The 57671-nt window shown below is 64.4% G+C and carries 48 protein-coding genes (2 of these 48 only partly in view); 21 read left to right on the top strand and 27 right to left on the bottom strand.

Features of this window, described 5'->3' with window-relative positions:
- Positions 1-3, top strand: partial view of an HPP family protein gene (locus L0U82_RS31620; RefSeq protein ID WP_233837161.1) — the end only. It extends 1005 nt beyond the left edge of the window; 3 of the gene's 1008 nt are visible here — the last part of the coding sequence; the start codon falls outside the window, past its left edge; its stop codon occupies positions 1-3.
- A gap of 73 nt (positions 4-76) precedes the next feature.
- Positions 77-613 (top strand): carboxymuconolactone decarboxylase family protein, encoded by a 537-nt coding sequence (locus L0U82_RS31625; RefSeq protein WP_233837163.1) that lies wholly within the window; start codon positions 77-79, stop codon positions 611-613.
- Positions 614-709: 96 nt separating this feature from the next.
- Here L0U82_RS31625 and L0U82_RS31630 read toward each other — a convergent pair whose 3' ends face one another.
- Positions 710-1399: an NnrU family protein gene (locus tag L0U82_RS31630; protein WP_233837165.1), complete on the bottom strand. Its 690-nt coding sequence runs from the start codon at positions 1397-1399 to the stop codon at positions 710-712.
- Positions 1400-1592: 193 nt separating this feature from the next.
- Positions 1593-3140, bottom strand: a complete 1548-nt coding sequence (locus tag L0U82_RS31635; RefSeq protein ID WP_233837166.1) for an alpha/beta fold hydrolase — start codon at positions 3138-3140, stop codon at positions 1593-1595.
- 118 nt (positions 3141-3258) lie between these two features.
- Between L0U82_RS31635 and L0U82_RS31640 the strand changes: the two genes are divergently transcribed.
- The 4 genes from L0U82_RS31640 (at position 3259) to L0U82_RS31655 (ending at position 6146) form a co-directional block, all read left to right on the top strand.
- Positions 3259-4623, top strand: coding sequence for an NAD(P)/FAD-dependent oxidoreductase (locus L0U82_RS31640; RefSeq protein WP_233837167.1), 1365 nt, complete (start codon positions 3259-3261; stop codon positions 4621-4623).
- A 286-nt stretch (positions 4624-4909) separates the two neighbouring features.
- On the top strand, positions 4910-5050 hold the full coding sequence (locus L0U82_RS31645) for a DUF3563 family protein (protein ID WP_233837168.1): 141 nt from the start codon (positions 4910-4912) through the stop codon (positions 5048-5050).
- 194 nt (positions 5051-5244) lie between these two features.
- Positions 5245-5652 carry a hypothetical protein gene (locus L0U82_RS31650; RefSeq protein WP_233837169.1) on the top strand — a complete coding sequence of 136 codons (408 nt, stop codon included), beginning with the start codon at positions 5245-5247 and terminating at the stop codon, positions 5650-5652.
- 77 nt (positions 5653-5729) lie between these two features.
- Positions 5730-6146, top strand: coding sequence for a c-type cytochrome (locus L0U82_RS31655; protein ID WP_233837170.1), 417 nt, complete (start codon positions 5730-5732; stop codon positions 6144-6146).
- Between the two features lie 65 nt (positions 6147-6211).
- Here L0U82_RS31655 and L0U82_RS31660 read toward each other — a convergent pair whose 3' ends face one another.
- On the bottom strand, positions 6212-6595 hold the full coding sequence (locus tag L0U82_RS31660; protein ID WP_233837171.1) for a tautomerase family protein: 384 nt from the start codon (positions 6593-6595) through the stop codon (positions 6212-6214).
- 97 nt (positions 6596-6692) lie between these two features.
- Here L0U82_RS31660 and L0U82_RS31665 point away from each other — a divergent pair, with 97 nt between their 5' ends.
- Positions 6693-7544, top strand: coding sequence for a LysR family transcriptional regulator (locus L0U82_RS31665; RefSeq protein WP_233837173.1), 852 nt, complete (start codon positions 6693-6695; stop codon positions 7542-7544).
- A gap of 180 nt (positions 7545-7724) precedes the next feature.
- On the opposite strand, the gene L0U82_RS31670 is transcribed toward L0U82_RS31665, so the two are convergent.
- The gene (locus L0U82_RS31670; RefSeq protein ID WP_233837175.1) at positions 7725-8429 is read right to left on the bottom strand and encodes a hypothetical protein; all 705 of its coding nucleotides are present in this window, start codon (positions 8427-8429) and stop codon (positions 7725-7727) included.
- 203 nt (positions 8430-8632) lie between these two features.
- Between L0U82_RS31670 and L0U82_RS31675 the strand changes: the two genes are divergently transcribed.
- Both L0U82_RS31675 and L0U82_RS31680 read left to right on the top strand, forming a co-directional pair.
- Positions 8633-8995: an MbcA/ParS/Xre antitoxin family protein gene (locus L0U82_RS31675; RefSeq protein WP_326489783.1), complete on the top strand. Its 363-nt coding sequence runs from the start codon at positions 8633-8635 to the stop codon at positions 8993-8995.
- On the top strand, positions 8992-9693 hold the full coding sequence (locus L0U82_RS31680) for an RES family NAD+ phosphorylase (protein ID WP_233837179.1): 702 nt from the start codon (positions 8992-8994) through the stop codon (positions 9691-9693). The genes L0U82_RS31675 and L0U82_RS31680 overlap by 4 nt, the downstream gene beginning before the upstream one ends.
- Before the next feature lie 13 nt (positions 9694-9706).
- Here the strand turns inward: L0U82_RS31680 and L0U82_RS31685 are convergent, their stop codons facing one another.
- The 4 genes from L0U82_RS31685 to L0U82_RS31700 form a co-directional block, all read right to left on the bottom strand.
- A complete protein-coding gene (locus L0U82_RS31685; RefSeq protein WP_233837181.1) occupies positions 9707-10444 on the bottom strand; it encodes a metallophosphoesterase in 738 nt (245 codons plus the stop codon).
- A 219-nt stretch (positions 10445-10663) separates the two neighbouring features.
- Entirely contained in the window at positions 10664-12085 is a 1422-nt protein-coding gene (locus L0U82_RS31690) for a cytochrome c (RefSeq protein WP_233837183.1), read from the bottom strand.
- Positions 12086-12105: 20 nt separating this feature from the next.
- The gene (locus L0U82_RS31695; protein ID WP_233837185.1) at positions 12106-13707 is read right to left on the bottom strand and encodes a GMC family oxidoreductase; all 1602 of its coding nucleotides are present in this window, start codon (positions 13705-13707) and stop codon (positions 12106-12108) included.
- An 88-nt stretch (positions 13708-13795) separates the two neighbouring features.
- A complete protein-coding gene (locus tag L0U82_RS31700) occupies positions 13796-14368 on the bottom strand; it encodes a sorbitol dehydrogenase family protein (protein ID WP_233837577.1) in 573 nt (190 codons plus the stop codon).
- 481 nt (positions 14369-14849) lie between these two features.
- Between L0U82_RS31700 and L0U82_RS31705 the strand changes: the two genes are divergently transcribed.
- The 8 genes from L0U82_RS31705 to treY all read left to right on the top strand — a co-directional run bounded on the left by L0U82_RS31705 (position 14850) and on the right by treY (position 34632).
- Positions 14850-15512, top strand: coding sequence for a DUF1345 domain-containing protein (locus L0U82_RS31705; RefSeq protein ID WP_233837187.1), 663 nt, complete (start codon positions 14850-14852; stop codon positions 15510-15512).
- A gap of 567 nt (positions 15513-16079) precedes the next feature.
- Positions 16080-19535, top strand: coding sequence for a maltotransferase domain-containing protein (locus tag L0U82_RS31710; RefSeq protein ID WP_233837188.1), 3456 nt, complete (start codon positions 16080-16082; stop codon positions 19533-19535).
- Positions 19532-22999: a maltose alpha-D-glucosyltransferase gene (treS, locus tag L0U82_RS31715; RefSeq protein WP_233837190.1), complete on the top strand. Its 3468-nt coding sequence runs from the start codon at positions 19532-19534 to the stop codon at positions 22997-22999. Before L0U82_RS31710 ends, treS begins: the two co-directional genes overlap by 4 nt.
- On the top strand, positions 22992-25202 hold the full coding sequence (glgB, locus tag L0U82_RS31720) for a 1,4-alpha-glucan branching protein GlgB (protein WP_233837191.1): 2211 nt from the start codon (positions 22992-22994) through the stop codon (positions 25200-25202). The genes treS and glgB overlap by 8 nt, the downstream gene beginning before the upstream one ends.
- 103 nt (positions 25203-25305) lie before the next feature.
- Positions 25306-27519, top strand: coding sequence for a glycogen debranching protein GlgX (gene glgX / locus L0U82_RS31725; protein WP_233837192.1), 2214 nt, complete (start codon positions 25306-25308; stop codon positions 27517-27519).
- A gap of 98 nt (positions 27520-27617) precedes the next feature.
- The gene (gene treZ, locus L0U82_RS31730) at positions 27618-29522 is read left to right on the top strand and encodes a malto-oligosyltrehalose trehalohydrolase (protein ID WP_233837193.1); all 1905 of its coding nucleotides are present in this window, start codon (positions 27618-27620) and stop codon (positions 29520-29522) included.
- Positions 29519-31732 (top strand): 4-alpha-glucanotransferase, encoded by a 2214-nt coding sequence (gene malQ, locus L0U82_RS31735; RefSeq protein WP_233837194.1) that lies wholly within the window; start codon positions 29519-29521, stop codon positions 31730-31732. Before treZ ends, malQ begins: the two co-directional genes overlap by 4 nt.
- Positions 31729-34632, top strand: coding sequence for a malto-oligosyltrehalose synthase (treY, locus tag L0U82_RS31740; RefSeq protein ID WP_233837195.1), 2904 nt, complete (start codon positions 31729-31731; stop codon positions 34630-34632). Before malQ ends, treY begins: the two co-directional genes overlap by 4 nt.
- A gap of 51 nt (positions 34633-34683) precedes the next feature.
- Here treY and L0U82_RS31745 read toward each other — a convergent pair whose 3' ends face one another.
- Positions 34684-36027 (bottom strand): hemolysin family protein, encoded by a 1344-nt coding sequence (locus L0U82_RS31745; RefSeq protein WP_233837196.1) that lies wholly within the window; start codon positions 36025-36027, stop codon positions 34684-34686.
- 106 nt (positions 36028-36133) lie between these two features.
- A complete protein-coding gene (locus L0U82_RS31750; protein WP_233837197.1) occupies positions 36134-36967 on the bottom strand; it encodes a sensor histidine kinase in 834 nt (277 codons plus the stop codon).
- A 216-nt stretch (positions 36968-37183) separates the two neighbouring features.
- On the opposite strand from L0U82_RS31750, the gene L0U82_RS31755 reads away from it, so the two are divergent.
- Positions 37184-37525: an FKBP-type peptidyl-prolyl cis-trans isomerase gene (locus tag L0U82_RS31755; protein ID WP_075304892.1), complete on the top strand. Its 342-nt coding sequence runs from the start codon at positions 37184-37186 to the stop codon at positions 37523-37525.
- 33 nt (positions 37526-37558) lie between these two features.
- The gene (locus L0U82_RS31760) at positions 37559-38338 is read left to right on the top strand and encodes an AraC family transcriptional regulator (RefSeq protein WP_233837199.1); all 780 of its coding nucleotides are present in this window, start codon (positions 37559-37561) and stop codon (positions 38336-38338) included.
- Positions 38339-38477: 139 nt separating this feature from the next.
- Here L0U82_RS31760 and purF read toward each other — a convergent pair whose 3' ends face one another.
- The 17 genes from purF to L0U82_RS31845 form a co-directional block, all read right to left on the bottom strand.
- Positions 38478-40028 carry an amidophosphoribosyltransferase gene (purF, locus tag L0U82_RS31765; RefSeq protein ID WP_233837200.1) on the bottom strand — a complete coding sequence of 517 codons (1551 nt, stop codon included), beginning with the start codon at positions 40026-40028 and terminating at the stop codon, positions 38478-38480.
- An 89-nt stretch (positions 40029-40117) separates the two neighbouring features.
- On the bottom strand, positions 40118-40669 hold the full coding sequence (locus L0U82_RS31770; RefSeq protein ID WP_233837201.1) for a CvpA family protein: 552 nt from the start codon (positions 40667-40669) through the stop codon (positions 40118-40120).
- A 7-nt stretch (positions 40670-40676) separates the two neighbouring features.
- Positions 40677-41624: an SPOR domain-containing protein gene (locus L0U82_RS31775; protein ID WP_233837202.1), complete on the bottom strand. Its 948-nt coding sequence runs from the start codon at positions 41622-41624 to the stop codon at positions 40677-40679.
- A gap of 29 nt (positions 41625-41653) precedes the next feature.
- Positions 41654-42964: a bifunctional tetrahydrofolate synthase/dihydrofolate synthase gene (folC, locus tag L0U82_RS31780; RefSeq protein WP_233837203.1), complete on the bottom strand. Its 1311-nt coding sequence runs from the start codon at positions 42962-42964 to the stop codon at positions 41654-41656.
- A gap of 374 nt (positions 42965-43338) precedes the next feature.
- Positions 43339-44211 carry an acetyl-CoA carboxylase, carboxyltransferase subunit beta gene (gene accD, locus L0U82_RS31785; protein WP_233837204.1) on the bottom strand — a complete coding sequence of 291 codons (873 nt, stop codon included), beginning with the start codon at positions 44209-44211 and terminating at the stop codon, positions 43339-43341.
- A gap of 78 nt (positions 44212-44289) precedes the next feature.
- The gene (gene trpA, locus L0U82_RS31790) at positions 44290-45102 is read right to left on the bottom strand and encodes a tryptophan synthase subunit alpha (RefSeq protein ID WP_233837205.1); all 813 of its coding nucleotides are present in this window, start codon (positions 45100-45102) and stop codon (positions 44290-44292) included.
- A gap of 83 nt (positions 45103-45185) precedes the next feature.
- The gene (locus tag L0U82_RS31795) at positions 45186-46112 is read right to left on the bottom strand and encodes a DNA-methyltransferase (RefSeq protein WP_233837206.1); all 927 of its coding nucleotides are present in this window, start codon (positions 46110-46112) and stop codon (positions 45186-45188) included.
- Between the two features lie 9 nt (positions 46113-46121).
- Positions 46122-47315 (bottom strand): tryptophan synthase subunit beta, encoded by a 1194-nt coding sequence (gene trpB, locus L0U82_RS31800; RefSeq protein ID WP_233837208.1) that lies wholly within the window; start codon positions 47313-47315, stop codon positions 46122-46124.
- 60 nt (positions 47316-47375) lie between these two features.
- Complete coding sequence (locus L0U82_RS31805; RefSeq protein ID WP_233837578.1) at positions 47376-48086, bottom strand: phosphoribosylanthranilate isomerase; 711 nt, start codon at positions 48084-48086, stop codon at positions 47376-47378.
- Positions 48083-48895, bottom strand: a complete 813-nt coding sequence (gene truA / locus L0U82_RS31810; protein WP_233837209.1) for a tRNA pseudouridine(38-40) synthase TruA — start codon at positions 48893-48895, stop codon at positions 48083-48085. Before truA ends, L0U82_RS31805 begins: the two co-directional genes overlap by 4 nt.
- On the bottom strand, positions 48892-51417 hold the full coding sequence (locus tag L0U82_RS31815) for a FimV/HubP family polar landmark protein (protein ID WP_233837210.1): 2526 nt from the start codon (positions 51415-51417) through the stop codon (positions 48892-48894). Before L0U82_RS31815 ends, truA begins: the two co-directional genes overlap by 4 nt.
- A 137-nt stretch (positions 51418-51554) precedes the next feature.
- Positions 51555-52676 (bottom strand): aspartate-semialdehyde dehydrogenase, encoded by a 1122-nt coding sequence (gene asd / locus L0U82_RS31820; protein WP_233837211.1) that lies wholly within the window; start codon positions 52674-52676, stop codon positions 51555-51557.
- Positions 52677-52760: 84 nt separating this feature from the next.
- Positions 52761-52916 (bottom strand): hypothetical protein, encoded by a 156-nt coding sequence (locus tag L0U82_RS31825; protein WP_233837212.1) that lies wholly within the window; start codon positions 52914-52916, stop codon positions 52761-52763.
- A 207-nt stretch (positions 52917-53123) separates the two neighbouring features.
- Positions 53124-54191, bottom strand: coding sequence for a 3-isopropylmalate dehydrogenase (leuB, locus tag L0U82_RS31830; RefSeq protein ID WP_233837213.1), 1068 nt, complete (start codon positions 54189-54191; stop codon positions 53124-53126).
- 84 nt (positions 54192-54275) lie between these two features.
- Positions 54276-54929 carry a 3-isopropylmalate dehydratase small subunit gene (gene leuD / locus L0U82_RS31835; RefSeq protein WP_233837214.1) on the bottom strand — a complete coding sequence of 218 codons (654 nt, stop codon included), beginning with the start codon at positions 54927-54929 and terminating at the stop codon, positions 54276-54278.
- A gap of 28 nt (positions 54930-54957) precedes the next feature.
- Positions 54958-56367 (bottom strand): 3-isopropylmalate dehydratase large subunit, encoded by a 1410-nt coding sequence (gene leuC / locus L0U82_RS31840; RefSeq protein WP_233837215.1) that lies wholly within the window; start codon positions 56365-56367, stop codon positions 54958-54960.
- A 177-nt stretch (positions 56368-56544) separates the two neighbouring features.
- Positions 56545-56880, bottom strand: a complete 336-nt coding sequence (locus L0U82_RS31845) for a hypothetical protein (RefSeq protein WP_233837216.1) — start codon at positions 56878-56880, stop codon at positions 56545-56547.
- Here L0U82_RS31845 and L0U82_RS31850 point away from each other — a divergent pair.
- Positions 56879-57358, top strand: coding sequence for a CDP-alcohol phosphatidyltransferase family protein (locus L0U82_RS31850; protein ID WP_233837217.1), 480 nt, complete (start codon positions 56879-56881; stop codon positions 57356-57358). The two genes, L0U82_RS31845 and L0U82_RS31850, sit on opposite strands and share 2 nt — an antisense overlap.
- Positions 57351-57671: the 5' portion of a lysophospholipid acyltransferase family protein gene (locus tag L0U82_RS31855; RefSeq protein ID WP_233837218.1), read on the top strand. Its footprint extends 297 nt past the window's final position; the window shows 321 of its 618 coding nt (coding positions 1-321); the start codon lies at positions 57351-57353; the stop codon falls past the right edge of the window. Before L0U82_RS31850 ends, L0U82_RS31855 begins: the two co-directional genes overlap by 8 nt.

The raw sequence follows: 57671 nt of genomic DNA on the forward strand, positions 1-57671 counted from the left end.
TGACTGATCGGGCGCATCGCACTGCATGCGCGATGCCTGCCGCCATTCGTTTTTTACCGCCTCAAAGGAAAACATCATGCCTCGCCTTTATACGATCACCGCATCCGAAGCCACGGGTCGCGCAGCCGAATTGTTTAACGCCGTCAAACAGGCCGTCGGCAAGGTACCGAATTCCTACGTTGGAATCGGCGCGAATAGTCCGGTCGCACTGGAGGCAGTACTGAGTCTCGAGGCATCGCTGAAAAAAAGCAGCCTGAGCGCGCGGGATATCGAAGTCGTCAAACTGGTGGTCAGCGAGACGACCGGCTGTGACTACTGCCTCGCCGCACACACGCTGATGAGCAAGAAGATCGGTCTCGATCGCGAAGCCATTCTGGCGTTGCGGGAAGCCCGGCCGACGGGCAACGCGCGGGACGATGCATTGGCCACGTTCGTGTTCAATCTGCTGACGACGAGCGGCACGGTTCAGGCCGATGTGATCACCGCGATCAAACAGGCGGGCGTCACCGACGCGCAGATCGTCGACGTGACGATGGCGATCGCCAGCATCGCGTTCACCAATCTGTTCAACCGTATCAACGACACGACGCTCGATTTCCCGGCTGCGGATTAAGCGCGGTTTGATTAGACGCGGCCCGGGCTCTGCTTCAATCTGCCGACTCTAAGGATGAAGGAACAGAGCCCCGCCGCGACAATCCGGGCTACACACCTACAGCCAGCGCCAGATCCCCGCTGGCACACCGGCGAGCGGCATATGAGCCCACGTCGCCACCAGCCACACGACGAGGCCGCCCGCCAGCGCGTGCATGCCGAACCCGCCGAGCTGCGCGCGACCGGCGGCGATCGCCGCGAATGGAAAGTAGCTCGTCTTCGCCTCCCATGCCGGCCACAGATCGGGTTGCAGCCGCTGCTTTTTGCGGTCCTGCAACGCGGCGCCGACCAGCGCGAGGACCACGATAGCGGTCCCAAGGACAACGTTCCGCGTGGTCGGCGACAAGGCGATATGGCACAGGCCCCACAACGCGAACGACCACATCATCGGATGGCGTGTCACCGCATACACGCCGCGCGCGGTTTCAGGAAGCGAGCCCGGCCGGCGGCCGGTGGGCATCGCCGGATTGCGGATCAGCGAACCCATCAGCAGGATCGACGCGATCAGCATGAGCACAGCCACGATCGCCCAGAGTGCGTTGCCTACCGGCGGTAGCGGCGACACGGGTGTGTTTCGGTAAGCCACGATCAGCCAGCCAAACGTCACGATCGCAACCAGCGAATAGACGCCCTGGAAGCCGACCTCGCCAAGCGCGCCGACCAGATGCCTGCGCAACGGATGAGACAGTAGAAAGTGACTGCCGACAAAGGCGACTGCCGCCGCCACAAGAGTTTCGACGCTTCCCATTTGGCGCGGCTCCTCAAGTCTTGTCATCGGTTGAACGATTGTTCATGAACTGACCGGGATGTCGTGCGGCGAGCGTCGAGACGCGTCGCCGCAGAGCAAGCTTACACCGCGTGCCGGCTTCTATCCGGGGCGGTGCCAGTCGCAATGCCAGCAATGCCCGAGCTGAATCTTGGGTTGCGTCTGCCGTATGCCGTTACTCGGCGAGACTGCCAATAAACTGCCTGATATTGTCCAGCACGGGGCGCTGATCGCCCGCGAAGGCCCAGTGATCCGCGCCGTCGAGTTCGACGAAGCGCGCGTGTGCGATGTGGCTGGCGAGATGCCGGCCAGCTCCGATGCGAACCGCGCGATCGCCATGACGGTGAAGGACCAGGGTGGGTGCGGAAATGCGCGGCAAGAGATCTCGCACATCCATATCCCGCAACGCCTCGAGCACGCCTGTGAGCGCCCCCGGGCTCGATGCGGCCCGCAGCAAGCCCGCCCACCAGGCTCTCGCCTGCGGATCGTCGGACAGGCTCGGCGCGAATGTCTCGATGCCGGCAGGGCCGCCCCAGACGGCGACGAGTTGCTGTAGCCACATGTCGTACTGACCGGCCTGCAGCGCGTGCGAGTAGTCGAGCGCCGCGCTTCCCTTCGCCAACGAGGCGAACAGAATGAGGCCGGCCACTCGATCGGGGTGATCGACGGCAAATTGGATGCACGCCGGTCCGCCCTCGGACGCGCCGAACAGCACAACCCGGCGGCTGCCGGCGGCATCAAGTACGGTGCCGATGTCCTGCGCGGTCGCGCCGACACTGGGATTGAATCCGACCCGATCGGACAGCCCAATGCCGCGACGATCGAGCAGGATCAGACGACCCATACCGGCGACAGAAGACAGGAACGCCCGGCAGCGGGGCTCCTCCCAAACCCGTTCGACGTGGGACACGAAACCGGGCAGCACCAGCACGTCCATGCGGCCGGCGCCATACGTCTGAAACGCGAGATGGACGCCGCCACCGCTGACATAGCGCGTCGGCGGCGCCTCGACAGGCATCGATGCGCCGGCGTTCAGCAGCGCGCGGGTTGCCGTTTCGGGCGCCACATCGAGTTCGTTGCGAAGGCGCTGTGTCAGAGCCTCGAAGTGGCGCTCGGCCGTGGCGCGATCTCCGGCGAGCAGCAGATTGCGGATCAGGTGTCGGCCATACACCTCGCTGAGCGGATCGAACTCGACGAGACGGCCGGCGTACACGGCCGCGTCTGCGTAGTCGCCCGCCGCATGCCTGTCGTGCACGACTCGTTCGAGCGCCTGGATCGCCCGTCCCCGCAAGGCCTCACGGCGAAAGAAAGCCCACTCGTCGAACTGCGGGCAGCTACCAGGCGTAAAGCCCGCGAGAAAGTCGCCGGGGTAAAGACGGCAAGCCCGCTCGAACTCGCCGCGGTCGCAGGCTTGCTCGAACAGATGGGAATCCACTTGCAGGTCGATCGTTGCCGACCATCGAACCGTCGACCGGTCGATGGTGAGAACGTCATCGCCAAGCAAAAGCTGGAGGCGATGCAACAGGCGGCGCAGCCGCGCCCGTACCAGGTCTTCGGGGCTTTCCGGCCACAACATCGTGGCGATGGCTTCGCGCCCGACGGGGCCAGTTGCTTCGGCCATGTAGATCAGCAGCGCCAGGCCTTTGCGCAAGGCCAACTGGCACAGCCGGTCGTCCCGACGGATCTCCGGAAATCCAAGCGTCCGCACGCTGAACAGAGCCATGGCGAAGCGACCTTCAATGAATGCGTCCGGGGGACGCTCAGGGGACGAGGCAATCCTAGCATTCGCCGCAGACGATGGTCGGTCGACTCATCGCGAAGAATCGAACTGGAGGATTGCCATGTCGAACCTGGGCAAGCATGCGATCGTAATTGGCGCCAGCATGGGCGGACTGCTGGCCGCCCGCGCACTCGCGGATTTCTATACCACCGTCACCGTGCTCGAACGCGATGCGTTTCCGGCCGCGGACACTGCACGCAAGGGCGTGCCGCAGGGTCGCCACACTCATGGGCTGCTTGCGCGCGGCAGCGCGGTCATCGAGGAATTTTTCCCGGGATATAACGCCGAGGTGGTCGAGCGCAGCGGCGGCCTGATCGGGGATGTCGCCAACGATGTGATCTGGATGGGCCGCAACGTCAGGCTGGCTAGCGGCGCGAGCGACCTGATCGGCCTGATCGCGAGCCGACCTGTGCTCGAAGGCCATCTGCGCCGACGGCTTCTCGCGTTGCCGAACGTGCGCGCGATCGAAAGCTGCGCGGTGCAGGGTCTTGCCACCGACTCCACTCGCAAGCGCGTAACGGGGGTGCGCGCATGTGTCGATGGCAAGCCGGAGGAAACCATCGAAGCAGACCTTGTCGTTGATGCGACTGGCCGCGGCTCATCGACTGCGGCGTGGCTTGAAGCGCTCGGCTACGAAGCGCCTGCCAGCGAGAAGGTCGAGATTGGAATCTGCTACACGACCCGTACCTATCGACGTCGGCCGACCGACCTCGACGGCAGGCAAGGCATCGTCGTCGCCGGCAGTGCGCCCAACTGGCGCAGCGGCGTCATGCTTGCGCAGGAAAACGACAGCTGGATCATCAGTACAGGCGGCTTTCTTGGCGACGACGCACCCGACAATGACGAGGGCTTTCTCGCTTATCTGGCGACGCTGCCGACCATGGAGATTCACGACGTAGCCGCGCGAGCGGAGCCGCTCACCGAATTCAGACGCTATCGCTATGCGTCCAGTCTGCGCCGGCGCTACGAGAAGCTCGCGCGCTTCCCCGACAACTACCTGGTTTTCGGCGATGCCATCTGCAGCTTTAACCCGGTCTATGGGCAAGGTATGACGGTCGCGGCAGAAGAAGCACTGATGCTGCAGCAGTGCTTGCGCGCGGGCTCCGACGAGCTTGCGCGTCGATTCTTCGGAGCCGCCGCGAGGATCGTCGATATTCCGTGGGACATCGCAGTCGGCAACGACCTCCGCCATCCCAAAGTAAAGGGCGCACGGCCGCCGATGCAGCGTTTCATCAACTGGTACATCGGCAAGCTTCATGTCGCCGCTGCGAAGGACAGTACGCTGGCCGTATCGTTTCTGAAGGTCGTCAATCTGATGATCCCGCCTTCGTCGCTGCTCAGCCCCACAATCGCCTGGCGGGTCTGGCGGGGCAACCTGCCGACCGCGCTATCCGTATCCTCGTCCGCGGTCGAGCGAGCGACCTGACCACGAGAGTATCGAACACGTGTTTGCCGCGGGCCGACTTCCATTCGATATTCGTCGGCCACATGACGACACTTCGCCCATCCGCATTCCGCCGATAACGCGGAAACCCACGCCAGACAAGCTTTCCGTAAGGTGGCACGGACGCTGCATCAAGCAGCGTCCAGCCGTAGCACGACCCACGCATCAATCCAATCCGGATGGTCCGCACCGAATGCACGCCTGGGCCTCATGTGTCGCGCCCCATTCGGGCCGATACGCGATCCATCACGCCTTTCTGGAGCACGCCGTGTTCATTCTGTTCATCCATCTATACGAGTTGTTTGAAAAGGCACTTGACCGTGCCGAACACAGTCGTCGCGACGCGTATCTCGCGTCCGCCGCCGACATCGGCGAACTAGAACGCCGCATGCACGGGATGGAGATTTGACCGCTGGGGTATGCGATCTCGAAGCGGACCGCCAACGATGCGAGCCGCGGAGACTATCGGGGCGCAACGACCTGATTCATTAATTATCGGGGGTGGCCGCGACGCATGCGAAGCGCCGCGGCACTCAGTTCACTAGCAGAGGTAGCACAATGAAACGCTCGACTATTGCCGCACGATTGCTCTTTGGAGCGTTGATGACCGTAGCGCTCGTGACCTTGGACCAGGTCACGCTGGCGGCCACCATGGGCGATGGTCCGGATGCCATCCGGATCGAAGCTGCGACAACACTTGGTGCTCCAGCAAAACATGAACAGGAAACGGCCAACGCGCATTCACCGCTCACGTTGCTCGTTCAGTCGCCTGCTGGCAGCACACTCCGGCTCACCTACATACAGGACGACGGCTGGACGTTCGACGACCGCGATGCCAGTCTCGAGCCGACCGAAGGACGCGTTACCCCGGCGGCGGTGTCGCCGCAGAAAGAAGACACTATCAGCCATCCTCTAACGGTATTCATCGATGGGCCGAGCGGCTATACCTACGTCTGGCTACGCGACCAGGGTTGGAAGTTTGTCGGTCGGATCACTAATCAAACAAAATAGCGCCGCGCGAAGTGGAGTCTCTTAGCCATGCGAAGCCGACGCAACACCGGATTGCAGCACCGGTAAAGGACCGTGCAATGGACAGCCACCATAGCGCGCGACTGTCGACACGGCGCTGGGCGGTGGCAGTCGTAGTCATGATTGCGGTTGCACGGCCGACAGTGGCCGATGATGTGAACGCCGGGCGTGCTGATCATCCGCAGACCAACGACGCCATCGTCAACGCCTGGCGTATCCTGCGCACCGTCGACTGTGCCCGCTGCCATGGCAAGGATTACGAGGGCCTGGCCGCGCCCTCGATCGTCGATTACGCGCGTACGCAGAGCCGCGACAGTTTTGTCCGGATGGTGCTTGACGGTGCCCTGTCTCGCGGGATGCCCGCGTATCGCGACAACGCGTTGATTGCCGGACACATCGACGATATTTATCGGTACTTTCGCGGTCGTGCCGACGGCACGATCCGCGCCGATCCGCGTGCCGGTGTCGACAGGTGAGCCGACGACGCATTGGCTCTGCCGGCTGCATCCGATTGCTTAGGTCGCGTGCTTACGTCGCGTACTTACGTCGCGTATTGAGCAATCCCATGGCCGAACGACCAGTTCTCCTTCTCGACCTCGACGAGATTGATGAACACGTCCTCCGGACGCACGCCTGGCGACTTGCCGAGTTCATCGACGATGCGCCGGTACAACGCCTTCTTCTGCTCCACCGTGCGCGTATTGCTCACGGTCAACTGGATCACGACGAAATCGTCGCCGCGCTCGATGTTCTGATACTGCCGGTCGTAAATCATGTTGTCGGGCGTGTGCTCGGTGATCAGCATGAACATGTCGTCCGCCGGCACATTGAAGGTGCCCACGAGCGAGCGCTGGATGCCGGCTGTCAGCGCCTGGCGATATTCGGTCGGCTTGCCGGCGCGCAATGAAATTCGGGTGAGCGGCATGATTGGCTCCTTGTTGCGTGTTGTGATGAACACAGATTAGGCGCGCCCAGTCATAATAAACAGACATGTTTGGCTATTTCATCCATATTCACTGGAAATGAAAGTGCTCGATCTCGATGCGGTGCGGGCGTTCGTGCTCGTCGCCGATCTGCGTAGTTTCACGCGCGCCGCGGACGCGCTCGACACCACCCAGTCGGCGGTGAGCCTGAAACTGAAGCGGCTGGAAGCGCACCTGCGCAAGCAGTTGCTCGAACGCACGCCGCGCGTCGTGCGTCTGTCCGCCGACGGCAACGCGTTTCTCGGCGCGGCGCGCGAGCTGCTGAACGCGCACGAGCGCGCCCTGGGCGCGCTATCGGTGGAACGGCGGCGGCTCGTGCTCGGGCTCAGCGAGTATGTCGCCGGGCCCGACCTGCCGCAGTTGCTCGGCCGGCTCAATGCACACGATCCGGGTCTCGTGATCGAGCTGCATATGGGCTCGTCGGCGACGCTGCTCGCGCAGTTCGACGAACGGCGGCTCGATGCGGCGATCGTCCGCTATGGCGTCGATGAGCCGCCGCGAGGCGACGCGCAGGAGTTGTTCAGCGAGCCGCTCGGCTGGCTTGCGACGCCCGCATGGCTGCCGCGAGTCGGTGAGCCGCTGCCGCTCGCGCTGCTGACTGCGCCGTGCAACGTGCGCGAGGTGGCGCTGCGCACGCTGACGGCGGCGGGAATTGCGTGGCAGGAGGTGTTTGTCGGCGGGGGCATGGCGGCGGTCGGCGCGGCGGTGGCGGCGGGACTCGCCGTTTCGCCGCTCGCGCGCCGGGTCGCGCCGCGCGGGCTGATCGACGTCGGCGAGCGGCTTGGCTTGCCGGCGCTGCCGGAATCGCGCGTGACGCTGCACTCGCGCGTGCGCGAGCCGCGCTCGGCGGAGACGTTGCGGTTGCTGGCGAATGGTTTGGCGGCGGGGTGATGCGGGGGGTGGGGCGCCGCTGCGAGCTATGGTCGGATGGACAGTAGCGTGGCGCTTCGGCTGCGACAACCGGTGCAATCACTGAATGGATGATCGGCGGTGGCGAGCCGCTACGAACGAGCCGTGTTCGGACTGGCCGCGACGTGGCGCTTCCACCGCCGCAGCCCCGCCCGGTCACACTCAGTGAATGATCGGCGGCATCGAGCCGCTACGAGCCGTGGCCGGACTAACCGGATTGGTCGGATTGGTGGAAGCCCCCATCGGAGCGATGTTGCCGACGTTAGCGGATTGAGCTGGCGACGTCGGCACAGCCGGCGCAACCGGCGCAGCAGGCGCGCTCGACACTGCCGGTCGGGAGACCGCCGGCTTCGCCGCCTTGATCACGTGCGCCCGCGCGGTATGGCCCGGCGCGAAGTTAGCGCGCATGACCTTGCCCTGCGCCGGTTTCGCGTGAACAAGCTGGGCATGCGCCTGTGTGTGCGGCTTCGATCCCTGAGCGGTCAGAGTGCCATGTGTATGGATCTTGCCGGTGGCTGCCGTGCGCATACTGCCCTTCGTGCCACCTTTCACGCTTCCGTTCGCGGCGACTTTCTTCGCGCCGCCGCCATGCGCCGCGCCACTCGCCGCGACATGAGACGCCCCATGCCGGACGCCCGCCGCCTGCTTCACATGCGCGCCAGATCCAGCCTTGATGCCAGCCTTAGTGCCAGTGCCCTTGCCACCCTTACCCGCCTTCACCTTCACCGCGGCCGGCCTGTTCCGCGTCGCCTTCGCGACATGCCCGGTCGCCTCCGGCGGATTCCACACTTCCGCATACCCTGCCGCCAAAGCCGCTCCCGACATACACCACACGGCCAGCGCCGCTGCCACTGCTCGAACCCGCATCTGCTGCCTCTCCCGATCGACTGCTACCTAGAACGCCCAATCCCAAACGAGCCAGGATTATATTCTCTTGCAAAAATCCACATTTAGACTAATATCAACAACAAGTACACATAGGGACTTATCCGCTCATGGCTCACGCTGCCCGACTTACCCCGCCCGAGGCGCCGCTACGACGGCCGGCTTCGGAACCGTCCGTGACGGAGATGTCCGCGGCGGGTCTGCGCGCATTCTTCAACATCGCGCGCGACTGGGACTTGAACGCCGACGAGCAGATCGTGCTGCTCGGCTCGCCGGGCCGCTCCACCTTTTTCAAATGGAAGGCGTCGCCGCAAACGGCGCGTCTCGGCCGCGACACGCTGGAACGGCTGTCGCTACTGCTTGGCATCTACAAGGCGCTGCAGATCCTGCTGCCGCAACCCAACTCCGCCGATAACTGGATCAAGCGCCCCAACAGCGCGCCGCCGTTCGGCGGCCGCCGCGCGCTGGACCGCATGCTGGCGGGCAACATCAGCGATCTCGTGGCCGTGCGCCAGTATCTCGACGCGATGCGAGGCGGCTGGGCGTGACACAACCGCAATGGCAGGACCGCTGGACCAGCGCCGCGCTCGACTGGTCGCCCGCGTATCGCGTCATCCCCACGCGCTTTCCGGCCGTCAATCTGTTCGACCGGGTCGCTTCCGCGGAAGATTTCGACGCGCTCTACGCGCTCGAAGCGATGACCAACGACCGCCTGCGTACCGAAATCGGCGAACTCGATCTGGTGCCGCGCGAAGAGCGCCGCTTCGGCTCCGGCTATGGGCCGATCATGGCCGCGCTCACGCATCTGAATCCGCTCGGCAGCCGCTTTTCCGACGGCACGTACGGGGTGTTCTATTGCGCACGCTCGCGCGCCACCGCGATCGCCGAAACGCGCTATCACACCGGCAAGTTTCTGGCGGCAACCGCCGAGCCGCCGACGCGTCAGCAGATGCGTCTGTACACCGTCGCCGCGCAAGGCAACGTGGTCGATCTGCGCAGCGATACCGCGCTCGATTCCACTGTGCTGTCGCCGCACGACTATCTGGCCGGACAGTCGCTCGGGCGCGCGGTGCGCGAAGCCGGGGCGCCGGGCATCGTCTATCCGTCGGTGCGCGACAGCACCGGCGAATGCCTCGCCGCGTTTCGCACGACGCTGCTGCGCGATTGCCATCATGCGGCGTATCTGGAATACAACTGGAACGGTTCGAGCGTCGATATCGTGTTCGAACTCAATCAGGTGGGCTGAGAAAACGGCGCCGTCAGGGCAATGCGAGCGCCGCCGCCCCTTCCGCGCGCGCTTCCTCGACCGAGATCGACCAGCGACGCAGCGCCTGCGGCTGCACGATCGTCAGCTTGCCGCCGGGCCCGAATGCGCCGGTATCGATGAACACCTGCGAGCCGATCTGCGTGATGTCGCGCACCGGCGTATGGCCGCAGTAGGTCAGCGAGAGCCCGCGTTGCCGCAGCGGATCGCCGTTACCGAGCGCGAGTTCGCGACCCCACAGCAATTGCTGGCGCGTTTCCGCCGAAAAATTGCCGGCATCGAGTTCGGCGTCGGAGCCGAAGAATTCGGCATGAAGCACGTTGAAGCGCTCCTTGCCGCTGCCGACCACGCGCACGAGCGGCAGCGGCCGCAGATGCTCCGCGTAGTGCCGCAAGCGTTCGTCGGGCACGCTGGCCGCCCACGCGCCGCCGATGCCATACCACCACTGGCGCCGCAAGCGGCCGTCGGCAACCGCGCATAGCGTGTCCTCGTGATTGCCGAGCACAGCGAAGAACCAGGGCTTCATCAGCAGCGCGAGCGCCTCTTCCGACTGTTCGCCGCGATCGACCAGATCGCCGACCGAAAACAGCCGGTCCCGTGCCGGATCGAAAGCAATCTGGCACAGCAGATAACGCAGCGCATCGACGCAGCCGTGCAGATCGCCGACCACGAAATCGCGGCCGCTCTCATTGGCCGCATGCTGCTGAACGAAGTTGTCGAGTACGGAAGCCATAATGCATTGATGATAATCCGGCGAATACGCACGCGTATGCGCGCCGCCTATCGTTTCGTCGCGTGTGGAATAGCAAAGTTGACACAAACTACGTCCACCTGGCGCGTGAACGTTGCATTTGTTGCAGAAGTTACCTGAAGCGCGAAGTTTTGACGGTCGCGCTTGCCGGTGCAACGCCGCGGACATCACCATTCGCGGCGACATCGCTCCAGCACCACGCTATTGCAGCGTGCGCAGCTTCCCAACCTGCCCCGCCGTGATCGTCGCTTGCGGATTGCCGAATTGCTTCGTCACGTAGTTGGTGATCGCCGCGACCTGTTCGTCATCGAGATGGCCGCCGAACGCCGGCATCAGCACGTCCGCCTGCGCGGTGGTGCGCGACACGCCGTGCAGGATCACCATCGCGAGATTGTTCGCGTCGTTCGCGCCGACCGTCGAGTTATGGATCAGCGACGGATACGCGCCCGGCGCGCTGGCGCCGACACCCTCACCGGTCCAGTTATGGCAGCTCGCGCAGTTGGCGACGAACAGTTGCGCGCCGTTCACGCCGGTGATCGTGGTGCCGCGCAACGCGGTGACGTCGCCGGCCGGGTTGCCCCATTGATGACGTGGACGCGTTTCGCCGCCGCTCACGGGCGGCACCGAGCGCAGATACACGACGATCGAACGCAGATCCACCGGCGTCAGATACTGCGTACTGTTCGCCACCACCTCGCCCATCGGCCCGGCCGCATTCGCGCGGCCAGGAGCTGCGCCCGTCGACAGATACGACACGAGTTCGTCACGGCGCCAATCGCCGACGCCGCTCGTCTTGTCCGGCGTGATGTTGAACGCATGCCAGCCGGCCTGCACCGCGCCGGAAAATCGCGCGCTCGACTTCAAGCCCTGCATGAAATTGCGCGGCGTATGGCATTCCTCGCAATGCGCGAGCCCTTCGACCAGATACGCGCCGCGATTCCATTCGGCGCTCTGCTTCGGATCAGGCACGAAGCGGCCCTCGTCGAAATTGAACATGTTCCAGAACACCATCAGCCAGCGCTGGTTGAACGGGAACTTGAGGCTATTGGCGGGCGGCGTGTAATGAACCGGCGTCAGCGTGTTCAGGTACGCGCGAATCGCCAGCACGTCCCGATCGGTTACGCGCGTGTATGCGGTGTACGGGAACGCCGGATACAGCCGCTCGCCGCTCTTGCCGATGCCTTCGTGCATTGCGCGCAGGAAATCGACATCGGTCCATTGGCCGATGCCGGTGTCCGGATCGGGCGTGATGTTCGGCGTGACGATCGTGCCGAACGGCGTGCTGATCGGCAGGCCGCCCGCGAACGGGCGCGATTTGTCCGCGGTGTGGCAGGCCGCGCAGTCGGCGGCGCGCGTCAGGTATTCGCCGCGCTTGACCAGATCGCCGTTCGCGGCCGGACCGGCCAGCATCGCGTCGGGCGATTGCGCGGCGTCGTCGGCGCGAGCCTGCGTGATCGGCAGTTCGTCGGTCGATTGCTGGCTCGGCGCGTGCGATTCGTGCCATGCAATCGATAGCGCGAACAATGAAAACGCCGCCGCGAGCGCCGCGCCTCCCCAGCGGCGGCGCAGCCTCGCCTGCATCAGCGCAGGGGCCGGCTGCGCGCGAGAAGTGTGCTTCGACATGGTGGCTCTCCGGTCAGGGCTCATAGTTCACGCTTGAGTTTGTCGGCCAACTTCAGCGACAACGCCGCGATGGTCAGCGTGCAGTTCACCGACGCCGCGCTCGGCATCACGCCGCTGCTGGCGATAAACAGATTCGAATGATCGTGCGTGCGGCAGTCCGGATCGACGACCGAACTCGCCGCATCGCTGCCCATGATCGTGGTACCCATGATGTGATTGTTCGGCGCGAAGGTGTCGTCGAACGACACTTCGGTGCCGCCGAATAGCGCCGCGATCTGCGCATACAGGTCGTGCGTGTTGGCGGCGCTTTTCTTCACGTAATCGCTGATCGAGTAGTAGATCTCGGGCTGCGGAATGCCGAGCGCGTCCTTGTGATCGGCCGACGGCACGATACGGTTTTGCGGCTCCGGCAGATGCTCGTGAAAGCTGTTGATGTTCAGCGTGCGCGCCGCGCGGTCGCGAATCTGCCGGTCGAGTTCGGCGCCGGTCAGGCCTTTTTTCAGCAGGTCGGCGGTCACGCTGAGCGTCGACACACCGTTCGACAGATGCAGTTTTTTCGCCGCGTAATCGGAACGGAACGCGCCGTCGCGGAAGTTGACGATCGACGTCATTTCCATCGGCCCGCGGCCCGGCCATAGCGGTTCGTTGGCGAGGAACGTGACCCCCGTGCCCGGATGATCCATCAGATTGCGGCCCACCTGATCGGAACTGTTGCCGATGCCGTGCGGGAATTTATCGGAAGTCGACATCAGCATCAGCTTCGGTGTTTCGATACCGTTGGCCGCGAGCACGAACAGCTTGCCGCTCACGCGCGTGCTGTTGCCGTTCGGGTCCTTGTAGTGGATCGCGGTGATCAGCCCTTTGTTGTCCGCTTCGATCCGATACACGACCGCTTCGGGAATCAGTTTCGCGCCGGCCTGCTCGGCCTTCTCCGCATGCATCACGCCGTTGTACATCGCGGCGATCGGACAGATCGGCATGCAGTTGTTGTTGCCGCAACAGGTCGGCCGCGCGTCGTACGGACGGCTGTTGCGCGCGACCGGTTCGGGCACGACCTTGAAGCCCTGCGCGTTCAGCACGTCGCTGAAACGCTGGTCCATGTACGACAACGGCAACGGCTGCATCGGATACGGCTTCGAGCGCGGCGAGCCGAGATCGATCGCGGTATCGGGACCGGATACGCCGAACTGCACTTCCGCGGCCTGATACCACGGCTCGAGCGTTTCATACGGATACGGCCAGTCGCGTCCGACGCCATACAGCTTGTGCAACTGGAAATCCGACGGCAGTAGCCGCCACGCGGCCGCCGCCCAGTGCCATGTCGTGCCGCCAACGAGCCGCACGTATTGCGAGTTGTACGGATAGTCGCCCTTCTGGATCAGATAGCCGTTCGCGGGCGAATACTCCGGATGCGGCGCATAAGGTGTCGACGGATACGGCGTCGCGAAGTCCGACTTGGCCGGCGAATTGCGAAAGTTCTCGACGATCTGCCAGCGCGGAATGCGCGGCCCGGCTTCCAGCACGATCACCGACGCACCCGCCAGCGCCAGTTGATGCGCGACGAGACTGCCGGCGACGCCCGAGCCGACCACGACGATATCGGCGGAATTGGTGTTTGCCATCGTTACCCTCTGGTGTGCCTTTGTTATCGCGCGAGTTATCGCACGATACGTTCGCGCTGCATGTCGCGCTGTACTTCCACTGCGCGGCTTACGCGGACATGGGCTTTTTGGTCCAGTAGAACGGCACGTCTCGGCAATAGGATGGAATCGTCAGCACGTCCTTCACGGGGTCGAACATCAGCGCCTTTTCATAGGCGATCACCTCGACGTGCGGCGCGTCGCCGACGAGGCCGAGATACCACGCGCGCATGATCGCGCCGACCGCTTTCGCGAGCGCGGGCTGCTCGTCCTGCAGCGCCTGCGTCACGGTATCGGACGGCACGCCGCCATGAGCTTGCAGCCATGTGTTCAGCGCGGCGACGTTCTGCTTGAACTGATTATCGGAACGGGACAGTGCGTCATAGACGCGTTGGCCGAGCACCGCGTCGAAACCGCTTCGGCCAGTAAGACGCTGCGACAGCGCGAGAAACGCATCGAGTCCGCCACCCGCGGGCGGCGTATCGGCGAAAGCGGGGGCGATCCATGACAACGAACGGTTCGCGCCCGCAAAGGCGAGCGCCACAGCCGACGCGCACGAACCGAGCAGCCAGGTCCGGCGCGACGCCGAAATTGAAAACGATTGCGGCAAGCCGACCGCATGCGCGACGCCGTGATAGTGCATCGCTCGATCACGACGCGCGCGTTCGCCGCGCGCATCGCTAGTGTCAGGCACATCTGTCATGTGGGCTCCAGATGATGAGTCGTTCTCAACGAGCCGCGCGGCGACGGCATGCGCCGTTCACGTGCTGCTTCGCTTGCTTCTCCCCAAACCTGGCAAACCTGGTCTTACGCCGCTTGTGCAGCGGTCTGTATCCACGCGCGATATTCACACACAGCACGCGCCGTGTTGCATGCATGAGCGATGACAGTCGAATGACGGCGCTCGTCGCGCCGTGGGCGTGCTGGCGAAGCGCTTCGATGCCGCTTTCTGCCAATCGCCTTTCAACTGAAAGCGGCGCGCAAGGCCGCTGCGGGAGACTATAGCCTGTGACCCACCGATTCGACAATCGGTCGCGCAAGCGCGAGTAGAATCCGCGACACAGTGCTGCTGCTGACTCACGCCACCACTCGCATTGCGTTGCCGCGCGCCGCCCATCCTGACCATGCTCATCAAATACTATCCGCAGGTTCTTCGCAATCGGCCCCGCACGGTGATCGGTCTCGCGATCGGCATCGTGGTCGCGCTCATCGTGCCATGGCATACGAGCACGATGGCACGCACGTTGATCGGCTGGGATGCGGCCGTGTGGAGCTACCTGCTGATGATCTGGATACACATGGCGCGCGCCGACGAACTGAGCGTGCGCGAATACGCGATACGTGACGATGAAAACGCCGGCGTCGTGTTGTTCGTGATCTGTGTCGCGACGGTCGCGAGCATCGCCGCGATCGTGCTCGAACTCGCATCGGCGAAGGGCACGGCGGGCGCATCGACCGCATGGCACTATCTGCTGACCGGTCTGACGCTGATCGGCGCATGGTTTCTGATTCCGACGATTTTCACGCAGCACTACGCACGTCTTTACTACGACACCGACGCGCACGAAACCGCGCTGCTGTTTCCCGATCACAAGCTGCAGCCGAACTACTGGGACTTTCTGTATTACTCGTTCACGATCGCGGTCGCCTCGCAGACGTCGGACGTGGTGCTGCGCTCGCGCCAGATTCGCCGCGCGACGCTCGCGCAATCGATTCTGTCGTTCTACTTCAATGTCGCGGTACTGGGGCTGTGCGTGAATATCGCGGCGGGTCTGCTGGGTTCGTGAGGTTTGGTAGCTTACCGAACGTACATCGATGAAGGCCACCGCACGTCACTTCATGACCGCCGTGTGACCCGGGCACGACCGCTGTATGACGTTCCTCTGACGATCACCGCCTAAGCCCGCTCCCGCGCTTCGCCTTTTGCGGCACGCGCCACATTGCCGAGACCCGCGCGCCGTGTAAAACCCGGACCGCGCCCGCCGCTTTTACATGCTCGCGCGAGCATCCCGTACGCACGACCTACATGCTTCGGCAAGCACCGTTCGCTCGCGCACACTCCCTCCGCAGCAACCGCTCCCGCCCTCCCGTCGTCGTCCGGCAACTCCACGCCGGCGCCCTTTGGCACACGGTTTGCTCCTTCCCGCGACGAGTGCCTGTCAGCCTCGCGCGCTGGTCATCTGGCGTCTAAGCACCCCCGAACTGGCCAGCGGCATGACGATCTATGCACTACTCTGACCAGTACGCGCCCTCTTTGACGCATCGCGCGGTATCCGGCTCGGGAAGCCCAATGAGCGCTGTGATCGCATGCCAACCGCATCCACACCGCAGCACGACAATTCTGGAAACGACCGATGGAACCTCCAAACGGGTACGCGCCGCGGATTTACTTTTTTCACTCTCTTCTCGTCGGGCCGCTCGATGCCTGGCCCGCGCAGTTCGCTCACGCGGCCGCGCTCGGCTTCGATCACGCGCTGATCGGCGGTCTGTTCGAGCCCGGCCAGGCCGGTCACGGCCAGGTGGTCGGCAGTCACGCGCGGCTCCATCCGGTATTCGAGGCAAAGCAGCCCGCGCATGACGCGCTGCGCACGCTCGCCGACGCCGCGCGTCGCAACGGCCTGAGCTTGCTGGTCGATCTGGTGATCGACCGGATGGCCGCCGACGGCACCCTGTACGCCGAACATAAGGACTGGTTCCACGCGGCCGAATCCGACATGGCGCGGCTCGATCCGCGCCACGTGCATCGCGAGGACAACGTCGCCTACGCGAATTTCGACGACCCCGGAACGAGCGCCGCGCTGACCGTGTGGTGGACGCAGCAGTTGCTCGCGCTCGCCGAAGCGGGTGTCGGCGGCTTTCGCTTCGATTCGCCGCATCGCGTACCGGCCGCCGTATGGCGGCATCTCGGCGATGAAGTGCGCGCGAAGCACCCGCACGTGCGCTTGCTCGCCGCGACACCGGGGCTTGCGCGCAGCGACCTGCCGGGTCTGGAGCCGGCCGGCTTCGACAGCGTGTTTTCGTCGGTACGCTGGTGGGATTTCCGTTCGAGCTGGATGGCGGAGGAACACGCGTCGCTCGCGCGCGTCGGCGCACCGGTGGCGTTTCCCGAAGCGCCGTACGGCACGCGCCTCGCCGCCGAATTGACCGATGTGCATGACGCCGCGATCGTCGAGCGCGCGTATCGGCGCGCGCTGTTTACGTCGGTCGCGGTGGGCAGCGGCTGGATGATGCCGATGGGCTTCGAGTACGGCGTCGCCGAACCGATGTCGCAAACGCGTGGCGACGCTGCGCAATTCGCGCTCGCGGCGCAAGCACGCCGCTTCGATCTGACGGCCGCCGTCACCCAGGCCAACGATATCGCGCGCAGTACGCAAACGCTGCATGCAAACGGCGAATTGCGGCCGCTGTCTGGGGCCGGCGCACCGGCGGCCGTGCTGTTGCGCGCCGATGAGGCCGATCTGCGCGACGCCGACGAAGCGGTGCTGATCGTCGTCAATCCTGAACTGGGCGCGCCGGTGCGCGTCGACCCCGCGCGCTTTCTCGCTGGCGTACCGGGAAACTTCACGCATTTCGCGGCGCTCGATGCGCGCGGCCACGTCGAGCCCACCACGCTCGCACCGTTCGCGCTCGGGCCCGGCGCGGTGCGGCTGCTGCGCGCGACCGCGCAAACGCCGATCCGTCTCGCGCCGCCGATCGACAAGGCGAACAGCAAGCGCAGCGGCCGCAAGAGCGTGCTCGAAGCGATCGACGCACCGCGCGTCGCGATCGAAAGCGTGTCGCCGTCGGTCGAGAACGGCCGCTTCGCGGCCAAGCGCAGCGTCGGCGAACGCACCGAAATCCGCGCGGCGATTTTCGCGGAGGGTCACGACAAGATCGCGGCCGCGGTGCTGTGGCGCGCCGCCGATGAAACCGCGTGGCACGAAGTGCTGATGTCGCCCGCGCCGCCCGCCGGCCTTGATTTATGGAGCGCGCGCATTCCACTCGAACGGATCGGCCGCTACGAATTCACCGTGATCGCGTGGCGCGACGATTTCGCATCGCTCGTCGAGCACATCGAGAAGAAGTTGAAGGCGAATCAGACCGTCGAGATCGAACTCGACGAAGCCGAGCATCTGTTCGCGCTGGTGCTCGCCGAAGTCGAAACGACGGAAGACGCCGACAAAGAACCACTCGAACGGATCGTGCGCGACTTCAAGAAAGCCGACGCGCAACAGAAGCTCGCGCTGATCCTCGCACCCGCTACCGCGAAGGCGATGACCGCCGCGCGTCACCGGCCTTTCCTGAGCCGCGATCCAGTGATCTACAAGATCGACGCGGAGCGCACGGCCGCTTACTTCGCGAGCTGGTACGAGATCTTCCCGCGCTCGATGAGCGACGACGAAACGCGCCACGGCAGCTTCGCCGATGTGACGACGAAGCTGCCGCGCATCCGCGATATGGGTTTCGACGTGCTGTACTTCCCGCCGATCCATCCGATCGGCCTCGCGAACCGCAAGGGCCGCAACAACACGTTGAACGCGCAACCGGGCGACGTCGGCAGCCCCTACGCAATCGGCGCGGCCGAAGGCGGCCACACCGCCGTGCATCCGCAACTCGGCACGCTCGACGACTTCAAGGCGATGCTCGCCGCAGCGCATGCGCACGGCCTCGAAATCGCGCTCGACTTCGCGATCCAGTGTTCGCCCGATCACCCGTGGCTGAAGCAGCATCCGACGTGGTTCGCATGGCGCCCGGACGGCACGCTGCGCTATGCGGAGAATCCGCCGAAGAAGTACCAGGACATCGTCAATCCCGACTTCTATGCACACGATGCGAAGCCGGACCTGTGGCTCGCATTGCGCGACGTGATCCTGTTCTGGATCGATGCGGGCGTACGCATTTTCCGCGTCGATAATCCGCACACCAAGCCGTTGCCGTTCTGGGAGTGGATGATCGGCGACGTGCGCGCGCGCCATCCGGATGTGATCTTTCTCGCCGAAGCATTCACGCGTCCGCGCATGATGAACCGGCTCGGCAAGATCGGCTTCTCGCAGTCGTACACGTACTTCACGTGGCGCGAGACGAAGCGCGATTTCATCGAGTACCTGACCGAACTCACGCAAACCGGCGCACGCGATTTCTACCGGCCGAACTTCTTCGTCAACACGCCGGACATCAACCCGCGCCATCTGCAATCGCAAGGGCGCACGGGCTTTCTGATTCGCGCGGCGCTCGCGGCGACGCTGGCCGGCTTGTGGGGCGTGTATAGCGGCTTCGAATTGTGCGAGGCGACCGCGCTGCCGAATAGCGAAGAGTATCTGGATTCCGAAAAGTATCAGCTACGCGCGTGGGACTGGCATCGGCCCGGCAATATCGTCGGCGAGATTACCTCGTTGAACCGCATCCGCCGCGCGAATCCGGCGCTGCAAACGCATCTCGGCCTGACGTTCCTGACCGCGCACAACGACCACATTCTGCTGTTCGAGAAAGCCACCGAGGCGCGCGACAACATAATCATCGTCGCGATCAATCTCGATCCGTTCAACGAACAGGGCGCGGATATCGAGTTGTCGTGGGAGACCTTCGCGCGCTGGCATCTGCACGATCATGGCGCGCTCGAAGTAATCGACCAGATGACCGGCGCGCGCTTCGAATGGCACGGCCGCTGGCAGCACGTGCAGCTCGGCTCGGGCCAGCCGTTCTCGATCTGGCGCATCGCGCCGCTGGGCGGCCTGCCCGCCGAACGCCCCGACGACAGCGAACACGATCCGGACAGCGCTTATCACGCAGACGCTGGCAACCTAAGCTTTATGGAAGGTGCGACATCATGAAGCGTGACGATTCAGCCCAAAGCGCCCAGCAGGCGCACACGACCACCGCCACCGGCAGTGCAGCGAAGGCCCATGCGCGCCGGCGCGGCAAACCCGCGATGCTGAGCGACGATCCGCTGTGGTACAAGGACGCGATCATCTACCAGGTGCATATCAAGTCGTTCTTCGATGCGAACAACGACGGGGTCGGCGACTTCCCCGGTCTGATCGCGAAGCTCGACTACATCGCCGAACTCGGTGTGAACGCGATCTGGCTGCTGCCGTTCTATCCGTCGCCGCGACGCGACGACGGCTACGACATCGCCGATTACCGCAACGTGCATCCGGACTACGGACAGCTCGGCGACGTGAAGCGTTTTATTCAGGAAGCGCATGCGCGTGGTATCCGCGTGATCACCGAACTCGTGATCAACCACACGTCGGATCAGCATCCATGGTTTCAGCGCGCGCGGCTCGCGAAGCCTGGCTCGAACCATCGCAACTACTACGTGTGGTCGGACACCGACCAGAAGTATCAGGAAACGCGCATCATCTTCATCGATTCGGAGCCGTCGAACTGGACGCACGATCCGGTCGCGGGCGCGTACTACTGGCATCGTTTTTATTCGCACCAGCCCGACCTCAATTTCGACAACCCGGCGGTGCTGAAAGAAGTGCTGCACGTGATGCGCTTCTGGCTCGACATGGGCATCGACGGGCTACGGCTCGATGCGGTGCCGTACCTCGTCGAACGCGAAGGCACCAACAACGAGAACCTGCCGGAAACGCACGACATCCTGAAGAAGATTCGCGCGACCATCGATGCCGAATACCCGAACCGGATGCTGCTCGCCGAAGCGAACCAGTGGCCGGAAGACGTGAAGGAATATTTCGGCAACGAAGACGAATGCCATATGGCGTTCCACTTCCCGCTGATGCCGCGCATCTATATGTCGATCGCGAGCGAGGATCGCTTTCCGATCACCGACATCATGAAGCAGACGCCTGATCTCGCCGAATCGAACCAGTGGGCAATCTTCCTGCGCAATCACGACGAACTGACGCTCGAGATGGTTACCGATTCCGAGCGCGACTACTTGTGGAACACCTACGCGAGCGACCGCCGTGCGCGCCTGAATCTCGGCATTCGCCGCCGCCTCGCGCCGCTGATGGAGCGTGACCGCCGCCGCATCGAGCTGATCAATTCGCTGCTGCTGTCGATGCCCGGCACGCCGGTGATCTACTACGGCGACGAACTCGGCATGGGCGACAACATCCACCTCGGCGATCGCGACGGCGTGCGCACGCCGATGCAGTGGTCGTCGGATCGCAACGGCGGCTTTTCGCGCGCCGACCCTGAGCAACTGGTGCTGCCGCCGGTGATGGGTTCGCTGTATGGCTTCGATGCGGTCAACGTCGAAGCGCAAAGCCGCGATCCGCATTCGCTGTTGAACTGGACGCGCCGCATGCTCTCGACGCGGCGCGCGAAGCAGACCTTCGGGCGCGGCACGATCCGCTTCCTGAAGCCGGAGAATCGCAAGATTCTCGCGTATCTGCGCGAGATGCCAGGCGAGCCGCCTATCCTGTGCGTCGCGAATCTGTCGCGCGCGCCGCAGGCGGTCGAACTCGATCTGTCCGAATTCAACGGCGCGGTGCCGATCGAAATGACCGCCGATTCGGTGTTCCCCGCGATCGGCCAACTCACTTATCTGCTGACGTTCCCGCCGTACGGCTTCCTGTGGTTCCTGCTGTGCCAGGGCGGTCAACGTCCGACCTGGGCGCAGGCGCATTCGGAGCCGCTGCCCGAGTTCGTCACGATCGTGATCCGCGAAGGCCAGGCCGGCCCGACGCCGGAAAACGTGCGGCTGCTCGAATCGGAAGTGCTGCCTTCGTGGCTGAGCCGGCGCCGCTGGTTCGCGTCGAAGGATCAGAAGATGAAGGCGGTGCGGCTCGCCGCGTTGACGACGATTCCGAACGGCGGTTTTGCGTTCACCGAAATCGAAGTCGATGTTGGCGATCACACCGAGCGCTACGTGGTGCCGATCGCGCTCACGTGGGGCGGCGAAACCACCACACCGCTGTTCATGCAGCTCGCGTTGGCGCGCGTGCGGCGCGGCCGCAATGTCGGTCATCTGACCGATGCGTTCTCGCTGCCGATCTTCGCGCACAACGTGCTGCGCAAGCTGCGCGAACACGCGGTCGTGCCGACCGTGCAGAAGAGCGAGATCAAATTCCTGCCGACCGAACGCTTCAGCGAACTCGACGCGCTCGGCGACCGGCCGGAAATCCGCTGGCTCGCGGCGGAGCAGAGCAACAGTTCGCTGATCATCGCCGACGCCGCAGTGCTGAAGCTCGTGCGGCGGCTGGTCAGCGGCATTCATCCGGAAGCCGAAATCAGCCGCTATCTGACGCAGCTCGGTTATGCGAACACCGCGCCGCTGTATGGCGAAGTGGTGCGCGTCGATCCCGAGGGCGTGCCGCATACGCTCGCGATCCTGCAGGGCTTCATCGACAATCAAGGCGACGCGTGGAACTGGTCGCTCGACTATCTGCGCCGCTCGGTCGACGAACTCGCAATCGCGATCGACACCGACATGCAAACCGCGCCGGACCGCGCCAACGAGTCGATCCTGCTGGACGGCTATGGCGAACTGACCGGCATCATCGGCAGACGGCTCGGCGAATTGCACGTCGCGTTGGCCACCCCGACCGACGATCCCGCGTTCGCGCCGGAGCCGGCCAGCGCCGAGCAGGTCAAGGCGTGGGTCGACGGCACGCAGACAATGCTCGCGAGCGCGCTCGATCTGCTGAAACCGCGCATCGAGCAGATGCTCGATGCGGAAACCCAGGCGCTCGCGCAAAGCCTGCTCGACCGGCGCGACGCATTGGTCGCGGCAGTCGACCAGCTCGTTGCGGCCAACGTGGACGCGTTGCGCATCCGCATCCACGGCGACTTCCATCTGGGTCAGGTGCTGGTCGCGCAGGGCGACGCGTATCTGATCGACTTCGAGGGCGAACCCGCGCGCTCGCTCGAAGAACGCCGGCAGAAGTCGAGTCCGTTGCGCGACGTCGCGGGCCTGCTGCGCTCGCTGTCGTATGCAAGCGCGGCCGCGCAATCGACCACCGAAAGCGCGCCGCAACAGACCGCCGATCGCAAGCGCGCGCTGTTCGAGCGGTTCCGCGCGCACGCCACCACCGCGTTCCTCGCCGAGTACCGCGCCGCGGTCGCGCAAGCGCCGACGCCGCTCGTCGCGCCCGAAGCCGAACAGGCGCTGCTCGATCTGTTCCTGATCGAGAAGGCCGCCTACGAGATCCGCTACGAAGCAGCCAACCGGCCGACATGGCTCAGCCTGCCGGTGCGCGGCCTCGCGGCATTGACGAGCCGGCTGCTCGGCGACACCGGCGCGCCGGCTCAGGGCGACTCGCCAACCCAGGCGCCCGGCGCCGACACGCCGCCTGACGCGGCCGAGGGCGACTATGAGTGAGCATGATCCGGCCGCGGGTCTGCAACCCGTCGATATCGACGCGCTCGTCGAAGCGCGCCACCCCGATCCGTTTTCGCAGCTCGGCTTGCATCACACCGACGCAGGGCCGATCGTGCGCGTGTTGTTGCCGAATGCCGCGCACGTCAGCGTGATTTCGCGCGCCGACGGCGCGATGCTCGGCGAACTCGAACAGTTGCGTCCGGGGCTGTTCGCGGGCCGTGTCACGTCCGCGATGCCGTACCGTTTGCGGATCGACTGGCATGGCGTCGAGCAGGAGGTCGAAGACACCTATTCGTTCGGCCCGGTGCTCGGCGACGAACCGCTCGAACGTCTGGCGCGCGGCGACCCCTATGCGGTGCTCGAATGCCTCGGCGCGCGGCCCGTCGAAGTGGACGGCGTGCCCGGCGTGCGCTTCGCGGTATGGGCGCCGAACGCGCGGCGCGTGTCGGTGGTCGGCGACTTCAATGCATGGGACGGTCGCCGTCATCCGATGCGGCTGCGTCATCAGGCCGGCGTGTGGGAGCTGTTCGTGCCGCGCGTCGGCGCGGGCACGCGCTACAAGTACGAGATGCTGACGCGCGACGGGCATCCGTTGCCGCTAAAGGCCGATCCGTGCGCGATGCAGACCGAGAAGCCGCCGGGCACTGCGTCGGTGGTCGCGCACGTCGACGAGGTCGAGCAGTTTCCGTGGACCGATCACAAGTGGATCGAGTCGCGCGCGGCCAGACAGACCGCACGTACGCCGATCACGATCTACGAAGTCCACGCGGAATCGTGGCTGCGCATCGCCGAGCAGGGCCATCGCGGTCTCGATTGGGAAGAACTCGCCGAGCGGCTGATTCCGTACGCGAAGAGCATGGGCTTTACGCACGTCGAGTTTCTGCCGATCGCCGAGCATCCGTTCGGCGGCTCGTGGGGCTATCAGCCGCTCGGGCAGTTCGCGCCGTCCGCGCGCTTCGGCAAGCCCGAGCAGTTCGCGCGCTTCGTCGATCGCGCGCATGAAGAAGGGCTCGGCGTGATTCTCGACTGGGTGCCCGCGCATTTTCCGAACGACGCGCACGGCCTGATCGATTTCGACGGCACGCCGCTCTACGAGCACGCGGATCCGCGCGAAGGCTATCACCAGGACTGGAACACGATGATCTACAACCTCGGCCGCAACGAGGTCAGCGCGTTCCTGATCGCGTCGGCGCTGGCGTGGTTGCAGCGCTATCACGTCGATGGTCTGCGCGTCGACGCGGTCGCGTCGATGCTGTATCGCGACTATTCGCGCGCGGCCGGCGAGTGGGTGCCGAACATCTATGGCGGCCGGGAAAATCTCGAATCGATTGCGTTCCTGAAGCGCCTGAATCACGAAGTCCGCTATGTGCCAGGCGTGCCCGGTGCAATCACGATCGCCGAGGAATCGACCGCATGGCCGGGCGTGACCGCGCGCGTCGAAGACGGCGGCCTCGGTTTCGACTTCAAGTGGAACATGGGCTGGATGCACGACACGCTGCATTACATGCACGAAGACCCGGTGTATCGCCAATACCATCACCACAACATGACGTTCGGCATGGTGTACGCGTATTCGGAGCGCTTCGTGCTGCCGCTTTCGCACGATGAGGTGGTACACGGCAAGGGTTCGCTGCTCGGCAAGATGCCGGGCGATCGATGGCAGCGTTTTGCGAACCTGCGCGCGTACTTCGGTTTCATGTGGACGCATCCGGGCAAGAAGCTGCTGTTCATGGGCGGCGAATTCGGCCAGATGGCGGAATTCGACCACGACGGCTCGCCGCACTGGCATCTGCTCGACGATGCGCATCATCACGGCGTGCAATTGCTGGTGCGCGATCTGAACCGGCTGTATCGCGACGAACCCGCGCTTCATCTGCTCGACAGCGAACCGGGCGGCTTCGAATGGCTGATCGGCGACGACAGCGGCAACAGCGTGTTCGCGTACCGACGCACCGACGGCGCCGGCCGGGAATTCGTCGTGGCCTGCAACATGACGCCGGTGCCGCGCCAGGGCTACCGGCTCGGCATGCCGGTCGCGGGACGCTGGTCGGAAGTGCTCAATACCGATGCGGGCGTGTACGGCGGCTCGAATATGGGCAACGGCGGTGTGATTCACGCCGACCACATATCAAGTCACGGCCGTCCGTATTCAGCCGCACTGACTTTGCCGCCGCTTGCGACGATCGTATTACGTGCGGATTGACGAAAGTGCCGTAGCAACACGGACGCGCGGCTTGCGTGGACACACGCCCCGCCCCGTTGAATGAAGAGCATGCTGTGCGCTCAACAATCAGAAAAGGGGAATCATGTCGCATGCCATGCCCGACCGGCTGTTGCCCGGTTCGCCGTACCCGCTCGGCGCGAGTTGGGATGGCCTTGGCGTCAACTTCGCGGTGTTTTCCGCCAACGCGCAGAAAATCGAGTTGTGTCTGTTCGATCCGACCGGCCGCAAGGAAATCCGCCGCTTCGCGCTGCCCGAATGCACCGACGAGGTGTGGCACGGCTATCTGCCGAACGCGCACCCCGGCACCGCCTACGGCTTTCGCGCGCATGGGCCGTATCAGCCGCATTTCGGACATCGCTTCAATCCGCACAAGCTGCTGCTCGATCCGTACGCGCGCAAGCTCGTCGGACACTTTCGCTGGTCCGATGCGCTGTTCGGCTATCGCGTGCATTCGAATCGCGCGGACCTGTCGATCGATCGGCGCGATTCCGCGCCCGCGATGCCGAAGTGCGTGGTGATCGATGAAGCCTTCGACTGGTCGCACGACAAGCGGCCGGACGTGCCGTGGGGCGATACCGTGATCTACGAAACGCATGTGCGCGGCGCGTCGATGCGGCGCGCCGATCTGCGCGCGCATGAACGCGGTACGTTCGCCGCGCTCGCGTCGCCGGAGTTCATCGAGCATCTGTTGAAACTCGGCGTGACCGCGGTCGAACTGCTGCCGGTGCACGCGTTTCTGAACGACCGCTTTCTGGTGGAGCGCGGCCTGCGCAACTACTGGGGCTACAACACCGCCGCGTTCTTCGCGCCCGAGCCGTCATACCTAAGCACGCATCGGCTCGACGAAATGCGCATCGCGGTGCGGCAACTGCACGCGGCCGGCATCGAGGTGATTCTCGACGTGGTGTACAACCACACTTGCGAAAGCAACGAGATGGGCCCGACGATCTCATGGCGCGGTCTCGACAACGCCAGCTACTACCGGCTGATTCCTGGCGACGAGCGCCACCATATCAACGACACCGGCTGCGGCAACACGGTGAATCTGCCGCATCCGCGCGTGATGCAGATGGTGATGGACTCGCTGCGCTACTGGTCGAACGCGTTCAATATCGACGGCTTCCGCTTCGATCTCGGTGTGACGCTCGGGCGCGAAAGCCATGGCTTCGACCCGGGCGCGGGTCTGTTCGACGCGTTGCGCCAGGACCCGGTCCTGTCGCAGCGCAAGTTGATTTCGGAACCGTGGGACATCGGTCCTGGCGGATATCAGCTAGGCAATCATCCGCCGGGCTTCAGCGAATGGAACGACCGCTTTCGCGACACAGTGCGACGTTTCTGGCGCGGCGATGCGGGCCTGCGGCCCGATCTCGCCGCGCGTCTGACCGGCTCGGCGGATCTGTTCAACCGGCGTCATCGCAAGCCGTGGGCATCGATCAACTTCGTCACGTCACACGATGGCTTTACGTTGGCTGACGTGACTGCTTACGAGCAGAAGCACAACGAAGCGAACCAGGAAGACAACAACGACGGCCACAACGAGAATTGCAGCCGCAATTGGGGCGTCGAGGGCATCACCGACGACCCCGTGATTCTCGCCACGCGCCGCCGTGTCGCGCGCTCGCTGATGGCGACGCAACTGATCGCGCTCGGCACGCCGATGCTGCTCGCCGGCGACGAAACGCTGCGCACGCAGCACGGCAACAACAACGCGTATTGCCAGGACAACGAGATCTCATGGCTCGACTGGGAGCTCGCGAATTCGCCGGAAGGCGTGCGCATGACGGAGTTCGTCGCGCGCATGGTCGCGTTGCGCAAGCACCATCCGCTGCTTCGCGAAACGCGCTTTCTATTCGGCGATCGCGAAGTGCTGCCGGGATTGTTCGATGTCGGCTGGTTCGACGAACGCGGCGATCCGTTGACGATCGAAGCCTGGGAGGATCCGGAAGGCCGCGCATTCACGTTGCGTCGCGCGGGACCGGGACTGAATGGCGAAACGGAAGTATTGTTATTGATGCTCAACGCGCACGAGGAAGCGTTGCAATTCGTTCCTCCCGCACCGCATCTGGAATGGCATGTGCTGTTGGACACGGCCGACCCGGAAGGCGCGCCGCGACCGCTCGCGTCCACCGCGCTCGACGTCGCCGCGCACGGTCTCGTGATACTCGCCGCGCAGCCGACCGGCGAGGCGGACTGGCAAGCCGGCTGGAAGGCCGGCGCGCGGCACGGGTCGCGGCTGTTGACCGCGCTGCCGCCCGGTCCCGGCGCGCAGGGCACCGACGGCGATGAATCGTCCTGACGACGTCGCGGCGCCGCCGACATGGCAAGGATGTTGCGTCGCAATGTCGATGACGTCGCAATCCGCGGCTCGAAAGCAGATTCGAATGGTGAAGAATCATGTCTGAAAGTCCGATCGATCCTCATACGCATCATCACGCGCATTGCCTGCCGTTCAGCGCGCAACTGTTCGGCGCGAGCGGCACGAAGCCGCGCACGCGGTTTCGCTTCTGGGCGCCGTCGTGCGAACGCGTGCAGGTCGTGGTCGAAAACGGCCCCGCGCAGGGCGCGCACGACATGACGCCGGCCGGCAACGGCTGGTTCGAGGCCACCGTGGACAGCGGCGCGGGCACGCTGTATCGCTACCGGCTCGACGGCGGGCAGACGGTGCCCGATCCTGCATCGCGATTCCAGCCTCAAGACGTGCATGGACCAAGCGAGGTGATCGACCCGCGCGCGTACCGTTGGGAGCACACCGACTGGCATGGCCGGCCGTGGGAGGAAACGGTGCTGTACGAGCTGCACGTCGGCACGATGGGCGGCTATGCAGGTGTGCAAACGCGTTTGCCGGCGCTCGTCGAACTCGGTGTCACCGCGATCGAACTGATGCCAGTGAACGATTTCCCCGGCCGCCATAACTGGGGCTACGACGGCGTACTACCCTACGCGCCCGATTCCGCCTACGGCCGCCCCGAAGATCTGAAAGCGCTGATCGATGCCGCGCACGGTCTCGGCCTGATGGTGTTTCTCGACGTCGTGTACAACCACTTCGGCCCCGACGGCAATTATCTGCATCGCTACGCGCAGTCGTTTTTCCGTGAGGGGAAGACGACGCCATGGGGCCCCGCGATCGACTTCGCGCGCAGCGAAGTGAACGACTTCTTCACCGACAACGCGGTGTACTGGATCAACGAATACCGGATCGACGGACTGCGCTTCGATGCGGTGCATGCGATCAACAATCACGACTGGCTGCGCGAATTGTCCGACCATATCCGCGCGCGCGTGCAGCATGGCCGCCATGTGCATCTGGTGCTCGAAAACGAGCACAACAGCGCGAGCCTGCTCGACACGCATTTCAACGCGCAATGGAACGACGACGCGCACAACACGCTGCACGTGCTGCTGACCGGCGAAACGGAAGGCTATTACCATGCGTACGCCGAGCGTCCGATCCGCCGCCTCGCGCGCGTGCTGGCCGAGGGCTTCGCGTATCAGGGCGACCCGTCGCCGATTCACGACGGCGCGCCACGTGGCGAAGAAAGTGGCCATCTGTCGCCCACATCGTTCGTGATGTTCCTGCAGAACCACGATCAGATCGGCAATCGCGCGCTCGGCGAGCGGCTGCGCTCGCTGACCTCGGACGATGCATTGCGCGCCGCGACCGGCTTGCTGCTGCTGTCGCCGCAAATCCCGCTGCTGTTCATGGACGAGGAATACGGCTCGACGCAGCCGTTCCTGTTTTTCACCGACTACACCGGCCAGCTCGCCGACGCGGTACGCGAAGGACGCCGCCGCGAATTCGCGCGCTTCTCCGCATTCAGCGATGAAAAACGGCGCGCGCAGATTCCCGATCCGAACGATGCGCAGACCTTCGCCGCGTCGTCGCCGCCCGCGCCCGACGCGGCACCATCGCCGGATCGTCTCGACTGGATGCATTTCTACAAGTCCGCGCTCGCGGTGCGCGCGAAGCTGATTACGCCGCGCCTGAAACATGGCAAAGCGCTCGGCGCGACCGTGTTGAGCGCCGCCGACGGCAACGACGCGAACGCGCTGATCGCGCGCTGGAAACTCGGCGATGGCGAGACGCTGTCGATCGCGCTGAATCTGTCGCAGCAGAGCGTCGCATTCGACAAAGTGCCTGGCGGCAAGGTTATTTTCGAAACGCCGCCGCGCGTGCGCGAACAGATCGACGCGCACGTGCTGCCCGCTCATACGTTCGTCGCGTGGCTGACCGGCGATGTCAGCGAATACGCGAGCCGCCATGATGCGCGCGTCGCGAACCACGAGGAGCATCACGCGTGACGACCCGCCGCCCCAACGACAAGATCACCGCGCTCGCCGCGCTCGCCGGCTTCGAGGTGCAGTGGCAGGATGCGCACCACAAGACGCAACACGTGCCCGAGAACACGCTCGCGACGCTGCTCGACCGCATGGGTTTGCCGTGCGGCAACGCCACGCAGATCCGCCACAGCACGACCGTTCTGGAAGCCGAACTATCGGGCCGCAAGATGCCGCCGCTGATGACCGCGGTGATCGGACGCGGCATTGCGCTGCCGGCGACGGCGGTCAAATCGGGCAGCCATTACCGGATCGAGCTTGAAAGCGGCGCGATCATCGACGGCCGCTTTACCGCGCCGAAGGGCGAGGAAGCGCTGCTCGCGCCGATCGACGAAGCCGGCTATCACACGCTCGTCATCAACGATCTGCGCGTGACGCTCGCGGTCGCGCCGCCGCGCTGTTATACGGTCGCCGACGCGTGGCGTACGCTGCATGACGGCAGCGACGATGCCTCGGAGTCCGCGCCGCCGCTGTGGGGCATTGCCGCGCAACTGTATGGTCTACGCCGCATTGGCGACGGCGGCATCGGCGATTACACGGCGCTCGCGCAGCTCGCGCAACACAGCGCCCGGCGCGGCGCGCATGCGCTCGCCGTGAGTCCGACACATGCGATGTTCAGCGCGCAGCCGCGCAGCTTCAGCCCGTATGCACCATCGTCACGTTTGTGGCTCAACGTCACGCATATCGATCCCGCCGCGGTGTTCGGCGCTGAGGCGGCACGTGCCGCGCTCGCGGCCGTGCAAGGCGGCGATGCATGGTCGAAATACGAAAACGACCCGCTGATCGACTGGCCGAACGCGACGCCATTGAAGCTCGCGGTATTGCGCAAGCTCTACGATCAGTTCAACGCGCATGAACGCCCGCAACACTCGCCCCGCGCGCTCGAATTTCACGGCTTCTGCGAACGCGCGGGCCGCGCGCTCGAAGACCATGCGCGCTTCGAAGCATTGCAGGCCGTGCAACTCGCGCAAGGCGGCGACGGCCATTGGCGCAACTGGCCCGACGCATTGCGCGATCCGCGTAGTCCGGAGGTCGAGGCGTTCGCGCAAGCGCATCGCAATGAAGTCGACTTTCATCTGTTCATGCAGTGGCTCGCCGCGCGCGGCCTGTCGCACGCGCAACACGTGGCGCGCGAAGCCGGCATGGCGGTCGGACTGATCGCCGATCTCGCGGTCGGCTGCGACAGCGCCGGCAGTCACGCATGGTCCTATCCCGACGACATGCTGCAGCGCGTGTCGGTCGGCGCGCCGCCCGATCTGTTCAATCAGGCCGGCCAGTCCTGGGGGCTCACCACCTTCTCGCCGCGCGCGATGCGCACGCAGGGCTTCGCCGCGTTCATCGACATGCTGCGCGCGGCGTTCGCGCATGCCGGCGGCATCCGCATCGATCACATTCTCGGCTTGCGGCGGCTGTGGCTCGTGCCCGAAGGCGAAAGCGCGCGCAACGGCGCCTATCTGCGCTATCCGCTCGAAGATCTGCTGCGGCTGATCGCGCTCGAATCGTGGCGGTATCGCGCGATCGTGATCGGCGAGGATCTCGGCACCGTGCCGCCCGGTTTTCGCGAGCGGCTCGACGAACACGGCATCGACGGTATTCGCGTGCTGTGGTTCGAGCGCGCGCAGACCGGCAACGGCTTCAAGGCGCCGCGCGAATGGGATCAATACGCGGTCGGCACCACCACCACGCACGATCTGCCGACGGTGGCCGGCTGGTGGCGCGGCAGCGACATCACGTGGCGCAACCGGATCGGCCAGACGATGGCGCGCGCGGACGGCCGCGATCCCGAGCAGGCCGCGCAGGAAGAGCGCGGCGAGGACCGCGCGGCGTTGTGGCATGCGTTCCAGCAGGCCGGCGTCGCGGCGCCCGAGGTCGCGCCGCCGTCCGCCGACAACGCGCCGGTCGACGAAGCGCTCGCATTCGTCGCCGCGACGCCGTGCCCGCTCGTCACCTACCCGCTTGAAGACCTGCTCGCGCTCGCCGAGCAGCCGAACCTGCCGGGCTCGATCGACGAGCATCCGAACTGGCGCCGTCGCACGACGCTGCCCATCGATGCGATGTTCGACGACGCGACGTTCAGCGACCGCCTGATGGCGGTCGATCGCGCGCGCCGGGCGGCCTCGTCCGCCGCGCCCCCTCCCTCACCGAACGATTCTTCGGAGCCCGACACGCCATGACCGTCCCACGCTCCACGCTGCGCCTCCAGTTCCACCGGGGCTTCACGTTCGACGACGCCGCGCGGCACGTCGACTACTTCGCCGCGCTCGGCATCAGCCATCTGTACGCATCGCCGATCACGACCGCCGAGCCGGGTTCGATGCACGGCTACGACACCGTCGACTACACCCAGGTCAGCGCCGAATGCGGCGGCGAGGAGGGCCTGAAGCGCCTCGTCGACAAACTGCGCGCGCACGCGATGGGGCTGATCGTCGATATCGTGCCGAACCATATGGGCATCGGCGGCTCGAGCAACGCGTGGTGGCTCGATATCCTCGAATGGGGGCGCCATAGCGCGTATGCGCGTCATTTCGACGTCGACTGGCATTCGCCCGACCCGGCCTTGCGCGGCAAGGTGCTGCTGCCGACGCTCGGCGCATCGTACGGCGATGAACTGGCGGCGGCCCGCATCGCGCTGAAGTTCGCGGCGGACAGCGGGCGCTTTTATATCGGCTACGGGCCGCACGCGTTTCCGGTGTGCCCGATCGATTACGCGTCGATTCTGCAAAGCGCGGACCGTGCCGACCTGAGCGCGCTCGCCGCGCGTTTCAACGGGCTGACCACGCAACCCGCCGATCAGCCGCGCGCCGCCGAAGGGCGCGACGCGTTGCGCGAGTTCGTCGCGCGCGAAGGCAATTCGGCGATCGAGTTCGTGCTGGAAGCGTATGCGTCGGAGGACCCGGTTCCGCGCGACCGGCTGCATCGGCTGATCGAGCGCCAGCATTTCCGGCTCGCGTGGTGGCGCACCGCGTCCGATGAAGTGAACTGGCGGCGCTTCTTCGATATCTCGACTTTGGCGGGCGTGCGCGTCGAGCGGCCCGAGGTGTTCGACGCGGTGCATGCGCTGATTTTTCGTCTGTATCGCGAAGGGCTGATCGACGGCTTGCGGATCGATCACATCGACGGGCTTGCCGAGCCGCGCGAATATTGCCAGCGGCTGCGGCAACGGCTCACCGAATTGCGCGATACCGCGCCGTATGTGGTGGTCGAGAAGATTCTCGGCCGCGACGAGCCGCTGCGCGACGACTGGCCTGTCGACGGCACGACCGGCTACGACTTCATGAACGACGTGGGCGCACTGCTGCACGATCCGGCCGGCGCGGAGCCGCTGGCGCGGACCTGGGCCGAGTTGACCGGCCGCAGCGCGCAGTTCGCCGACGAAGCACTCGCCGCGCGACGCAAGATTCTCGCGGAGAATCTGTCGGCGGAACTGGATCGCGCGGCGCGTTCGTTGCATCGCATCGCGCGCGATTCGCTGTCGACGCGCGACTTCACGTTCACGACGCTGCGCCGCGTGTTGACCGAACTGGTCGTGCATTTCCCGGTGTATCGGATGTATCCGCAAAACGGCCTGCGCAGCACCATCGACAACGTCTATTTCGACGCCGCGCTGGCCGGCGCGCGCGCGACGCTGGCGCGCTCGGATCATGCGGCGCTCGAACGTGTGAATGCGTGGCTCGGCGGCAGCGCCGAAGAAGCGCCGGCCGCGCGCGCCGGCGCGCCGGCCCAACAGCAAGCGCAAGGCGGCGCGCAGCCGATGCACACGGGTTCGTCGCGGCGCAACGCCCAAACGCTGTTTTCGCAGCTGACCGCGCCGCTCGCCGCGAAGGCGATCGAAGACACCGCGTGCTATCGCTATGGCCGTCTGCTGTCGCGCAACGAAGTCGGCGCGGACCCGGGCGAATTCGCGTTGTCGGTCGAGCAGTTTCACGCGAGCAATCTGGAGCGCGCGCAGCGCTTTCCGCATGCGTTGCTCGCGACGGCCACACACGATCACAAACGCGGCGAAGACGTGCGGGCGCGGCTCGCAGTGCTGAGCGAGATCGCCGACGACTGGGGCGCGACGTTGCGCGCGTGGTCGACGTTGAACGCGCCGCAGCGGCGCGCGCTCGACGGCACGCCGATCAGCAGCGTGAGCCAGGACAAGAGCGACGCATGGGCACCCGGCCCCGCCGCCGAGGCGATGCTGTATCAGACGCTGGTGGGTTGCTGGCCGCCGGACCTGCGCGCGGACGACGAAGCCGGCGTGAAGGCGCTCGCCGAGCGCGTTGCGCAATGGCAGTTGAAAGCGCTGCGCGAGGCGAAGCTGCAAACCAGTTGGCTCGCGCCTGATGAAGCGTACGAAGCCGGCTGCCGCGAGTTCCTGTTCGACATCCTCGCGCCGCAACGGCGCGACGGCTTTCTGAAGGAGCTGTCGGCGTTCGTCGCGCGGGTCGGCCGCGCCGGCGTGCTGAACAGCTTGCAGCAGACCGTGCTGCGGCTCGCGTCGCCGGGCATTCCGGATATCTATCAGGGCACCGAGTTGTGGGACTTCAGCCTCGTCGATCCCGATAACCGGCGGCCTGTCGATTTCGCGAAACGCGAGGCCTGGCTCGCGCAGACGCCGCCGTCGGAGTTTCTATCGGACTGGCGTGATGGACGCGTGAAGCTCGCGGTCACTCAGCGTGTGCTCGCGTTGCGCGCGCATCTGCCTGAGTTGCTGAGTCAGAGTACGTATCTGCCGCTTGCGGTGCGCGGCGCGCATGCGTCGAATGTGATTGCGTTTGCGCGCCGGCATGGCAATGCGTGGGCCGTGGTGATCGCGAGCCGGCTGGCGGCGGGACTGCTCGGCGCGGATCGTGGCGGTGACGATGGCGGAGATAGCGGCAGCGCTGTGCATCGCGATCTGCCGCTCGTCGAGCCGGCGCAATGGGCGGACACAGCGGTCGAGATGCCGGCCGATCTGTCGGCACGCGCGTTGTTCGACTGGCTGAGTCCGGCCGCGCCGAAGGTCGACGATCACGGGCTGCTGTATCTGCGTGACGCGCTCGCCGCGATGCCGGTTGCGGTGTTGGTAGAGGATGGGGTGCCGCGAAGTTGATGGGGATAGTCGAGACCGGGTGGTCTGGTCGCTATTGAGCTTGATGAAGCCTCAACCACCCTCGTCATCGAATATCTTCGGATACACGCGCACGAGCACGATGCGCGGCCCCTTCATTTTCTTGACCACCACGTCGAAGTGTTCGAATTCGACACGCTGCCCTTCGCTGGGCAGATCGTTGAGCGCCTGGATCACCAGACCGCCGACGGATTCGGCCTTGCCCTCGTCGATATCGATGCCCAGCGCGCGCTCCAGCGACACCACCGGCAAGCTGCCCTTGCCCATCAGCGTGCCGTCGTCCATGCGCGTCCAGTCGGCATCGCCCTGGCGAAACTCGTCGTGAATCTGGCCGACCAGCGCGCCGAGCAGATTGTCGAGCGTCAGGAAGCCGATCGGCTTCGCGTTCTTGTGGCCGACCAGCGCGAAATGCGGGGCGCCCTTGCGAAAGCGGCGGAACAGTTCGAGCGCCGGCATATCCGGCTTCACATACTGCACCGGGCGCACGTAGCGCGTCAGATCGTCGAGCGTGCTGCCGGCCTGACGCGCGAGCAAAAGATCTTTCAGATGGATCATGCCGACCACGCGCTCACCCGACGCATCCTCGAACAACGGATAGCGGCTGAAGCGATGCCGCGCGACGACCTGCATGTTGTCGCGCAACGGCAGATCGCGCCGCAGGCACGCCATTTCATGCGACGGCCGCATCAGGTCCGACACGGTCATGCGCGAGAAATCCAGCGAGTGGGCGATCGTGTTCCATTCGTCCTGACTGTATGCGCCATCGGACGCACCGAGTTCGCTCGCGACCCGCGCGCGGCGGCCGCGCAGGATCAGCTTTAGCTCTTCGGTCGAGTAGTGCGAATCGTGACCCTGGTCGGTGTGCAGCCCGGCGGCCTTCAGCACCGTGTTCGCGCTCGTGTTGAGCACCCAGATCGCCGGGTACATCGCCCAGTAAAAGCAGAACAGCGGCATCGCGGTCCATAGCGAGATCTTCTCCGCCTCGCGGATCGCCAGCGACTTCGGCGCGAGTTCGCCGACCACGATATGCAGGAATGAAATGCACGAGAAAGCGAAGAACAGCGAGATGCCGTGAATCAGATCGCTCGATTCGACGCCGATCACGCGAAACAGCGGCATCAGCAATTGCGCGAACGCCGGTTCGCCGATCCAGCCGAGGCCGAGAGACGCGAGCGTGATGCCAAGCTGACACGCGGACAGGTATGCATCGAGTTGTCCATGGACCTTCGCGAGCAAACGTCCTCGCATCCCATGCTGGGCTGCGAGGCTTTGCACGCGGGTTTGCCGCAGTTTCACCAGACCGAATTCGGCGGCGACGAAAAAGCCGTTGAGGGCAACCAGAAACAATGCACCGATAAGGGCGACAACCTGGATCAAAGCGAGGGGCTCCGGCAACAAAAGTTGTCAGTATAGAGGGCGAAAGCTCGTTGAAAAGTTAATCACGCGCGAATGTCGAGCCACACCGCGCGTTCGTGCACGGCGCTCATTTCGGCGCGGACGCGGTGAGCGGTATGCGCAGTGCGAGCGTGGCGGTGCTGGGGCGGCCGTTCTGTGCGGCCGCCTCGCCCGCTTCCACCGCGTCGCCTTGCTCGAAGCTGCCGCCGTGCGCTTCGGCGACGCGCTTGCACAGCGCGAATACCCAGGCGATGCGCTTGGCCTCGCGCGGCTCGCCGGCCTGCCTGCGCGCAAACGCTTCGAGCATATGCGGTAATGCGGCGTCGTTGAGCGCCTGGCTCGGCTCATACGCGACGCTCACATGCCATGCGCCGGTGTCCGCGCGCGTGGCCAGCGCGACCTCGGCGCCGCGCGTGCTCGCTTCGACCGCGAAGGTGAGCATCAGCCACAAGGCAGCGGTTAGACGCTCGCGGTCGCCGTTCAACTGCTCGGTGGCGAGCTGCGAGTCGAGCCTGAGTTCGACGCCGCGCGAGCGGGCGAGTCCGCTACGCACCTCCTCGATGGTTTCATCGAGCAGCGGATGCAGTGGGAACGGCGCATACGCGAGCACCAGCGCTTTCGTTTCGGCGCGCGTCGTGTCGACGATCGTTTCGAGCAGCTTCACCTGCTGATCGACGCCGCTGCGAATCCCGGTGATCGCGCGCTGCGAATTGGGGTCGTTCGCATCGAGCTTGCGTTCGAGCACGTACGCCCAGCTATGGATCGCATTCAATGGACCGCGCAGATCGTGCGACACCAGCGACAACACATGATCGCGCATGAATAACGCGGTTTCGGCGCGCAGACGCGCGCTGCGTTCGGAGATGACGAGGCCAGCAGTTGCCGGCTGGGCGCCAGCAATCCCAGTTGAAGACGTTGTCACGGTCGAGCCTCTCAGGCAATGCTGGATGATGGAAGGAAGCCTCATTATAGGCATCCCGTCCGGCCCGGCCAGCCTGGCCGAACGGCCAACAGCGCCGCAATCCGCGTGCCACGCGGGCACCCACGACAAGGCCCGACAATCGTCCGCAATACTCGGGCGATGGGGCATCAACCCGCCTACAATGTCGGTTTTACGTTTTGATCAAAGGAGCGACGCATGTCGACTGTGACGACCGAATCCGGCCTGAAATACGAAGACCTCGTGGAAGGCACCGGCGCCGAGGCAGTAGCCGGCAAGACCGTGACCGTGCACTACACGGGCTGGCTCACCGACGGCCAGAAGTTCGACTCGAGCAAGGACCGCAACGACCCGTTCGCGTTCGTGCTGGGCGGCGGCATGGTCATCAAGGGCTGGGACGAAGGCGTGCAAGGTATGAAGGTCGGCGGCACGCGCAAGCTGACCATTCCGCCGCAACTCGGCTACGGCGTGCGCGGCGCGGGCGGCGTGATTCCGCCGAATGCGACGCTGGTGTTCGAAGTCGAACTGCTCGAAGTCTGAGCTGGGCGTTTTAGCCCGACCTAAGCTGTTTTTGTGAGCCACGCCGCCGTCACCGCCCCTAACGTTTCGCTGCGCTGCTATGGCGCGGTCGAAGCGTCGGACGTGCATGATTTTCATCAGGTCGTGCTCGGGCTCGACGGCGCGATGGTGATGGCGGTAGACGGCGTCGCGCAGCAGATCGACGCCGGCTCCGCATGGCTGATCCCGGCCGGCGCGCGGCACGACTACGCGGGCGTCGGCTCGAACCGGCAACTGGTGCTCGACTTGCCGGCCACGTCGTTGGCCGTACCGGAGCGGCTCTTCGAGCGCGCGCGGGCTGTGACCGTCGATGCGTCGGTCGCGCAGCTCGTGCATCGGATCGCCGCGCATGCGGCGGGCGGCGCCGAGGGCGATGCCGTCGACAATCGTCGCTTTCATTGGGATGCCGCGGCGCGTCTTGGCGCAGCGCTCGTCGCCGATCGCGGTGCGCTCGCCGGCACTCAAGCCGAGGGCGCCGGTCTCGATTTCGCGCGCATCGACCACTGGCTACGCGCGCATTTGTCGGAACCGCTGCGTATCGCAGACCTCGCCGCGCATTGCGGCTTCGGTATGCGGCGCTTTCATCAGCTTTTTATCGACGCGTTTGGCGAAACGCCGCATCGCTATTTGCAGCGACTGCGGCTCGATACGTCGATCACGCTGCTTGCGGATCCGCGTCTGTCATTGACGGATATTGCGCTCGATATCGGTTTTGGCGATCAGAGTGCTTATACGCATGCATTCACAAGACGCTTCGGGCTGGCGCCCGGGCAATGGCGGGCGTTGAGGCATTGAGGGTTGGCGCGGCATGGTGTACCGCGGCGCGGGATGGCAGCAAAAAGCCCGCTTCTGCGTCAGCATAAGCGGGCTTTTTCATGTGCGGAAAAGCGGGGGCGGGAGCGAATGACCGCAGCGTTCCGCCCCCGATGCTTGCTCAATTCACCGACAGTTGCAGATGCAGCTGCGAACGCGCCGGGGCGCCACCGTCGATTGCCTCGCTCGCGGCATCGCGATCCGATTGCGACGACGGCGCAAGACGCGCGCGTTCGATGCGATCGAGGTACTCGGTCGTCACGTCGCCAGTTACGTAGTTGCCGTCGAAGCACGATGCCTCGAATTCCTTCAGCGCCGGGTTGATGTCGCGCACCGCCTGCTTCAGCGCATCGACGTCCTGATACACGAGGTGATCGGCGCCGATCATGCGCGCGACTTCCTCGTCCGAACGGCCATGCGCGACGAGTTCGCCGCGCGTCGGCATATCGATGCCGTACACGTTCGGGAACTTCACCGGCGGCGCCGCCGACGCGAAAATCACCTTATTCGCGCCCGCATCGCGCGCCATCTGCACGATTTCATGCGACGTGGTGCCGCGCACGATCGAGTCGTCGACGATCAGCACGTTCTTGCCCTTGAACTCGATGCCCATCGCGTTCAGCTTCTGGCGCACCGACTTCTTGCGCACCGCCTGGCCCGGCATGATGAAGGTGCGGCCCACATAGCGGTTCTTGAAGAAGCCCTCGCGATACTCAACGCCCAGCTTCTTCGCGACCTGCATCGCGGCCGGGCGAGACGAGTCGGGAATCGGCATCACGACGTCGATCGCGACGTCGGGCAGCTCGCGGCGGACCTTCTCGGCGAGATAGTCGCCCATGCGCAGACGCACGTTATAGACCGGCACGCCATCCAGCACCGAATCCGGACGCGCCAGATACACGAGTTCGAAAATGCACGGGTTCAGGCTCGGCGTCGTCGCGCACTGCTGCGAGTGCAGATTGCCTTCGGCGTCGATAAAAATCGCCTCGCCCGGCTGCACGTCACGCACGAATTCGAAACCGATACCTTCGATTGCCACCGATTCCGACGCCAGCATCCATTCGACGCCTTCAGCCGTTTCCAGCTTGCCGATACACAGCGGACGGATACCGAACGGGTCACGCACTCCGAGCAGGCCGTAACCGGCGATCAGCGCGACGATCGCATACGAGCCGCGCACCCGCCGATGCACGCCCGACACCGCCTTGAACAGCGCGGCCGGATCGAGCTGCAGGCCCGAACTCGACAACTGCAATTCGTGCGCGAACACGTTGAGCAGCACTTCGGTATCGGAATTGGTGTTCACGTGGCGCCGATCGATGCGGAACATCTCATCTTTCAGTTGTTGCCAGTTGGTCAGATTGCCGTTGTGCGCGAGGATCAGGCCGAACGGAGCGTTCACGTAGAACGGCTGCGCTTCTTCTTCGCTCGATGCGGAACCGGCGGTCGGATAGCGGACCTGGCCGATACCAGTCGTGCCCGGCAGGCTGCGCATGTTGCGCGTGCGGAACACGTCGCGCACCATGCCGTTGGCCTTGTGCATGTGGAAATTGCTGCCGTTCGCCGTCGCGATGCCGGCGGCATCCTGACCGCGGTGCTGCAGCAGCAGCAGGCTGTCATAGATCAGCTGGTTGACCGGAGAATGGGAAACTACGCCTACGATGCCGCACATGGCATGTCCTTCAAAGGTACGAAATTCGTGATGGCAACCGGTGCCTGTGACCGCGTACACCCGCTGACGCGGCGGTACGCGTTACGACGTCAAGGCAGCCGGCGTGCGCCGGAGTCCTGTTGCGCATTGCTTTCGGTGCCCGGATCGTCCACATGGACGTATGCGGCGAGCGCCTCGGGAAGCAACGGTTTCATTGCACGCACGCCTTCGACCGCATACGGACGAAGCAGCGCGTTGCGCCAGAATTCCTGTTTGGGCAATTCGGTCAAGCCTGCGAGGGCGACCAGAATTAGCACCAGAACGACCCCGCGTACGAGGCCGAACATCAAACCAAGCGAGCGGTCTGCGCCGCCGAGCCCCGTGACCTGCACGAGGCGGCTGAGCAATGCGCTGACCACGCTCGCGACCAGCACGACGCCGATCACGATGAGCGAGAAAGCCAGCAGCCACTGGGTCAACGCACCACCCGGCCAGTTGGACGGGATGTAAGGGACAACATAGCCGACAAACTCGCAAGCCAGAAAAAACGCCGCGACCCAGCCGATCAGGCCAAACACTTCCGACAGCAGACCGCGCCAGGCGCCGCGCAGTGCCGACAAGCCAATCACCGCCATTACAGCGTAGTCGAACGCAGTGAACATCGCTGGCTTACTGTGCGGTGCCGCCGCTCGAGCCCGACATCAGGCCCGCCCCGCGCACCTTCGCGATGGCTTCCGTGGCGGCGGCGCGGTCTGCGAACGGACCGGCGCGCAGCAGCGTCAACGTCGAGCCGTCTGCCTGCTTACGATGTTCGATATATGCGGGTACACCCGCCGCTTTCAACTTCGCGGCCCAATTGCGCGCGTTCGCTTCGTTCGCAAATGCGCCGAGCTGAACCGCGAAACGATTGCCGGGCGGCGAGGCCGGCGTGCCGGAGTTCGCGTCCGCGCTGGCTGCGGTGTTCGTGTCGTCGTCGTTCGAGGTCGCGGCGGCTGGCGCTTTCGCCTGCTTGGCGGGTGCCGCGGGAGCGGTGTTGGCGGCGAGCGCCTGGGTTTGCGGTTTCGCCGTGGGCTTGGCCGCGGCGGTGGTGTGCGTGTCTGGTTTGGTGGCGGCCGACTGGGCCGATTGGGCTGGCTTCGCGGTCGATTGAGCCGTCTGGGCTGGCTTCGCGGCGGAGGCGGTTGCCGGTGCGGCCGCCGCGGTGGTTGCCGGAGCGAGGCCGGAAGCGGCGACGCCTGCATCGGCGGCAGGCGGATTGTCCGGTGCGACGCCCGCTTGCACGTCTTCGTTGGCGGCGGATCTGGCGAGTTTCGGTGCCGGACGGCTAGGGATATCGATGGAGATGTCGTCGGTGACGGGCTTCGGATGCGAATCCAGCACCATCGGCAGGATGATCACGGCCGCCACGACCAGCGCGATCGCGCCAACCAGCCGGCGACGCGCGCGCTGCTTTTCCGGCAACGTCGGGTCGAGCAGCATCGCATCGGCATCGACCGCGCGCTCGGTGCGGCGCGTACGCCGCTCGACGCGCTCACCCCGGGCGGGCCGACTGGAACTGGTGTTTGCGCCGCGCCGGCCGGGCGCGTCGTCTTTCTTGCCGAACGAGAAAATTCCCATGAATCGCTTGGTTCGAGCCTGGTGCCCGCTCAGTGTTGCTGCGATTTCCGGTAGGCCATCACACCCGCTACCGTATAGAAACTGCCGAAAACGACAATTCTATCATTCTCCGACGCACGTTTTAGCGCATCCTGGAAAGCTTCAGCGGGGGTCGTGTAGCGCGTCACGCTGCTATCGGTGCCGTCCTCGACACCGAGTTCGCGCAAGGTCGCTTCGAGTTCCTGCGCCGACGCGGCGCGTGGAGTCGGCAGATCGGTCACGCACCAGTGATCGACCTCGCCCTTCAGATGATTGAGCACGCCGGCGATGTCCTTGTCGCGCATCGCGCCGAACACCGCGTACGTATATGGAAAAAAGCCCATGTTGCCGAGATTTTGGCCGAGCACCGCGGCCGCGTGCGGGTTGTGGCCGACGTCGAGCACGATGGACGGCTTGCCGGGCAGCACCTGAAAACGTCCCGGCAGATCCACATTGGCGATACCGAGGCGGATGTCTTGCGCCGACACCGGCAAGCGATCGCGCAACGCCTCGAGACCGGCCAGCGCCGCCGAGGTATTGATCAGTTGATTCGCGCCACGCAGCGACGGGTAGGCGAGCGACGAACGTCGCATCGTCGGGCCGACGTAGCTCCATTGCTGACGCTCGCTGCCCGCCTGGCCTTCATAGCGGAAATCGCGGCCGAACAGCCACAATTCGGCGCCGATTTTTTCGGCATGATCGATCAACGTTTGCGGCGGTACCGGATCGGCGCAGATCGCCGGCTTGCCCGGACGGAAAATGCCGGCTTTTTCGAAGGCGATTTTCTCGCGCGTATCGCCGAGATAGTCGGTGTGATCGAGGTCGATGCTGGTGATGATCGCGCAGTCGGTGTCGAGGATATTGACCGCATCGAGACGTCCGCCGAGGCCGACTTCGAAAATCACCGCGTCGAGGCCGCGCGAGGCGAACAGGCTCATGATCGCGAGCGTGGTGAATTCGAAATACGTCAGCGTGACCGGTTCTGCGAGGCTCAGCCGTGCGGTTTCGACCGCTTCGAAGTGCGGCAGCAATTCCTCATCGCTTGCCATCGCGCCGTTGACGCGCGCCCGCTCGTTGAACGACAGCAGATGCGGCGACGTATGACAGCCTACCGTGTAGCCCGCGCGCAGCAGGATCGCTTCGAGAATCGCGCAGGTCGAGCCCTTGCCGTTCGTGCCGCCGACCGTGATGATCGGGCACGCGAACGACAGCTGCATCGCGTCGCGTACCTTGGAGATTCGGCCCAAACCCATGTCGATACCGACCGGATGCGCGGATTCAAGGTGCGTGAGCCACGCGTCGAGGGTGGGGAATGTCGTCATCGGGTGAATCTTGAGTGAATCGCGGTTGGTTCGCGGTGGTTCGGTTCTGCGGTGCTGAGGTTCAGCGCTTCTTGCGGATGAATGCCGGGGGAAAGCGGCTGTGCCGCGTTGCCGGTTGTGACGGCGTGGGTGGTAACCCAGTGTGCGACGCCGCCGCGCAGTTTATGCGCACAAACCCGTACACAAGGCCGCAGCCGCTTCGCTTCCAATTGCCTCCGCAGCGCAGGAGACCGCAATTATCGCGGAAATGACAGCGCGCCGCTTGATTGCTCACGCGGCGCGCTATGTTTTTGATTGCCTTCAGGCCATCGTCATCGCACGCGTTTTATACGACGATGAAAGATGAAACGGCGACGAGTCCCTGCTATCCGGCCTTACGCGACAGCGTCCGCCGGCTGATGACTCAACAGCGCCAGCAATTGCGCAATCTCTTCGCGCAGCTTGCGGCGGTCGACGATCATATCGATCGCGCCCTTCTGCAGCAGAAACTCGGCGCGCTGGAAGCCTTCCGGCAGTTTCTCGCGAACGGTCTGCTCGATCACGCGCGGGCCGGCAAAACCGATCAGCGCCTTCGGCTCGGCAATCACGACATCACCGAGGAACGCAAAACTTGCCGATACCCCGCCCATCGTCGGGTCGGTCAGCACGGAAATGAACGGCAGCCTGGCTTCGGCCAGCTTCGTCAGCATCGCAGTGGTTTTCGCCATCTGCATCAGCGACAGCAGGCTTTCCTGCATCCGCGCGCCGCCCGAAGCGGTCACGCAGATAAACGGCACCTTCTGCTCGAGCGCATTCTGCGCGCCGCGAGCAAAGCGCTCACCGACCACCGAACCCATCGAGCCGCCCATGAACGAAAACTCGAAGCACGCGACCACGACCGGCAGCGTATGAATCGCGCCGCCCATCACGACCATTGCATCGGTTTCGTCGGTTTCGTCCATCGCTTCCTTGATGCGCTCAGGATACTTGCGGCTGTCCTTGAACTTCAGCGCATCGACCGGAACGATTTCCTGACCGATTTCATAGCGGCCTTCCGCATCGAGCAAGCCGTCGAGCCGCTCGCGTGCGCCGATGCGCATATGGTGGTCGCACTTCGGGCAAACATGCAGATTGGCCTCGACGTCATTGCGATACAGCACGGCTTCGCACGACGGGCACTTGATCCACAGGCCTTCCGGAATCCCCTTGCGGCTCTTCGGGTCGGTTTGTTTGATTTTCGGCGGCAGCAGCTTATCGAGCCAGCTCATAGGGAATCCTTCTGGGTCAGCAGTCGCGCAAACGGCGGGACAAGCCCGCCGCTCACGTTACCGCGACAAAAATAACTGTTATCGGGCAGTCGCGACGCTATCGAGCGCTTCGCGCACTTCGGCGATGAAGCGCGTCAGCGTCTCGGCGGCAGCGTCGGGCGCAGCCTGTTCCAGCAATTGAACGATACGGCTGCCGATCACGACGGCGTCGGCCACACCGGCCACCGCGCGCGCCGTTTGCGCGTCGCGGATACCGAAACCGACGCCCACCGGCAGGGGGACGCGCGACTTGATGGCCGGGATTTTACTCGCGATGCTGGAAACGTCCAGATTTGCCGCGCCCGTCACCCCTTTCAGCGACACATAGTAGACGTAGCCGCTGGCAATCCGGCCGACTTCGGCGATCCGTTCGTCGGTCGACGTCGGCGCGAGCAGAAATATCGGATCGATCTCCGCAGAACGCATCTTTTCAGCGAATTCGGCGCTTTCTTCCGGCGGGTAGTCGACCACCAGCACGCCATCGACACCAGCCTCCTGCGCTGCCTTCGCAAAGGCTTCGGCGCCCATCCGTTCGATCGGATTCGCGTAGCCCATCAGCACGACGGGGGTCTTGTCGTCGGTCTCGCGAAAGCGCTTGACGTCGGCGAGTACGTGGCGCAGCGACACGCCGCGCGCCAACGCACGCTCGGACGACTGCTGGATCACCGGGCCGTCGGCCATCGGGTCGGAAAACGGCACGCCGAGTTCGATCACATCCGCGCCGCCAGCGGCGAGCGCGTGCATGAATTCGACGGTGCGAGCCGGGTCCGGGTCGCCAGCCGTCATGAACGGGATCAAGCCTTTCTTACCTTGGGCGGACAGTGCGGCGAACGTGTTCTTGATACGGGACATGGAAATATTCTCGAATTTGGGCTACTGCGCTCATTGCCGTGCTTTTTTATCGCATTTCACGGCATCGTGTGTCGCTCACGCTTTCACTGCACTTCGGTCGGCGGTTGCACCTTTGGCCGAGCGCGGCTTCGACGCGTGACGGGAGGAGATGCGGCGGCGCTCACGCGCTCGCGCGCTATCGCGCAATAGCTTTCGTTGATTTCATAGCCGACGAATTCACGCTGATGACGAACGCAAGCGACCGCGGTGGTGCCGCTGCCCATGAACGGGTCGAGCACGCGGCCGCCCTTCGGACAACTGGAAAGCACCATTCGCTCGACGATTTCCACGGGCTTCTGGGTCGGGTGCGCGACGCGTTCGGCGTGTTGCCGATGCAGCCGCGAGATCGACCAGACATCCTTCGGATTGTAGCCAAGCTCCAACCACTTGCTTCCTTCGAACAACTTACGCGAACGCGCCTTCTTCGTGACTGCATCGTACGGGATGCGGACGGGATCGAGATCGAAGAAATAGTCCTTCGACACCGCGAAAAAACCGATGTTGTCGTGCACCGACGTAAAGCGGCGCGTCGTGCCGCCCATGCTCGGCACGCGCCGGTCCCAGATGATTTCGTTGATCATCGTGAGTTTTGTCTTCAGAAAGCTGAAGATTTCCGGCGCGTATTGCCAGGTGCAGAAGATGTACAGCGAACCCGACGGCTTGAGCTTCGGAATTGCCAACTCCAGCCAGGATCGCGTCCAGTCGAGAAATTCCTCGCCGGTGCGCATATCGGAATCGTTGCCATAGTCCTTGCCGAGCCCGTAGGGCGGATCGCAAACGATCAGGTCGATCGAGCCGTCGGGGATATTGACTACATCGGTCAGAAAATCGCGGTTCAACAGCTGTATGCCGGCCGGCACCTGCGCCAGTAGTGGCGTGGGTGCCGCGTCCGCCGGTACTTTGGCGGCCGGATTCGCGGTGTCGACCGCGGCTTCACTCGCCGGCTGCGGCTCGTCGAACTCGTCACGCATCGTCGCGACTCAGAACTGGATGCCCGATCGCTCGGCGACCGTGTGCATGTCCTTGTCGCCGCGGCCCGACAGGTTGACCAGCAGGATTTTGTCCTTCGGCAAAGTCGGCGCGAGCTTCGTCGCGTACGCGAGCGCGTGGCTCGACTCGAGCGCGGGGATGATGCCCTCGATGCGACAGCAATCGTGAAATGCCTTCAGCGCTTCTTCGTCGGTGATGCCGACGTATTGCGCGCGATTGCTGTCTTTTAGCCACGCATGCTCAGGGCCGACGCCCGGGTAGTCGAGGCCGGCCGAGACCGAATGCGTCTCGATGATCTGACCGTCTTCGTCCTGCAACAGATAGGTACGGTTGCCGTGCAGCACGCCGGGGCTGCCGCCGATCAGCGATGCCGCGTGGCGGCCGGTTTCGATGCCGTCGCCGGCTGCCTCAACGCCGATCAACTGCACCGAAGCGTCATCGATGTACGGGTAAAAGATGCCCATCGCGTTCGAACCGCCGCCGACGCATGCGATCACCGCATCCGGCTGGCGGCCGGCCTGCTCGGGCATCTGCACGCGGCATTCGTCGCCGATCACACGTTGGAAATCGCGCACCATCATCGGATACGGATGCGGACCCGCAACGGTGCCGATGATGTAGAACGTGTTTTCGACGTTCGTGACCCAGTCGCGCATCGCTTCGTTCAGCGCATCCTTCAGCGTGCGCGATCCCGATTCGACCGGCACGACGGTCGCGCCGAGCAGCTTCATCCGGTACACATTGGCAGCCTGACGGCGTACGTCCTCGGAGCCCATGTAGACCACGCACTCCATGCCGAAGCGCGCAGCGATCGTTGCGGTGGCCACGCCATGCTGACCGGCGCCGGTTTCCGCGATCACGCGGGGCTTACCCATGCGTTTTGCGAGCAGCGCCTGGCCGATTACGTTGTTGATTTTGTGCGCGCCAGTGTGGTTGAGGTCTTCGCGCTTCAGATAAACCTGCGCGCCGCCGAGCAATTCGCTCCAACGTTGCGCGTGATAAATCGGGGAAGGACGACCCACGAAGTACTTCAGTTCGCGCTCGTATTCGGCGACGAATTCCGGGTCTTTCTGAAATTTCTCGTAGGCTTCGCGCAGTTCGTTGAGCGCGGAAAACAGCGTTTCGGCGACGAACACGCCGCCAAATTGGCCGAAGTGGCCTCTTTCGTCAGGCAAGTTATACATGGTGATCACTCTTCTCAGTAGGGTTCGGGGCTTTCATTGCGAAAGCGCCGCGAGCCTGAATCATTCAGCGTCCGCCGCGCGCACCGCGCGTACGAATGCCGCCATCCGGGCGTGATCTTTCACGCCCCTGGCGCCCGTTACTTCGATGCCGCTCGAGACATCGACCGCGTACGGGCGCACGCGATGGATCGCATCACTGACGTTTTGCGCGTTCAACCCACCACTCAAAACGGCCCGATGCGCGAGCTCTGCTGGAATAAGTGACCAATCGAAAACCTTCCCACCGCCGCCATAGCCGTCGACATGCGTGTCGAACAGGAGACCACTGGCGGCTGAATAATTGAAAGCGGATTTTACCAAATCGGCCGGTTGAGTATCCGCTGCAATCCGCAACGCCCGCAACCAAGGCAAACCCGCAATGCTGGCAAGGGCTTCGCACTGCTCGGGCGTCTCATCGCCATGAAACTGCAGCAGCGTCAGATTGACGTTGCTCGCGACTTCGCGAATCCAGTCCGGCGTCGCATTGACGAACAGACCGACGACCGATACGAACGGCGGCACGTCGTGCACGAGCTCGACCGCCTGCGCGACGCTCACCGAGCGCGGGCTCGGCGGATAGAACACGAGGCCGATCGCGTCGGCGCCGAGATCGATCGCATGAGAAATGTCTTCGGGTTTGGACAGCCCGCACAACTTGATGCGAGTGCGATGCGGCACGCGCTGCCCGACATCGGCGCCGGCCTCGCTGGTGGGGTTCTCGACGGCTTTCATGTTTCCGTTTGGTCGGTCCATACGCTGCTCCACGGCACGCTGCCTGTTACCGGCGCGGGCACGGCGAATTGTTCAGGATAGCCCACCTGCGCGAGGTACAGACCATCCGGCATGAAGGTCGGTGCGGCACAGTCGCGGCTGCGGCTCGCGAGCACGTCGGCCATCCATGCGGCCGGCCGGCGCCCGCTGCCGATTTCGATCAGACAGCCCATCAGGTTACGCACCATGTGATGCAGGAATGCATTCGCGCGAAAGCGGAAATGCACGAAGTTGCCCTGCTTTTTCACGTCGATCTGATACAGATGCTTGAACGGCGTCTTCGACTGACATTGCGACGAGCGAAACGCCGAAAAGTCGTGTTCGCCGATCAGATGCACAGCGGCCGCGCGCATTGCATCGATGTCGAGCGGCGTATGCACCCAGCCGGCGCGCGTCGTCAGCATCGGCGAACGCACGGGACTCACGTACAGCACGTAGTAATAGGTCCGCTCGAATGCTGAAAAACGCGCGTGAAAGTCTCCTGGCATCGGCTTGGCCCACTGCACGCCGACCGTCTTCGGCAGAAATGCATTGGGGCCGCGCACCCACGAAATGTCGACACGGTCGAGCTCGGTATCGAAATGCACGACCTGGCCGAGCCCGTGCACGCCGCGGTCGGTACGGCCGGCGACGGTCGTATGCACGGGCGTCTGCGTGAATTCGCGCAGCGCCCGCTCGAGTTCGTCCTGCACGGTGTTGCCATGCGGTTGCGACTGCCAGCCGGCGAACGCCGCGCCGTCGTACTGAACCCCTAGCGCAATACGCTTCACGACAGCGGCGCGAGGGTCGAAAGCAACGCGCGCGCTTCGTTGCGCGTGGCCGGATCGTTCGCTTCGATCACTTCGTTGATCAACGCGCGCGCGCCGGCGAGGTCGCCCAGCTCGATGTACTCGGAGGCCAGTTCGAGCTTGTTGCGCGCGATGCGGCCGAGGTCGGCCGGCGTGAATGCCGGCAGAGGCTGGGCCGGGCTCGGCGGCAACTCGAGGTCGAAGTCGAGCTTCAGTGCGCCGAAGCCGGCCGCGCCGAGACCCGCGACGGCCCCGTGACCCGCTGTACCTGCCGCGATTTCATCGGCGATATGCGGCGCGTCGCTGTCCGGCTCGGGAGCAGGGAAAGCCTGCTGAGCGGTCGTTTCCGGCGATGCGACCGGTTGCACCGACAGCGAGCCCGAGGTGACCGCGCTGCTCGCCGGCATTTCGATGCGCGGCGGCAGCGGCATGTCGAGACTGTTGAACGCGTCGACGGCATCGCGCGGGAAGTCGGCGGGCGGCTGTATTACCGGCTCGTTCAGCAACGTCGCATGCGGTTCGAGCTCGGGTTGCGCGAAATCGGTCTCGGGTAGCGGCGAGTTGAATGGCGTCGGCGGTTCTTCGGCCGCTGGTGTTTCGGGTGCGGTCGGGCTGGTTTCTGTCGGGCTCGCGTCTGCCGTTGTGCTCGTGCTCGCTGTGGGCTCGTCGTCCCATTGCAGGCGATGCGCGTGCTCGTCCGCGGCCTCGGTCGGTTCGAGCGCTCCCAGTGGCAATGCCTCGGCGCCAAGTTCCGCCGCGGCGGCGAGGTTTGCCGCGGTGGCTGCGCTGCCGAGGTTTTCGTGATGCGGGGCTGCGGGGGAATCGGCCTCGGTGTCGCTTCCGGGGGTGGAAGCGGCAAGATGGTCCGCGCTCGAGTGTGTCGATGCGGTCGGCTCGGGTGTGGCGTGGTGCTCGGGGGTTTGTGGTTCTGGGGTGGGGTGGTCCGCCGCTGCGCGTTCGGTAGCCGTGCGCTCGGTAGCGGCTTGTTCGGCAGCTGCTTGCTGTGCCGCTGCGCTTTCCGCTGCTGCGCGTTCAGCGGCCGCTTGCTCTGCTGCTGCTTGCTCGGCGGCGGCTTGTTCCGCTGCTGCCTGCGCAGCCGCCGCACGCTCTGCTGCCGCGCGCTCCGCCTCGGCCTGCTCCGCTGCTGCTTGTTCGGCTGCCGCCTGCTCGGCCGCTGCGCGCTCTGCTGCCGCGCGCTCTGCCTCGGCCCGCTCGGCTGCAGCCCGCTCGGCCGCCACGCGCTCTGCCTCAGCCTGCTCCGCCGACGCATGCTCAGCCGCCGCCGCAATGGCAGCCTGCCGCGCAACTTCGTCATCCCGTGCGGTATCCGATTGCGCCGATTGAGCCAATTCGGCGTTCGTCGCCGAAGAATCGTCCGCATCGGCGGCCTTCTGGCGCTTGCGTCGACCGATGCGCAAAGCCGCCAGCAACACGACCAGTGCCGCGCCAACGGCAGCGGCAATGCTCAGATCCCGTTGCGACATGCCGCCAGCATCCGACGGCGCCGCCGCCACACTCGCGTGGCCCGGCGCCGCAGCCACCGCTGCGGACGACGTCCCCGCAGCAGGTTGCGCAACGCTCGCCGGCGCAGTGCCTGAAGCCGCCGGCGCACCGCCGATGCCATGTTTCTGCAACTCCATCAGCACGCGGTTTTTCAGCGCCAACAATTGCTGCAGGCTCGATACCTGCGGATGAGACGCCGGCTGCGCGCTCGCCGTCGCGGGCGCAGTAGCGGCAGATGCACTCGCCGCCGGTTGGACCGATCCGGTCCATTCCTGCGTACCGCTCGCCGGCTGTGCCGCGGACCCGGCTGCCGGCGCGGACGAAGCCGTGCTCCCCGCTGCCGCTTCGGTCGACGTCGCCGCACTCGCTCCGGCCGGCGCACTGGCCGCGCCGGAAACTTCAGCTGTGGCCGGCGTGGTTGCGCGAGCCGCCGCCCCCGCCTCGCTCGCTGCAGCGCTGTTGGCCTGAGCAGCATTGCTCGCGGTACTGGTCGCCGCTGCCTCCGGCGCGGAAGCCGGCGCCGCCGCCGATGCGGGCGCCGCAGACGCAGCCGCACCAGACTCACCCGGCGCACTCGCAGCGCCAGCCGACGAAGCCGCGGAAGCCGCCAACGCACCCGACGCATCGAGTGCCGGCACAGTCAGTATCGCGCCCACCCGCAGCCGGCTGGGATCGTGATTCATGAACGCGGACGAATTCGTATCGAACAGCGCGCGCGTCGCGCGAGCAAGTACCGCTTTGTCGTGCGATTGCGTGATGGCGATCGCCACGTCGTTCAGCGATTGCCCGGCCCGCACCGTGTACTGGCTGCCCGCTACCGGGGCTGAACCGGCATCCGGCGCACTCGCGGCACTGGTCGGCGCAGCCGTCGCGCTGCTCACACTGCCAGCCAGCGCAAAAGCCAAAGCGGCGCCTGCGGCCAAGGCTACCGCGCGGCGTTTGAATCGATCGTTGTCGGGAAGGATGGACATAGCCCGAAGAGAGGAGCGTCGAAGGTTCATCGGAACTCCTGGCGCGTCAGTGCGCGGCCTATTTTGCGAATGGAAAGAGACAAGATAATCGGAGCACACAATGAAAAAAGCGCCGCGCAAGCGCGACGCTTCTTGAGTTGTCTTACGCGTCGAGCGCGTAGTTTACTTTACTTGTCGAGCACAATGCGAAGCATGCGACGCAGCGGTTCAGCAGCACCCCACAGCAACTGATCTCCAACCGTGAATGCCGACAGATATTCGCCGCCCATCGCGAGCTTGCGCACGCGGCCGACCGGCACCGTCAGCGTGCCCGTGACAACCGCCGGGGACAGATCGCGCATCGATGCTTCGCGTTCGTTCGGCACGACCTTCACCCAGTCGTTGCCCGACGCGAGGATGCTGTTCACTTCGTCGAGCGGCACGTCCTTGTTCAGCTTGATCGTCAGCGCCTGCGAATGGCAACGCATCGCGCCGATCCGAACGCACAGACCGTCGACCGGAATGGAACCCGGCGTGCCCATCGCCGGCTTGCCGAGAATCTTGTTGGTTTCCGCGCCGCCCTTCCATTCTTCCTTCGACATGCCGTTGCCGAGATCCTTGTCGATCCACGGAATCAGCGAGCCCGCGAGCGGCACGCCGAAGTGGTCGGTCGGCATGCTGTCGCTGTTCATCGCTTCGAGCACGCGACGGTCGATGTCGAGAATCGCCGAAGCCGGATCGGCCAGTTCGCTTTTCACCGCGCCATGCAGCGTGCCCATCTGCGACAGCAGTTCACGCATGTTCTGCGCGCCAGCGCCCGATGCGGCCTGGTAGGTCATCGCCGTCATCCAGTCGACGAGGTTTTCGCGGAACAGGCCGCCGAGCGCCATCAGCATCAGGCTGACCGTGCAGTTGCCGCCGATGAAATTCTTCTGACCTTTGACCAGCGCGTTCTTGATCACGTCGAGGTTGACCGGATCGAGGATGATGACCGCGTCGTCCTTCATACGCAGCGACGATGCCGCGTCGATCCAGTAGCCGTTCCAGCCTGCCGCGCGCAGCTTCGGAAACACTTCGTTGGTGTAGTCACCGCCCTGGCACGAGATGATCGCGTCGCACTTCTTCAGGTCGTCGATGCTTGTCGCATCCTTGAGCTTGGTCTCGTTTTTGGCGAACGACGGCGCGTTGCCGCCCGTGTTGCTGGTGCTGAAAAACACCGGTTCGATCAAGTCGAAATCGCCTTCCTGCTGCATGCGTTGCATCAGGACGCTGCCGACCATACCGCGCCAACCTACGAGACCTACGTTCATGACTTCAAACCCTTCGAATGGATACTTCCCCGCATCTTTGCCCGCAGTGACCGCGCGGGGAAGATGGGCGGGCACGACGGACGATCAGCGCTTCGTGATCGTTTTCGGGGTAATCGTTTTAATGCGCGCTGTAATCAGCGTTTGGATGGTGATGGCGAACTCGATTGCGCCGGCAATTGTGCCGTGCTGCTTGGAAATCGAGGAGATTTGGGAGATCTGAGCCATCGCAACAATATACACGAAAACCGCATGCCGACTACCGCGATTGCCGCAGCCAGCCCCATATTCAGCGAACTACACGCGAATTAGCCCGCTTCCGGACTAATTCGCGTTTTAAAACCTTTAAAAGCCGCTTTTAGGAAATAGCTCGACGGCAAATTAACCGCCTTAAGCCTACGACTTGCTTACCATCGGAACGCGCGATTTCCGCGCGTTCCGGGTCAGCTTTTACAACGCGGCGACGACGGCATCGCCCATCGCGGCGGTGCCGACCTGCTTGCAACCCGGCGTGAGAATGTCGCCGGTGCGATAACCCTGTTCGAGCACCTTCTTCACCGCGGTTTCGATGCGGTCCGCCTGCTCCGCCTTGTTCAGCGAATAGCGCAGCATCATCGCGGCGGAGAGGATCGTGGCGAGCGGATTGGCCACGCCCTTGCCGGCGATATCCGGTGCGGAACCATGCGACGGCTCGTACAGGCCCTTGTTGTTTTTATCGAGCGATGCCGACGGCAGCATGCCGATCGAGCCCGTCAGCATGGCGGCCTCGTCGGACAGGATGTCGCCGAACATGTTGCCGGTCACGATCACGTCGAACGACTTCGGCGCCTTGACGAGCTGCATTGCCGCGTTGTCGACGTACATATGCGACAGCTCGACGTCCGGATATTCCTTCGCCACGTCGATCATCACGTCCTTCCAGAACTGCGACGTTTCGAGCACATTGGCCTTGTCGACCGAGGTCAGCTTCTTGTCACGCTTTTGCGCTGCCTGGAACGCGACGTGCGCAATACGGCGCACTTCGGGCTCCGAATAACGCATCGTGTCGAAGCCTTCCTTCGCGCCGGCAAACAGACCGTCCGGCGACGTACGCACGCCACGCGGCGCGCCGAAATAGATGTCGCCGTTCAGTTCGCGCACGATCAGGATGTCGAGACCCGACACGATCTCTTCCTTCAGCGACGATGCAGCCGTCAGTTGCGGATAGCAGATTGCCGGACGGAAGTTCGCGAACAGTTCGAGATGCTTGCGCAGACCGAGAATCGCCTGCTCCGGACGCAGCGCGCGTTCGAGCTTGTCGTATTTCCAGTCGCCGACCGCGCCGAACAGAATTGCGTCGGCTTCTTTCGCGAGCGCAAGCGTCGAATCGGGCAGCGGATGGCCCTTTGCTTCGTAGCCCGCGCCGCCCACCGGCGCTTCTTCGAGTTCGAATTTCTCGCCGAGCACGTTGAGAACCTTGACGGCTTCCTTGACGATTTCGGGACCGATGCCGTCGCCCGGCAACACTGCGATCTTCATGCGAATTCCTTGATGGTTTTTTCTGAGACTTTTCAGGCGGTGAGCCGGTGCGCGCGCAGGCGCGCACCTCGAGCCGTCACCCGTTTAACCGACGAGGCGATGATTGAGCCACGGCTGCTTCGCGAGACGCTCCGCTTCGTACTGGCGGATCTTGTCCGCGTGACGCAGCGTGAGGCCGATATCGTCGAACCCGTTCAGCAGGCAGTACTTGCGGAACGCCGCGACTTCGAACGGATATTCGGTGCCGCCATCGGCGGTGCGCACGACTTGCGCTTCGAGGTCGATGGTCAGCTGGAAACCGTTGAATGCGTAGGTTTCGTTGAACAGATGATCGACCTGCTGTTCGGTCAGCACGATCGGCAGCAGACCGTTCTTGAAGCAGTTGTTGTAGAAGATATCGGCGAAGCTCGGCGCGATCAGCGCGCGAAAGCCGTATTGCTGCAACGCCCACGGCGCGTGCTCACGCGAGCTGCCGCAACCGAAGTTCTTGCGCGCGAGCAGTACCGATGCGCCCTGATAACGCGGCTGATTCAGCACGAAATCCGGGTTCAGCGGACGCTTCGAGTTGTCCTGACCCGGCTCGCCGTGGTCGAGGTAACGCCATTCGTCGAATGCATTCGGACCGAAACCCGTGCGCTTGATCGACTTCAGGAACTGCTTCGGAATGATCGCGTCCGTGTCGACGTTCTCGCGATCGAGCGGCGCCACGACGCCGGTGTGTACGATGAATTTATCCATGACGCTTACGCCTGTTCAAGAATGCGATTTAGCCGAGCCGGCGAATGTCGACGAAGTGCCCTTCGATCGCCGCCGCCGCGGCCATCGCGGGGCTCACCAGATGAGTGCGGCCACCGGCGCCCTGACGACCTTCGAAATTACGATTCGACGTCGACGCGCAACGCTCGCCCGGCTCGAGCCGGTCGGCGTTCATCGCGAGACACATCGAGCAGCCCGGCTCGCGCCATTCGAAGCCGGCATCGGTAAAGACCTTGTCGAGGCCTTCGCGCTCCGCCTGCGCCTTCACGAGACCCGAACCCGGCACGACCATCGCCAGACGGATGTTCGACGCCACACGACGGCCCAGCTTTTTCACCACGTAAGCCGCGGCGCGAATGTCTTCGATACGCGCGTTGGTGCACGACCCGATGAAGATCTTGTCCGGCTTGATCGACTCGATCGGCGCGTTCGGTTCCAGCGCCATGTACTTGAGCGCGCGTTCCATCGCGTCGCGCTTGACCGGGTCTTTCTCGCGCTCGGGATCCGGCACGCGGCCGTCCACCGGCATGACCATTTCCGGCGACGTGCCCCACGTGACCTGCGGCACGATTTCGGCGGCGTTCAGTTCGACCACGCGATCGAAATGCGCGCCTTCGTCCGACTTGAACTGCTTCCAGTACTCGACCGCGTGATCCCACTCGACGCCCTGCGGCGAGAACGGACGGCCCTTCAGGTATTCGACCGTGGTGTCGTCGACGGCGACCATGCCGGCGCGCGCGCCCGCTTCGATCGCCATGTTGCAGACCGTCATGCGGCCTTCCATCGACAGCGCGCGAATGGTCGAGCCGCCGAATTCGATCGCGTAGCCGGTGCCGCCCGCGGTGCCGATCTTGCCGATGATCGCGAGCACGATGTCCTTCGCGGTACAACCGCGCGGCAGTTGGCCCTCGACCTTCACGAGCATGTTCTTGCTCTTCTTTTGCAGCAGCGTTTGCGTGGCCAGCACATGCTCGACTTCCGACGTGCCGATGCCGTGCGCGAGCGCGCCGAACGCGCCGTGCGTGGACGTGTGCGAATCGCCGCAGACGATCGTCATGCCCGGCAGCGTCGCGCCCTGCTCCGGCCCGATGATGTGAACGATGCCCTGACGCAGATCGTTCATCTTGAACTGGGTGATGCCGTAGGCGTCGCAGTTCGTGTCGAGCGTGTCGACCTGCAGCTTTGAGACCGGATCGGCGATGCCGTGGCTGCGATCGGTGGTCGGCACGTTGTGGTCGGACACGGCCAGGTTCGCGCTGATGCGCCACACCGGACGCTCCGCCAGCTTCAGGCCTTCGAATGCCTGCGGGCTGGTCACTTCATGCAGCAGATGACGGTCGATATAGAGAATCGTGGTGCCGTCGTCTTCGGTGTGGACCACGTGGGTGTTCCACAATTTGTCGTAGAGAGTCTGTGCCATGGTATGCGGGGTAGTTGTGACTGCGGGCTGACTGTGTCGATCGATTATGCCACGCAGCACCGCGCCGTGGGCTCCTCAACCGCGCAAAAAACCGATAAAAAACAGGGAGTTGGGTGGTAGTGGCGATACCTGTATGGGTGTTACCCGGCAAGCGCGGCGGAAAACGCGAGGCTTCGATCAGGCTTCGATCACGATATGTTGATGCCGATACACACACCAGGCCCCAGTACTTTGCGGCAAGCGCAAAACTGACAAAAAAGCCGGACATTCTTTAACGACGTGACGCAAACTGCCGATGTATAGTGCGCCGAACACATCCAACCCGACCACTCGCTCGCGCCTCATGGACGACAACCGACGCCCAATCAAATCGCGCTCCAACAAGGCAATCGTCGCGCTGTCCAGCTTTCTCGCCGGCACGCGCATCACACCCAACCAGATCTCCTGCGCGAGCGCGGTCTTTGCGATCGTCGGTGCGTTGGCGCTGCTTCGAATCGACAGCACAGTCGCCATGCTGGTCGCCATCGCGTGTATCCAGCTACGGCTGCTGTGCAACGTGATCGACGGACTCGTCGCCGTTGAAGGCGGCAAGAAGTCCATCGCCGGGCCGCTTTTCAACGAGTTCCCGGATCGCATCGCGGACAGCGTGTTGCTGGTCGGCGCGGGCTATGCGGCCGCTGTGCCGTCGCTCGGCTGGGCGGCCGCGCTGTTCGCCGCGCTGACGGCCTATGTGCGCGTATTCGGCGGCTCGGTGGGGCTACCGCAACGCTTCATCGGGCCGATGGCCAAACAGCATCGGATGGCCGTTCTGACGCTCGCCTGCGCCGCGACGGTCGTCGAAATAGCGCTGCATTGGAATCATGTGTGTCTGATCGTGGGCCTCGCGATCATCGCCGCGGGCAGCGCACTGACCTGCGTGACACGCACGCGCGCACTCGTGCGCGATCTGCACGGCACGCCGCAACGAGCGGAGGAATCCGGCCATGCGTAACGTGATGCAACGCTGGCTGCTTGGCGTCGTGCGCCTCGTGGTCGGTGCACGCGGCCGCTTCGCGAACACGCCGCCATCCGCGCAGCAAACCATCTATTTCGCCAATCATTCGAGTCACGTCGATACGCTTGCCATTCTGGCCGCGCTGCCACCGGACTTGCGCACGAGCGTGCGCCCCGCTGCAGCGCGCGACTACTGGGATGCCACGCCGATGCGCCGCTTCATCGCCAATCGCGTGTTGGGCGTGGTCTATGTGACGCGTCAAAGCGCCGAAGGCGAAGACCCGCTGAAGCTCGTACGCGAGGCGCTCGCG

Source organism: Paraburkholderia sp. ZP32-5, assembly GCF_021390495.1.
GTDB lineage: Bacteria > Pseudomonadota > Gammaproteobacteria > Burkholderiales > Burkholderiaceae > Paraburkholderia.

What these genes read in the sequence shown, in the direction of transcription:
- L0U82_RS31850 (WP_233837217.1), top strand. Translation starts at nt 56,879, where the DNA reads ATGCTGGTCGCCATCGCGTGTATCCAGCTACGGCTGCTGTGCAACGTG.
- L0U82_RS31685 (WP_233837181.1), bottom strand. Translation starts at nt 10,444, where the DNA reads ATGGCTTCCGTACTCGACAACTTCGTTCAGCAGCATGCGGCCAATGAG.
- L0U82_RS31630 (WP_233837165.1), bottom strand. Translation starts at nt 1,399, where the DNA reads ATGGGAAGCGTCGAAACTCTTGTGGCGGCGGCAGTCGCCTTTGTCGGC.
- leuB (WP_233837213.1), bottom strand. Translation starts at nt 54,191, where the DNA reads ATGAAGATCGCAGTGTTGCCGGGCGACGGCATCGGTCCCGAAATCGTC.
- L0U82_RS31845 (WP_233837216.1), bottom strand. Translation starts at nt 56,880, where the DNA reads ATGGCGACTGTGCTGTCGATTCGAAGCAGCGCCAACGCACCGACGATC.
- glgX (WP_233837192.1), top strand. Translation starts at nt 25,306, where the DNA reads ATGTCGCATGCCATGCCCGACCGGCTGTTGCCCGGTTCGCCGTACCCG.
- L0U82_RS31775 (WP_233837202.1), bottom strand. Translation starts at nt 41,624, where the DNA reads ATGGGAATTTTCTCGTTCGGCAAGAAAGACGACGCGCCCGGCCGGCGC.
- trpB (WP_233837208.1), bottom strand. Translation starts at nt 47,315, where the DNA reads ATGTATAACTTGCCTGACGAAAGAGGCCACTTCGGCCAATTTGGCGGC.
- treY (WP_233837195.1), top strand. Translation starts at nt 31,729, where the DNA reads ATGACCGTCCCACGCTCCACGCTGCGCCTCCAGTTCCACCGGGGCTTC.
- asd (WP_233837211.1), bottom strand. Translation starts at nt 52,676, where the DNA reads ATGAACGTAGGTCTCGTAGGTTGGCGCGGTATGGTCGGCAGCGTCCTG.
- L0U82_RS31665 (WP_233837173.1), top strand. Translation starts at nt 6,693, where the DNA reads ATGAAAGTGCTCGATCTCGATGCGGTGCGGGCGTTCGTGCTCGTCGCC.
- L0U82_RS31695 (WP_233837185.1), bottom strand. Translation starts at nt 13,707, where the DNA reads ATGGCAAACACCAATTCCGCCGATATCGTCGTGGTCGGCTCGGGCGTC.
- L0U82_RS31675 (WP_326489783.1), top strand. Translation starts at nt 8,633, where the DNA reads ATGTCCGCGGCGGGTCTGCGCGCATTCTTCAACATCGCGCGCGACTGG.
- L0U82_RS31655 (WP_233837170.1), top strand. Translation starts at nt 5,730, where the DNA reads ATGGACAGCCACCATAGCGCGCGACTGTCGACACGGCGCTGGGCGGTG.
- treS (WP_233837190.1), top strand. Translation starts at nt 19,532, where the DNA reads ATGAAGCGTGACGATTCAGCCCAAAGCGCCCAGCAGGCGCACACGACC.
- L0U82_RS31805 (WP_233837578.1), bottom strand. Translation starts at nt 48,086, where the DNA reads ATGAAAGCCGTCGAGAACCCCACCAGCGAGGCCGGCGCCGATGTCGGG.
- folC (WP_233837203.1), bottom strand. Translation starts at nt 42,964, where the DNA reads ATGACGACATTCCCCACCCTCGACGCGTGGCTCACGCACCTTGAATCC.
- L0U82_RS31640 (WP_233837167.1), top strand. Translation starts at nt 3,259, where the DNA reads ATGTCGAACCTGGGCAAGCATGCGATCGTAATTGGCGCCAGCATGGGC.
- leuC (WP_233837215.1), bottom strand. Translation starts at nt 56,367, where the DNA reads ATGGCACAGACTCTCTACGACAAATTGTGGAACACCCACGTGGTCCAC.
- L0U82_RS31710 (WP_233837188.1), top strand. Translation starts at nt 16,080, where the DNA reads ATGGAACCTCCAAACGGGTACGCGCCGCGGATTTACTTTTTTCACTCT.
- leuD (WP_233837214.1), bottom strand. Translation starts at nt 54,929, where the DNA reads ATGGATAAATTCATCGTACACACCGGCGTCGTGGCGCCGCTCGATCGC.
- L0U82_RS31660 (WP_233837171.1), bottom strand. Translation starts at nt 6,595, where the DNA reads ATGCCGCTCACCCGAATTTCATTGCGCGCCGGCAAGCCGACCGAATAT.
- L0U82_RS31770 (WP_233837201.1), bottom strand. Translation starts at nt 40,669, where the DNA reads ATGTTCACTGCGTTCGACTACGCTGTAATGGCGGTGATTGGCTTGTCG.
- L0U82_RS31815 (WP_233837210.1), bottom strand. Translation starts at nt 51,417, where the DNA reads ATGAACCTTCGACGCTCCTCTCTTCGGGCTATGTCCATCCTTCCCGAC.
- L0U82_RS31705 (WP_233837187.1), top strand. Translation starts at nt 14,850, where the DNA reads ATGCTCATCAAATACTATCCGCAGGTTCTTCGCAATCGGCCCCGCACG.
- accD (WP_233837204.1), bottom strand. Translation starts at nt 44,211, where the DNA reads ATGAGCTGGCTCGATAAGCTGCTGCCGCCGAAAATCAAACAAACCGAC.
- L0U82_RS31635 (WP_233837166.1), bottom strand. Translation starts at nt 3,140, where the DNA reads ATGGCTCTGTTCAGCGTGCGGACGCTTGGATTTCCGGAGATCCGTCGG.
- L0U82_RS31700 (WP_233837577.1), bottom strand. Translation starts at nt 14,368, where the DNA reads ATGCACTATCACGGCGTCGCGCATGCGGTCGGCTTGCCGCAATCGTTT.
- trpA (WP_233837205.1), bottom strand. Translation starts at nt 45,102, where the DNA reads ATGTCCCGTATCAAGAACACGTTCGCCGCACTGTCCGCCCAAGGTAAG.
- purF (WP_233837200.1), bottom strand. Translation starts at nt 40,028, where the DNA reads ATGTGCGGCATCGTAGGCGTAGTTTCCCATTCTCCGGTCAACCAGCTG.
- treZ (WP_233837193.1), top strand. Translation starts at nt 27,618, where the DNA reads ATGTCTGAAAGTCCGATCGATCCTCATACGCATCATCACGCGCATTGC.
- L0U82_RS31690 (WP_233837183.1), bottom strand. Translation starts at nt 12,085, where the DNA reads ATGTCGAAGCACACTTCTCGCGCGCAGCCGGCCCCTGCGCTGATGCAG.
- L0U82_RS31670 (WP_233837175.1), bottom strand. Translation starts at nt 8,429, where the DNA reads ATGCGGGTTCGAGCAGTGGCAGCGGCGCTGGCCGTGTGGTGTATGTCG.
- L0U82_RS31650 (WP_233837169.1), top strand. Translation starts at nt 5,245, where the DNA reads ATGACCGTAGCGCTCGTGACCTTGGACCAGGTCACGCTGGCGGCCACC.
- L0U82_RS31755 (WP_075304892.1), top strand. Translation starts at nt 37,184, where the DNA reads ATGTCGACTGTGACGACCGAATCCGGCCTGAAATACGAAGACCTCGTG.
- L0U82_RS31795 (WP_233837206.1), bottom strand. Translation starts at nt 46,112, where the DNA reads ATGCGTGACGAGTTCGACGAGCCGCAGCCGGCGAGTGAAGCCGCGGTC.
- glgB (WP_233837191.1), top strand. Translation starts at nt 22,992, where the DNA reads ATGAGTGAGCATGATCCGGCCGCGGGTCTGCAACCCGTCGATATCGAC.
- L0U82_RS31625 (WP_233837163.1), top strand. Translation starts at nt 77, where the DNA reads ATGCCTCGCCTTTATACGATCACCGCATCCGAAGCCACGGGTCGCGCA.